The sequence below is a fragment of the Kitasatospora sp. NPDC022785 genome, assembly GCF_055561295.1.
Genome location: NZ_JBVHHB010000024.1, coordinates 1 through 52311, shown reverse-complemented (window position 1 = coordinate 52311; position 52311 = coordinate 1). Strand labels below are relative to the sequence as shown.

Genomic DNA, 52311 nt, shown 5'->3' with positions numbered 1-52311 from the left:
CCGTGGTTTTTTTATTTCCTCCCACCCTATGGGTTGTTGTTTTTTTAAAACCCCCCGCAGTGTGGTTGACACACTGTCGGGGGGGGGGGGGGGGGGGGGGGCGCGGGGCCCCCCGCCGCCGTGGGAACGGCCGGGTCAGCTGGGTGTGACGCCCGTGGGGGTGGTGCACGGCGGGAGGGTCGAGGGCGAGACGGTCGCGCAGGTCGCCGTCGCCGTGGCCGACCGCTGGGCCGAGGTCGTCGTGCCCGTCGCCGTGCTCGCGGTCGCCGTGCTCGCCGTCGCCGTCTTCGCGGTCGTCGCCGTGGACGGCGTCACGCTCGCGGAGGACGGGCCCGGCGGCGAGGACGAGGTGGGGCCGGCGGAGGAGGTCGACGATGAGGCCGATGCCGAGCCCTTGCTCGCCGAGGACGACGGGCCGGACGGCGAACCGGAGGAGCTGGAGGCCGACCCGGTCGAGGGACCGGTCGAACCCGAGGTCGAACCGGAACTGGCGCCCGAGGTCGAGGGCGAGCCCGAACCCGACGTACTGGCCGAGGTGGAGCCCGACATCGAGGCCGACGGAGAGGCCGGCTTCATCGGCGCGGCCGGCGGAACCCCCGGAGCCAGCTCCTTCGGCGGCTGGACCGGCCGGTCCACCACCTTGATCTGCCCCGTCACCCGGGCGAACCAACCGCCGGTGGAGACGTTCACCATGACGAACTCGCTCACCGGCTTCGGCGCCGGCACCACGACGACCAGCGTGGACGGCTGGAAGCCCGTCCAGGACTTGCCGGTGTACTTGGCGTTGCTCACCAGCGCCGGAGGCGTCAGCGGATTGCCGCAGCTGCAGCGCACCCGGGGCACGCCCTGGGAGTCCACCAGGACGGAGGTGCCGGCCTGCAGCACCGACTGGTAGGCGACCGAAGCGCCGCCCTTGTAGCCGTGGTTGGTGACCCGGGTGTCCGTCCGCAGATAGGCCGAGGTCAGCGAGCGCATGTAGCTGGGGATGGCGGACTGTTCGATCCCCTGGGCGGACGCCCAGGCCCGGCCGGTGTCCCCGGTCGACGTCATGGAGATCAGCCGCTCCACGTCACAGGCCGGCTTGGACTCGGCGCCCGCGTAGAGCCCGGCCGACGAGCCCTGCACGTTGTGGATGCCGGTCGGTGAGGCCGCTGCGGTGGTCTTCGTGGTGCCGGTCGGCTGGGCGGGGGCGGAGGTCGGTGCCGGCGCGGAGACGCCGGCGGTCTCCACCGACGGGGTGAACGGCGCCGGGCCCGGATCGCTCGGAGACTGCAGCGCCACCTCGTTGGCGGCCGGGATGGCATCGCTGGCCTGGCCGCTGTTGCCGCTGTTGCTGTTGACGATCAGCACCGTCGCCACCACGGCCAGCGCCGCCGTGCCCGCCGCCAGCGCCAGCTTCTTGCCGGAGCGCCACCACGGCGTCGGACGCCCGCCGGACGGCCCACCCGGCGTACCGCCGGACGAGCCGCCGCCCGAGAAACCCGAAGGCCCGGAAGGCCCGGACGGGGGAACGGACGGCGGGCCCGACTGTCCGCCCGAGGGCGGTCCGGAGAGCGGGCCGGACGGGGGTCCGGAAGGCGGCCCGGAGGGCGGGCCGGAAGGCGGTTGGGAACTCATCGAGGCTCCGTTTCGCAGGCGGCCGGCGAAACGGCCGGCACAGCAGGCTCCCCCACCGCTTCCATTTCTGCCCCCGCCGACCGGACGCCGCAACAGCAGGTGAAGCGGTCGAACCCGTCGGTAGGCGTCGTCGTGACCGTCCGTACGCAGCGCGCGGCGGACCGTCCTGGGTCAATCTGGGAGCAGACGCGAGGGGGGTACCCGAGTCCACCAGGAGCCCGTATGCATCCGGAGCCCCCCACCGCGGCGGCCGGTCCGCCCGGCGTCCTGCGCGGCTGGCTGGACGCGCTCGCAGTCGTCCTCGCCGGGCTCGCCACGATGGCGGCCGTCGCCGCGCTCGGCCTCTGGGCGGCCGGCGCCGACGAGCTCCCGGGCGGCGGATTCCCGTCCGTACTGGCCGCCGCGCTGGCGCTGGCCGTGGGCGGCTCCGTCCAGCTCGACGGCGGCGCCGGTTTCTTCGCCCAGGTGGACGCGGGGATCACGGCCATGCCGCTGACCGTCGGCCTGCTCGGCGCGCTGGCCATGGCCGAGGTGTTCCTGCGCCAGCTGCGCTTCCGGGCCGTCGCCCACGGCGGTGAGCTGCTCGGCCGGGTGGCCCGGACGGCCGCCGTCTGGGTGGTGGCGCTCGTCCTGCTCACCCTCGGTGCCCGGCACACCTTCACGGTCGCGGTGGGCAACGACCTCGCCCAGCAGCTCGGGGGCGCCCTGGGCCTGACCCCCCAGATCGGCTTCCACGCCGAGGCGGCGAGCACCATCGGCCTCGGGCTGCTCTGGCTGCTTGTCGTCCTGGCGGCCGCCTTCGCGGTCTCCCGCCGGGCGCCGCTGCCGCGCGCCCTGGTGCCGTTCCAACAGGCCGTCCGCCCGTCCGCGTTCGCGATGCTGCTGGTGCTGCTCGTCTACGTGGCGATCGGGGTGGTCGTGGGCCTGCTCACCGCCGCCGTGCACGGCAACGCCCGGGAGACGATGGCCGTCCTGCTGCTGGCCCTGCCCAACCTGGCCTGGCTCGCGTTCGGCGTCGGGCTCGGCGCGCAGTGGCACGGCCACCTGACCGGCGCGGTCGGCCTGCCGGTTCCCAAGGTGCTGGCCGAGGTGCTCCGCGTGCCGGACGGCCAGGAGGCCACCGTCAGCCTCGGCACCCTCGCCGACCAGGACGCCCGCGCCTGGTGGCTGCTGCCGCTGGCCGCCGCGCTGATGCTCGCCGCCGGCGTCCTCACCGCGTACCGCTCGCCGCGTGGCGTCCGGCTCTGGCGCCACGCCGTCCGGCTGGGCGTGGCGGCGGCCGTCACCATGCTGCTGGTCGGCGTCTGGACGCGGGTCTCCGCCGACTACGGCCTCTCGGTGCTGGGCGTCGGCGTCGGCGAGGACGGGCTGGGCGGGCTCCTCGGGTCCGTCCTCGGCGGCAGCAACCCGCTGGCCGGACTCGGCGGCGGCGCGCTCACACTGAGCCTCCAGTTCTGGGTGGCCGTCCCCCTGGCTGCGGCGTGGGGCCTGGTGGCGGGCTGGCTGGGCGGCCTGCTGGCGGCGCGGCTGGGGCGGCGCGGCGAGGTCGGCGGCACCTGACCGGTCTCGGGCCAGGTGGGTGGCCGGTCTCGGGCCAGGTGCCCGACCGGTCTCAGGCCAAGGTGGGTGGCCGGTCTCGGGCCAGGGCCCGACCGGTCTCAGGCCAGGTGGGCGATCAGGACCACCGCCGGGGGCACCGCTTGGCCGAGGGCGCCGCGCCAGAGCCTCGGCTCGGAGACGAAGAGGGTGATCCCGCCGGCGATCATGAAGGCGCTGACGTAGACGACCACCGCGCGGCCGGCCGTCTCGTGGCGGGTGTGCAGGGCGGTGACGCCGGCGGCGAGGCCGAGCGCCAGGAACAGGTTGTAGAAGCCGACGTTGAAGCGCCAGAGCCGCACCTCGGGCGCGTCCGCCGTACTGCCGGTGAGCAGGTAGCGGACCCGTGGGTGCCCGTAGAGGAAGCTCTCCAGCGGCCACACGATCACGTGGATCGCGGCGGCGAGCAGGGCGAAGAGCTGGCTGACGGCGTTCATGGGGGCTCCGCGTTCAGGGGGACGGGCTCGGGCCGGGCGGGGGCTCAGCGCCGCGGCGGCGGGTGGACGACCGGGAACGCCCAGGACGGGGGCTCGGGCACGGCGGACGGTCCGCCGGGCGTGGCCGGGCCCTGGACGGGGACGACCTGGGTCGGCGGCCCGCCCGACTGCCAGGCGTCGTCCGGCCCGGACGCGGGGCCGCCGGCGATCGCCGCCCGCAGGTCGGCGACGAACGCCAGGCAGCCGGTGTAGCGCTGGTCGGGGGCCTTGGCGAGCGCCCGGGCCACCACGGCGTCCACGGCGGCGGACAGGTCGGGGCGGTGGTCGCGCAGGGCGGGCGGCGGGTCGTTGAGGTGGGCCCAGAGCAGCGCGAGGTCGCTCTCACGGCGGAACGGCGGCGCCCCGGCGAGCATCTCGAACACCACGCAGCCCAGGCTGTACTGGTCGCAGCGGCCGTCCAGCGGCCGGCCGGAGATCTGCTCGGGCGCCGCGTAGTCCAGGGTGCCGACGATCTGGCCGACGCTGGTCAGCCCGCTGAGCGAGAGCGACTTCTTGGTGAGGCCGAAGTCGGCCAGGTAGAGGTGCTCGGGGTGGTCGCTGTCCGTCCCGGCGGCGACCAGCACGTTGCCGGGCTTCACGTCCCGGTGGACCAGGTCACGGTCGTGCGCGGCGTCGAGCGCCGAGGCGATCTGCAGCGCCAGCCGGGCCGCCCGTTCGGCCGGGAACGGGCCGCCCCGGTTCATCAGGCCGCGCAGGTCGCCGTTCTCGACGTAGCGCATCGCGATGAACAGGATGCCGTCGGCCTCGCCCGCCTCGAACACCGGGATGATGTGCGGATGGTCGATCGCGGCGGCGGCCTCCGACTCGTGCATGAACCGCTGGCGGAAGACCTCGTTGCGGGCCAGTTCGGGCGCCAGCAGCTTGACCGCGACCGTCCGGCCCAGCCGCAGGTCCTTGGCCCGGTAGACGACCGCCATGCCGCCCCGCCCGATCTCGGCCTCCAGCCGGTAGCCGGCCACCTGGCGGCCGACCATGCCGGACGGCAGGCTCGGGGCGTTCTCCGTGGCGCGCGGGGGAGCGGACGCCGTGCCGTCGCGGTCCGGGCCGTCCTGGTCCCGGCCGTTCGGTGCCGTGCCGTTCGGCCCGTTCGGTCCGTTCGGTCCGTTCGGCCCATTCGGCCCGTTCGGTTCCGTGCCGACCTGGTCCGGGTCGGCCTCGTCCGGGCGGGCCGCGTTCGGGCCGCTGGGCTCGGGTCCGTCCGGCTTCGCGCCGCCGGGCCGGTCGTGGGGGATCACGGCTCGCCCGTCCGGGTCGGTTCGTACGCGCCGGGCGGGGCGGGCGGCACCGACTTCGGGTGGCCGGAGACGGCGTAGGTCTGGAGCTGGAGGCCGTCGCAGTAGCACCAGCGGTCGTGCACCGGGTCGAACACCCACAGCGCCTCGCCGGCGATCACCAGGCCGATCCGCAGCCCGCGCGAGCGTTCCTGGAAGGTCGCCAGGTCTGCGCCGCCGGCGGCGAGGTCCTCCAGCAGGGAGCGGTAGCGGGCCAGCACCCCCTCGGCCTCGGCCAGCGCCGGGCGCGGGTCGGCCGTCCGGGCGGGCGGGCCGGTGGCGGCGGGCGGCGCGTCGGGGAGGGCGACCAGCAGCCGGCCGTCCACCCAGGTGGACCAGCCGTTGGAGCAGAGCACCTGCCCCCAGTCGCCCTGCCGGCCGATCAGCCGGACCGGCAGCAGTGGGTCCAGCGGGGTGGAGGGCATGCCCGGGTCCGGCGCCGCCCAGGTGGCCATCCCGTCGGGCGGGGCGACGTGGGTCGGGCGGAACGCGAACTCGTCCATGGGCGGCTGCCTGTCTCCCGGCTGCTTCTCGTCGGGCTGCTTCCGGTGTTCTCGCTACTTCGTTGCTTCCGTTGCTCCCGCTATTTCCGCATGATCGCCGGCTCCTGCCGGCGCAGCAGAGCCAGCACGGCGAAGAACAGCACCGTCGAGAGGCCCACCAGAATGCCCATACAGCGCAGCCAGCGGGCGCGGTCGGGGCGGAACAGCGGGTCCGCGGTGATGGCGGTCGGGAAGACCGTGTGCAGGTCGACGGTCTGGGCCATGGCGGCCAGACCCCAGCGGGAGGGCACCAGCCAGGCGAACTGCTCCAGGCCGGGCACCCCGTGCAGCTTCAGCATGGCGCCGCTGAAGACGATCTGCACCACCGAGAGGAGCACCAGCATCGGCATGGTGGCCTCCTCCTTGCGGACCAGCGCCGAGACCAGCAGGCCCAGCATCATGGCCGAGAAGGAGAGCATGGCGACGGCCAGGATCAGCTCGGCCAGCGGCGGCAGCACGACGCCGCTGTGCACCCGGACCCCGGTGGCCAGCGTCGGGCTGAGGTTCACCCCGGCCAGGCCGACGGTGGTCAGCACGGCGGCCTGGGCCACCGTGATCGTGCCGAGCACCACCACCTTGGAGACCAGGTACGCCGATCTGGACAGTCCGACCACCCGTTCGCGCTGGTAGATCGGCCGCTCCTTGACCACCTCGCGGACGGCGTTGGCGGAGCCCGTGAGCAGCCCGCCGATGCAGAGGGTGAGGACGACGTTGATGGCGTTGTCGGAGGAGATCCGGGAGCCGGCCATCGCCCGGCACATCACGCCGATGATGAACGGCAGGGCGATCATCACGGTGAGGAAGAGCCGGTCCGCGGCCAGCACGGCGGTGTAGCGGCGGACCAGCGTGGCCAGCTGGGAGAACCAGCCCTGCGGCTTCTCCCGCCCGAACGGGCTCCCGGCCTCGGCCGGGTGGGCGGCGGGGACGACCGGCACGGAGCCGGTGGCCACGTACCGCCGGTACTGCGGGGACTCCCGGTACCGGCGCTGCCAGGCGGCGTGGTCCTCGCTCTCGAACGCCTCGAAGGCCTCCGGCCACTCGGAGTAGCCGAAGAACTCCAGCGCCTCGCCGGGCGGGCCGTAGTAGGCGGTGCGGCCGCCGGGGGCCAGTACCAGCAGCCGGTCGCAGACGGACAGGCTCAGCACGCTGTGGGTGACCACGACGACCGTGCGGCCGTCGTCGGCGAGGCTGCGCAGCATCGTCATCACCGAGCGCTCCATGCCCGGGTCCAGGCCGGAGGTCGGCTCGTCCAGGAAGAGCAGCGAGGGCTTGGTGAGCAGCTCCAGTGCGACGCTGACGCGCTTGCGCTGGCCGCCGGAGAGACTGGAGATCACCAGGTCGGCGCGGCCGTCCAGGCCGAGTTCGTGGATCACCTGGTCGACCCGGGCCTCCCGCTCCTCATTGGTGGTGTCGCCGGGGAAGCGCAGTTCGGCCGCGTAGGAGAGCGCGCGGCGGACGGTGAGCTGGGTGTGCAGGATGTCGTCCTGCGGCACCAGGCCGATCCGGCGGCGCAGCTCGGCGTAGTCGCGGTAGAGGTCGCGCCCGTCGTAGAGAACGGTGCCCTCGTCGGCCGGGCGCAGGCCGGTGAGGGCGTTGAGCAGGGTGGACTTCCCGGCGCCGCTCGGGCCGGCCACCGCGAGCAGGGCCTTCTCGGCGAGCGGGAAGCCGACGTCGTCCAGCAGCACCCGGTGGTCGGGGCCGACCCGCACCACCAGGCCCTGGACGTTGAGCGAGATCTCGCCGGTGTCGATGTACTCGACCAGTTCGTCGCCGGAGAGGCAGAGCGCGGAGTGGCCGATGCCGATGATGTCGGCGGGGCCGACCGGGGCCCGGGTCACCGGGCGGCCGTTGAGGTAGGTGCCGTTGTGGCTGGTGAGGTCGACGATCTCGTGGCCGCCGTCGGGGAGGATGCGCAGCTCGGCGTGGTGGCGGGAGACGAGGAGGTCGTCCAGGACGAGGTCGTTGTCGCCCGCCCGGCCGATCTGTACCGTCCGGCCCGGCAGCCGGATGATCGCGCTGGGCTGGCGGAAGACGCCGGAGGCCTGCGGGGCGATCAGCGAGGGCCGCTCGGCGGCGGCGGGCGCGGGCAGGCCGGCGAAGGTCGCGGCCGGGCCTTCGGCCGGGTCGCCGAACCGCAGCCGGGTGCCGGGGACGACGTCCTCCTGCTGGATCCGGCGGCCGTCGGCAAAGGTGCCGTTGGTGCTGCCGACGTCCTCCAGCTGCCAGTGGCCGTCGGTGGTGTGCAGCACGGCGTGGTGCCAGGACACCCGGGGGTCGTCGAGGACTATCTCGCTGGTCGGGTCGCGGCCGACGTGGTACGCCCGGCCCGGGTCGATCAGCTGCGAGTCCGTGTCGGTGACAAGAACCATTGGCGGCGCGACGGGCGCGCCTGCGCGCTCTCCCATACTTGGAGTCTAGTCCGGCGGGGCGGGCGCAGCAGGGTGGAGCAGGCCCGGCAGGCTGGGGAATTGGACTGGACCACTGGATGTGTACCGGGCCGCTGCCCTATCGTTCGGGGTGCCGCCCGCCCTTCGGGGGTGCCGCCCTGTCATTGCTGTGCACGACTCCTCGCGAGCCCCGGGATGGACACATGAGCGTCTGGCCGCAGTTGCGCGACTCCCGGCTCGTCCGGGTCGGCCGGGCTCCCGGAACGGTCCTGCGCTGCGGGCTGATGGACACCATGCTGGCCGACCTCTCCGTCTCGGTCGTCCTCTTCTTTGAGCAGGCCCTGGACGAGGACCGGCTCGCCGCCGGGCTGGCCCGGGCGCTGGAGCGGGTCCCGGTGTTCGTCGGACGGCTGCGCACCGTCGGCGGCGCGCTGGAGGCCGTCTGTGACGACTCCGGTGTTCCGATGGACAGTTACGACGTGGACGGCACCCTCGCCGAGGCGATGGGCCGGGTCACCGCCGCCGGCGCGCAACTGGTCGACCCGGTGGACGCCCCGGCCGCGCGGGCCGGCGGCGTCCCGCTGCTGACCGTCCGGCTCACCCGGCCCTCGGGCGGCGGCACGGTACTCGGCTGCTCCTGGCACCACGCGATCGGCGACCTGCAGAGCTTCATGCTGCTGATGCACGCCTGGTCCGCCGCGGTGGAGGGTGAGGAGCTCCCGGAGGCAGAACTGGCGGAAGATCAGGACGCGCTGCTGGACAAGGTGTTGCCTGCCACGGACTGCGGCCGCGCCGGATTCCGGCTGCCCTCGCCGGCCGAGACCGCCGCGCTGGCCCGCGAGGTGGCGGCCGGCCCACGAGCCAACCGGACCGTCCAGGTCTACTTCGGAGACGACGAGCTCGCCAGGATGCGGGACGAGTTCGGCGCGGCGACCGGGCGGAGCCTCTCCTCCGGCGACGTCCTGTGTGCCCATGTGGCCTCGGTGATCCGGGAATTGGACGGCGACCAGGAAGAGCGCGGGCTGACCGTCCCGGTCAACGCGCGCCGCCCGCTCGGCCTGCCGGCGGCCCTGGTGGGCAACCTGCTCAGCGAGATCCACCTCCCGCAGGTGCCGCAGGACGGCCCGGCCGCGCTCGCGGCAGCCCTGCGGACCGCGGTCGAGGGCTTCACCGAGGAGCACCTCAACCTCCGCTCCAACCTGGTCTTCCTGGAGTCGATCGGGCGCGAGCGGCTGCGCGACTGCGTGCCGATCGGCTTCGATCCGGAGCGGCGCCGGTTCAGCTTCTCCAACTGGAGCAGGTTCGGTGCGTACCGGATCGCCTTCCAGGGGAACCGTCCGGTCTTCTTCAGTCCGGCCGCCAACTACCCTCTGCCATGGGTCTCCTGGACGGTCGAGGGCTTCCACGGCACCGGTCTGCTCACCACCGTGGTGCTCCCCGCCCGGCTGGCCGCCCGGCTGCGGTGCACCGAGGGCCGGGCCGCGCTGCACCGCTACCGCGGCCCGGCCGACGTGCGGCCCGCGGTGGCCGCCATGGTGCCCAAGGTGCTCTGAGGGGCGCCGAAGAAAGGGGCGCGGAAGTGCGGGAGGCGTTGAACGCGGGACGCGGTGAACGGGATGCGCCCGAAGGGGAGGCGGCGAACGCGACGCGGTGAACGGGAGGCGCCCGAAGGGGAGGCGGTGAACGGGATGCGCCGGACGGGGGGACGCCGGAACGGGGGACGGCCGTCGTCCGGCCGCCCCCGTTCGCTCACGCGGTGTGATCAGGCCGGGAAGGCCTCCTCGATCGCCGTCCAGAGCTGCACCCGGGCCTTCAGTGCGAGGCGTACGGTCTCCGCGCAGGCGGCCCACTTGGCGTCGTCGTCGCCGTTGAGGTCGATCAGCATCTGCATCGCCATCGGCGTGTGCTGCTCGCCGTCGACCTCGATGTGCCGGGCCAGGTAGTCCTTGAAGACGGTCAGTGCGCCGTCCGGGTCCTCGATCGTGATGACCTGGGCGAACATGTCGGGGATCAGGTCCTCCCGGCCGAACGCGAAGGCGGCGGCGCGGCAGTGCACCGGCGCGTTCTCGATGATCTCCCAGGTGGTCGAGGTGAAGTCGACGGCGGCCTGCGGCACCCCGGCGCTCTTCAGCGCCTCCGGCACCGGGGTACCGGCGCGCAGCAGCGCCAGGAAGTCCTCGACCGGCTTCGGGTCGGCGCCGGCCTGCCGCATGCCCTCGACGTAGAGCTCGAAGTGGCTGGTGTAGCCCTCGCCGAGCTCGTCGCTCTCCTCCACCAGGACGATCTCGTTGATCAGCCGCCGACTGGCGGTCGGGCCGTCCGGGACCCAGGGCACGTCGACGTTGGTGAGCTCGCGCTGGAGGCTCTTCAGCAGCGACATGAAGTCCCAGACGGCGAAGACGTGCCGGTCCAGGAACGTGCGGACCCGCCCGATGCTGTTCAGGCCGCCGTAGACGGTGTGGCCGACGACCTCGCGGCGCAGCGGGTCGATCGCCTGCTGGAGGCTGGTCAGGCCCGGGTGCGAACGATCCCAGTGGTAACGGTTGTTGGACATGTGAAGCTCCTTCACGGGTGGGGCAGGATTCTGTCACGCTGAAGACACATCGCAAAGAGGTTGCGCCGGAACCGAGTTACTTCCCGACGGCGCGAGTCCATGACGGCGCTACTTCATGACGGCGCTACTTCATGACGGCGCGCAGCGCGTGCCGCAACTGCTCGCGGCCGGGCTGGAGGGCGCGGTCGAGCGCGGGGGCGAAGGGGAGCACCGCGCCGTCCGGGCGGGTGATCCGGCGAGGTGGCGCGATGAGCCGCATCTCCTCGGCGGCGGTGGCCAGTATCTCGGCGCCGATGCCGCAGCTGCGGTTGGAGTCGTCGACGACCACCAGCCGGCCGGTGCGCTCCAGCGAGGCGGCCAGCGCCGCCCAGTCGAAGGGGTACAGGGTGCGCGGGTCGAGCACCTCGACGGAAACCTCGTCGGCCAGCTCCTCGGCGACCGCCAGGGCGTCGTGCACCAAGTGGCCGACGGCGACCAGGGTGACGTCCCCGCCGGCCCGGTGCACGCGGGCCGAGCCGAGCGGGATCGGCGCCGGCTCCCAGGTGACGGTCTCGCGGACGGGCAGCGCGGCGGCCGGCGCGAACACGATCACCGGATCCGGGTCGCGGACGGCCGAGCGGAGCAGGCCGTAGGCATCCGTCGGGGTGGCGGGCACGACGGTCTTCACCCCGGCGTGCGCGAAGAGGCTGTACGGGTGGTCGGAGTGCTGGCCCGCCCAGCCGTCCCGCGAGCCGGATCCCGGTACCAGGCAGGTCAGCGGGACACCCGCCTGGCCGCCGGTCATCAGCGAGAACTTGTGGGCCTGGTTGACGAGTTGCTCGAAGACCAGGAAGAGCAGCGACGGGATCTGGAACTCCAGTACCGGCCGCCGGCCGGCCAGGGCCGCGCCGATCGCCATCGCCGTGAAGGCCTGCTCGGAGAGCGGGGTGTCGACGATCCGCTCCGGGCCGAACCGGTCCAGCAGCCCGAGCGTCGGACCGGCCATGCCGGCGCCGATGTCCTCGCCGAAGACGCAGACCGCCGGGTCGGCCGCGAGTTCGTCGGCCAGCGCCCGGTTGAGCGCCTTGGTGTACGAGAGCCTGGTCACGTCACCGCCCCCGCCCGCGGCTGCCGTCCGTCGGCGTACAGGTAGGCCGACGCGCCCGCCGGGTCCGGATGTCCGGAGGCGAGCGCGAACCGCTCGGCCTCCGCCAACTCGGCGGCCACCTCGGCGTCCAGGCCGGCGGCCCGGGCCCCGCCGATCGCGGCGGCGGCCCGGAGCAGCGGGTCGCGGGCCCGCCAGGTGTCCACCTCCTCCGCCGTCCGATAGCGCAGCTTCATCCGGCGCTCCATGGTGTGGTGGCCCTCGAAGCGGTAGGTGCGGCACTCGACGAAGCCGGGGCCGCCGCCGCTGCGTGCCCGGTCCACGGCGTCCTCGGCGGCGGCCCGGACGGCCTCGGTGTCCATCCCGTCGACCGTCACGGCCGGGATGCCGAAGGCGGCCGCCCGGCCGACCGCGCTGCCGGCGACCGCGGTGGCGGCCGGCAGGGTGGTCGCGTAGCCGTTGTTCTCGCAGACGAAGACCACCGGGGCCTTCCACGTCGCGGCCAGGTTGAGCGACTCCAGCAGGACGCCCTGGTTGAGCGCGCCGTCCCCGAAGAAGGAGACCGCCACCCGGTCCTCGCCGGCCTGCCGGGCCGCCCAGGCGGCGCCGACCGCGATCGGCGCGCCGGCGCCGACGATCCCGTTGGCGCCCAGGATGCCCAGCGAGAGGTCGGCGGCGTGCATCGAGCCACCCCGACCCTGGTTCAACCCTCCGACACGGCCGGCCAGTTCGGCCAGCAGCCGGCGCGGATCGGCGCCCCGGGCGAGGACGTGGCCGTGGCCGCGGTGGGTCGAGGTGAGCCGGTCGTCCGGGCCGAGTGCGGCGCAGACGCCGACCGCGACGGCCTCCTGGCCGATGTACGGGTGGATGCCACCGGGGATCACCCCGGATTTCACCAGGCCGAGCGCCAGCTCCTCGAAGCCCCGGATCAGCCGCAGCATCCGGTACCGCTGCCCCGGGCTGCCAAGAGGCGTGAGGGGGGCGCGTGGGGCTACGGGCGGCGGGGGCGGCGGTGTCACAGCGCTCCTCGCCAGAGCGTCGGGCAGATGTCCGGGTCGGCGTAGTCGGGCCGGCCGTCGCCGGTGCGGCGTACCACCACGTCGTGGTTGTAGACCACCGTGCTGCCGTCCGGCCGGGTGGCCCCGCGGTACGCGTTGGCGCCGTCCTGGAGGTGCAGCGAGACCGCGCGGCGCGGCGTGGTGGCGAGGTTGGGGCCGCTGCCGTGGTACGTGCGGCAGTGGTGGAAGCTGACGTGCCCGCGCGGGATGAGCATCGGCACCTTGCGGACCCGCTGCCCGTTGAAGCGGGCGTTCTCGGCGAGGATCTCCTCCAGCCGGGAGCGGTCACGGTGGGCGAAGTGCCGGGTGGAGTCCTCGCCGGAGTCCAGCTCGCGCCAGCGGTGGCTGCCGTCGACCATGGTGATGGTGCCGTTCTCCTCGCGGCAGTCGTGGAACGGCAGGAACGCGGTGAGCATCCGCTCGGAGGACGAGGTCTGCCAGTAGTGCTTGTCGAAGTGCCAGGGCACCTGGTTGCTCGGCTCCTCGGGTACCGGCGGCTTGTAGATCAGCGTCGCCTGGAAGACCCGGATCTCCTCGGCCTCGGCGAGCAGCGCGGCGACGGCGCCGAGCAGCGGCTTGCGCAGGATCGCGCCGATCGCGTCGCTCTCGAAGTGCACGTAGTCGTTGTGCCGCTGGACGGGGCCGTGGGCGGGCTCCCAGGAGGCCAGGTTCGGCGGGCGGACGGGCAGTTGGCGGTCCCGGTGGCCCTCGTAGTACGTCTCGGTGGCGGCCTGGAGCGTGTCCAGTTCCTCGTCGCTGAACAGCCGGCGGGAGAGGTACCAGCCGTGTTCGAGGTAGCCGGCCACCTCCTCCGCGGTGGGCAGCAGCGCGCGTTCGGCCTCGGTGAGCCGGAACTCGATCGCGGTGGTCATGGGTTGTGGCCTCCTTCGGGGTGGTGGCTTTCAGGCGGAGGCGGAGGCGGTGGCGCGCTGCCGCTCGACGGCCTCGTACAGGGCCTTGATGTTGGCGGTGCCGAAGGTGCCCGCGCCCTGCCGTTCGATCAGCTCCAGGAAGTACGTCCGGCGCGGGTGGGTGGAGCGGGCGAAGATCTGGAACAGCTGCCCGCCGTGGTCCTGGTCCACCAGCACGTCGAGTTCGCGCAGCGTGCCGACCGGGATGGCGGTGCCGCCGAGCCGCTCGGCCAGCGTGTCGTAGTAGGCGCCCGGGGTGCTGAGGAACTCGACGCCGCGGCCGCGGATGGTCCGGACGGCGGTGGCGATGTCGCCGGTGCGGAAGGCCAGGTGCTGGACGCCGGCGCCGCCATGGTCGGCGAGGAACGTGTCGATCTGGCCGGGGCGGCGGCCGGTGTCGGGCTCGATCAGGGTGAAGGTGACGTCGCCGGAGGCGCTCTGCACCACGCTGGAGTCCATCGCCTGCTCGCCGACCTCGAGGTACTCGCCGAAGATCCGGTGCATGCCGAGCGCGGCCTCGCAGAACTTCACCGCGGGGGCCAGCTCGCCGGCCGGCACGCAGATCGCGGCGTGGTCGAGGGCGTCCAGCAGGGTGCCGGCCGCCGGCTCCGCCGTGGTCAGCGGCGGCTGCGGCACGAACCGCAGCGCGAGGTCGCCGAACCCGGCCACCAGGCCACCGGCGCGGTCCAGGACGCGGGCGCCGTGCCGCTCCGCGCGCTCCAGCGAAGCCTGCGGGTCGGTGCAGCCGAGCGCGATCACCGCGACGCCGTCGCCGTGCCGGGCGACGTACTCGGCCACCGGGTGGGCGGGGTCGGCGGCCGAGAGGAGCCGCAGCCGGATGCCGCCCTGGCGCAGGCGGACGGCGCGCACGCCCTCCTGCTGCGGCACCTGGCCGGCGGCCGCGAGCGCCTCGGGCGTGAACTCCTCGGGTGTGAGCGCGTCGGCCGTCAACTCCTCGGCCGTCAACTCCTCGGCCGTCAACTCCTCGGGTGTGAACTCCTCAGGGCTGAAGCCGAAGTCGGCGCAGAGGCCTGCCGCGGCCTCGTCGGCGTCCGCGCAGTGGAACTCGACATGGGTGATGGACTGGATGGACAACGGGATCTCCCCGGAAGTGGCGAAGGACGAGTGGCTGAGTACGTGGTCGGGTCACGACACGGCCGAACGCGGCCGGTCCGGGCGCTACCGGGCGGACCGCGTGGACGCCGGCCCGAAGACCAGGCTCACGTTGTGGCCGCCGAAGGCGAAGGCGTTGCTGAGGGCGGCCCGCAGCGGCGCGGTCCGGGCGGCGCCGCGGACGTGGTCGAGCGGGCAGGCCGGATCCGGGTCGGTCAGGTTCACCGTCGGCGGCAGCGTCCCCCGGGCCACCGCGAGCGCGGTGACCGCAGCCTCCAAGGCCCCTGCGGCGCCGAGCAGATGGCCGGTGGCGCCCTTGGTGGAGCTGACCGCGGGACCGTCCTCGCCGAAGACGGCGCGCAGCGCGGCGGTCTCGGCGACGTCCCCCAGCCTGGTGCCGGTGCCGTGCGCGTTGACGTAGCCGATGTCGGACGGGGTGAGACCGGCGTTGGCGAGCGCGGTGCGCATCGCGTCGGCGGCTCCCTCACCGTCCGGGCGCGGCATGGTCGGGTGGTGGGCGTCGGTGGACGCGCCCCAGCCGGTCAGGTCGGCGTAGCCGGCCGCGCCGCGGGCGTCCGCGTGCTCGGCCCGCTCCAGCACCAGGACGGCGCTGCCCTCGCCCAGCACGAAGCCGTTGCGGCGGGTGTCGAAGGGCCGGCTGGCCTGCTCCGGGTCGTCCCAACCGGACGACAGGGCGCGGGCGTTGGTGAACGCGGCGGCGATCGTCGGGTGCAGCGAGGACTCGCTGCCGCCGCAGACCACGACGTCGGCGTCGCCGGCCCGGATCAGCCGCAGGCCCTCGGCGACCGCCTGGGCGCCGGCCGCGCAGGCCGTCACGATCGCCGAACTGAAGCCCCGGATGCCGTGCTTGATGGCGACCCGGGCGGTGGCCATGTTGGAGAGCATGCCGGGCAGCAGGTACGGGCTGACGCCGGGCCGGCCGCGCTCCAGCCGTCGGTGCGACTGCTGCTCGAAGGTCTCGAGCCCACCGCCACCGGTGGCCAGGACGACGGAGGTGCGGTGCGGGTCGGCGTCCCGGCCGACCACCATGCCGGCGTCGGCGAGCGCGTCGTCGGCGGCGGCCAGGGCGAGCAGCACGAACCGGTCCACGCAGCGGGTCTCGGTCGGCGGCAGCACCTCGCGCCCGTCCACGGCGGGCGCGACCCCGGCGGCGGTGAGCCAGCCGTGCGCGGCGTGGCCCTCCGGCAGCGCGCGGATGCCGGAGCGGCCGGCGGTGAGCGCGTCGAAGACCTCGGCGGGCTTGCGGCCGACCGGTGTGACCAGGCCGATGCCGGTGACCACGGCGGCCGGGCGGCCGCCGGTGTGGGGCGTCATCGGCCCGCCACCGAGTCGAGGTAGCGCCGGCGCAGCAGCACCTTGCGGACCTTGCCGGTCGGGCCGAGCGGGATGTCGTCGCCGGCCACCACCAGGACCTGGCGGACGGTGGCCGCGGCGCCCTCGTCCAGCGCGGCGGTGACCGCCTTGGTGCGGTCGGCCGCCGGGTCGGCGCCGGCGGCCAGGATCAGCAGCACGTCGGTGACCACCCGCTCGCCGTCCCGCACCGCGACGACCGTGCAGTCGGCGACGTCGGGGCAGGCGGCCAGCACGCGCTCCTCCGACATCGCGGTGAACAGCCGCTTCCCGTCGCCGAGTTCGACCGAGTCGACCAGCCGGTCCACGTGGTAGTAGTAGCCCTCCTCGTCCCGGTACATCAGGTCGCCGGTGAGGAAGCGGCCGCGGATCCTGGTCCGGAAGGTGGTGGCCGAGTCGTTCCAGTAGCCGAGCGCCAGGGTCGGGGAGGCGGTGGCCAGTTCGCCGACCTCGCCCGGGCCGAGCGGCTCGCCGTCCGGTCCGACCACCTCGCAGTCGACGAAGGCGTGCGGGCGGCCGACGCAGCGGCCGTACCGTTCGGTGCCGGGGCCGTGGGTGATGAAGAAGTGCGAGTGGCCCATCTCGGTGGAGCCGAGGCCGTCCACGAACAGCGAGCCGGGGAGGCGGACCCGGCCCTCCCTGGTCACCGACTCGCGGCTGCCGGCCGCGATCAGCCGGCGGATGTGCACCTCGTGTGCGCAGTCGCCGGTGTTCCACCAGAGCGCGACGGAATCCAACTCCCGTGCGGCCAGGTCATGGTGGGCGAGGTCGGCCCAGGTGGCGGCGAATCCGACCACCCCGGTGGGCCGCCACCCCTCGATCGCGTCCAGCACGCCGGCACCCGACTGGCCGGATAGCACGGCGAGTTGGGTGTGTGAGCTGAGCGCCAGGTTGACGGCGATCAGGGTGGCCGCGTGCGGTGCGGGCAACGCGCTGAGCATCCGCTCCTGTCCCTGCGGGCGGGGCAGCCGGAGGCGGTGGCGGATCGCCGCATACAGGCTCGCGTGCGAGTGGACCACGGCCTTGGGCATGCCGGTGGTGCCGGAGGAGTGGGTGATCGCCACCGGGTCGCCGGACCAGTGCCGGTACGGCGCGGGCGCGGCGTCAGGGTCGCCCGCGCCGAGCGCGGAGATCTCCGGGAACGCGGGGGCGCCGGTGTCGTGGCCGGCCAGCGCGGCCAGGTGCGCGGCGTCGGCGAGGATGCCGACCGGGCCCAGCTTGGTGATGTAGCGGGCGGCCCGCTCGCCGTCGAGGTTGGGATTGAGCAGCGCGGGGATGGCGCCGAGCCGGGCGAGCGCGAGGAAGGCGAGCACGTGGTCGGCGGCGTCGCTCGCGAACACCACCACCGGGTCGCGGCGGCCGACGCCGAGCGCGTGCAGCGCCGCGGCGCGGGCCCGGACGGCGCGGTCGAGCTCGCGCAGGGTGAACGGCTGCCAGGCGGGGTGGTCGTCCACCTGGGTGTCGAAGGTCAGCAGTGGCTCGTCCAGGCCGAGGCCGAGGTCCAGCCGGCTGGTCAGGGCGTTGCCGGCGCCGACGTCCGGGTCGTCCGCCAGAAGGGTGCGGATACTGCGGATGCTCACGGTGGTGGATCCCTCCCATGGTGCAGGGCGTACTGCGGCGCGACGCGGCGTGCGGGGGCGCTCGCGCGGATGCGGGGTGACGGTGTGCTGGGTGACGGGTGTGCCTGGGACGGCGTGCCCGGCGGCGGACGTGTGCTCGTGACGGTGCGTGTACGGTCGGTGGTGGTGCGGGATGGTGCGGGTCAGGCGGTGGTGACGAGGACGGCGACGGCCCGGTCGGTGCTCGTCCCGGCGTCTTCGGAGACGTCCGTCTTTTCGTCGGCCTGTTCGGCGGCGTTTTCGTCGTCCGCCCCGGCGCCGGCCGCCTCGGCCTGTTCGGCGGCGACGATCAGGACGTGGTCGGCGTCGCCGTCCGCGAGGAGCAGCGCGGCGAGGTCGAGCGCGTCCTGCGGCACCTCGCCCGCTCGTGCCCCGACCGGGCTGATCGCGACCACGGGCCCGGTCAGGCCCCAGCGGGCGGCGATGTGCCCGAGGACGGCGTTCGGGTTGGACTGGAAGAACAGCAGCGGCGGCACCCGCCGCCCGGAGGCCGCGGCCTCGTCGATCGCCCGCGCGGTGACACGGTCGCCGCCGGCGCTCGCCAGCAGCAGGGCGGTCCGGCCGGGGGCAGGGGCGGCGCCGTGGTGGGCGCGCAGACAGCGTTCGGCGGTCTCCGCCACCAGCGGGTTGAAGGAGGAGGCGGAGAAGCCGGGGACCGGCGGGAGCGGGTCGGGCCGGTCCGGGTCGGCCCGGCCGGGGTCGGGCCAGCGGGCCTCGGCGAGGATGCGCAGCTCGGTCATCGGGCGGCCACCAGGAGTGCGGTGTTGGCGCCGCCGAACGCCGAGTTGAGGGTGAGTGCGTAGCGGGGACGGGCGGTGCGCGGACCGTCGAGGACGAGGTCCAGGCCGGCGTCCGGGTCCGGGCCGAGCCAGCCGGCGTTCACCGGAAGCCGTCCGTCGCGCAACGCCGCGATGGTGACGGCGAGTTCGAGCAGCGCGGAGGCCTCCAGGGCGTGGCCGTGGACGGACTTGCTGGAGCTCACCGGCAGCCGGTCGGTGTGCGCTCCGAACACCCGGCGCAGTGCGCTCGCCTCGGCCCGATCGGCCAGCGGCGAGCCGGTCCCGTTGGCGTTGACGTAGCCGATCTCCGCCGGGCCGAGGCCGGCCCGGGCGAGCGCGGCCTCGACGGCCCGGGCCGCGCCCTCGCCGTCCGGTTCGGGGCGGCAGACGTGGTGGGCGTCGCCGGTCCGGCCCCAGCCGGCCAGCCGGGCGAGGACGGGCGCGCCGCGCCGCCCGGCCGCGGGTTCGGCCTCGACGACCACGGCGGCCGCCGCGTCGCCGAGCAGGGTGCCGGTGCGGCCGGCGCTGAACGGGCGCAGCTCGCCGTCGCGGGCCAGCGCCCGTCCGGCGTCGAAGGCCGCGAAGACGCCCGGCTCGACCAGGTGCCCGGCCGCGACCAGTACCCGGGGGTGCCGGCCGGTGGCGACCAGCGCGGCGGCGTCGGCCACCGCGGTGCCGGCCGCGACGCAGGCACCGGTGTAGACGCGGGTGACGCCGGCGACCCCCCAGGCGGCGGCCGCCCCGGCGGCGACGGCCGTGGTGACCGCTCGGGTGCGCAGGTCGCTGTGCAGCGCGAGCAGCACCGGCATGGCCGCATTGCCGGAGGCTGCGGGACCGGCGGGCAGGCCGGCCTGGTGGCAGGCCTGGTCCACGGCGGCGAGCACGGCGCCGGCGAGCTCCACCGGCCGGGGCAGCAACGCGGCCCGGGTGGTCCGGCGAGCGGAGACGTCGAACCTGGTCACCGTGGTGAAGACGGCCTTGCCGTGGGCGGTGGCCTCGGCGAGCTCGCCGAGCCCGGTTCCGGCCGCACTGAGCACGCCGACGCCGGTGACCACGGGCCGGACGGCGGGTGGGGCCACGGGCCGGACGCCGGTGACCACGGGCCGGACGGCGGGTGAGGCGTGGCCGGTCATGACGGCGCGGCCCCGGGGGTGGTTGGTGCAGGCGCGGCCGGTGCGGCGCCGGCCAGGACGGCCGCGCGGAGCACCTCGGTGGCGTCGTCCACGGTCCTGATCGCCTCGAACCGCTCGTCGTCGAGGTCTGGCTCGATACCGTAGCGCTGCTCGAACTCGGCTATCAGCCAGGTGAGTTCGAGAGATCCGAGCTCCTCGGGGACGGAGTCGGCGGCGCGCTGCCCGAACGCCGCCAGGATCTCCAGCACCTCGGCCCGGTCGGGGAGGGCAGGGCCGGTCACGCCGGGCTGCCCGAGGTGGCCGTGGCGGCGAGACGGGTGGCGACGTCGGCGGTGAACTGGTCCAGCGTCATCAGCGCGGTGCTCTCCATCTCGTCCAGGTCGAACTTGACCCCGAACTCGTCCTCGACCTGAACGGAGAGGTCGGCGAGGGCGAGCGACTCCAGGTCGAGCCCGGCCGGGCCGAGGTCGGTGTCGCCGGTGACCTCGGAGACGTCGTACTGCATCTCGGCCAGCGCGGCGAGGACGAACTCGCGGATGCGGTCCTGCATGGTGTGCTCCTTGGTGCCTGCACGCGGGCGGCGCGTGCGGGTTGTCGGGGAATTCCGTTCGGATACGGCGGGAAGGCCGGCCCGGGCCCACCGGGATGGTGCCGTGGGTGCGGCGGGGTGATCGCCGCGGCCGGGTCGGGAATGGGATTCGGTCTTGCGGGAGCGCGGCCGGGTTCGGAGGCAATCGCGGTTCAGCGGGCGGCCGCGCGCAGGGCGGCCGGGTCGCGCAGCAGCTTTCCGGTGGCTGTGCGCGGCAGTTGCGGCAGGAAGGCCAGCCGGCGGGGCCGCTTGAAGGCGGCGAGCTGCCGGGCCAGCCGCTCCTGGACGAGCGCGTGATCCGCGCCGTCCTCGGCGGCGAGGTACGCCTCGATGGCGCCCTCGTCGAAGACGACCACGGCCTCGCGGACCTCCGGCAGGGCGGCCAGGGTCTGCTCGACCTCGGTGAGGTCCACCTTCAGGCCGCCGATCGAGACCTGCGAGTCCCGCCGGCCGAGCACGGTGACCAGTCCGGTGGCCCGGTCCAGGACGGCGGCGTCCCGGGTGTGCAGCCAGCCGTCCGACCAGCGGGTCGGGTCGTCCAGCCCGGGGTACGGTGAGGCGGCCGTCCTGAGCTGCAACTCCCCGGCCACCAGGCGAAGTTCCATCCCGTCCACCGGCTGTTTGGCCGGGTGCAGCCGGCCGGTCAGGTCGGTGGCGATGACACCGAGTTCGGTCATCCCGTACATGGTGCCGAGCGGGACGCCGTACCTGGCGGTGAAGGCGGTCGGCAGGCCCGGGCGCACCAGCTCCCCGGCCACCACCATCCGCCGCAGCCGGGGCAGCGGCGGGGGTGCGGCCGCGCCGGCCAGCAGCTCGGCGTGGAAGGGGACACCGATCAGGGTGGTCGGCCGCTCCTGCTCCGCGGCGACGGCGGCGAGGATGCCCGCAGCCGTCACCCGGGCCGGTACGGTCAGCGGCGCGCGGGCGTGCAGGCTGTTCAGCAGTCCGCCGACCAGTCCTAGCACGTGCACCACCGAGGAGAGCAGCACCACCCGCTCGCCCTCCCCCGGGAAGTCCACCAGCTTTCGGTAGCAGGTGAGTTCACGGATGAGGTCACCGGCGGTGCGGGCGATGACCTTGGCCGGCCCGGTGGAGCCTGAGCTCAGCTGGACCAGCGCATGGCCGGTCGCGGCCGGGCGCCCGTCCGACAGCCGGACGGCCACCGGGTCGACCTCGGAGAAGCCGCGCAGCGCCGCCGAGGTCCCGTGTTCGGACCCTACCAGCACCTGCGGGGCCAACCGTTCGACCGCGAGGGCGATCTCGTGGTCGGTCAACCGGTGGTCCAACAGGGCCACTTGGGCGCGCAGTTGCCAGCAGGCGAGCAGCACGGCGACAAAGCCCAGCGAGGGCGGAAGTCGCAGTGCTGCCGTACCGCCCGGTGCCAGGCCGGCCGCGGCCAGCCGCTCGACCTGCTCGCCGACCAAGGCGCGCAGGGCGTCACGGTCGACGGGTGTGCCGAAGTGAAGGCACTCCTCGCCCCCGGGGCCGGCCAGCAGCAACCGCTCCACCCAGTCGCGGGGGGCATCGGCGTGCGGCGGTGAAGAGGGCGGAAGTGAGAAGAGGGAAATGCCGGTCAACGCCACTCCACGCAGTGAGGAGATTTGACATGGACGCCGTTCTCAACCAATACGTTCAATTCCGTTGCCAGACCTTTGCACAGACGATTGGTCAAATCAAGGTCTATACCAATCTGGTGTAGACCTCCTACGCTGCCGAACCGGGACTGGTCCGAGCGCGGCCGTCCGGGAACGAGGATGCCCGTGGGACTACTCACGCTGGCCGGGATCGAGCGCGCTGCACGCGCCCAACTTCCCCCGGAAATATGGGACTTCATCGAGGGTGGCAGCGAAGCGGAACGCACCCTCGCGGGGAACCGGGAAATGTTCGCCCGCTATGCGTTGCGGCCGCGCGCCCTCGTCGACGTCTCGGGCTGCTCGACCGCTGTCCGGCTGCTCGGCTCCGAGCTCCGACTCCCGGTCGGGATTGCCCCGATGGCCTACCACCGTCTGGTCGATCCGGACGGCGAGATTGCGACCGCCCGGGCAGCCGGACGGGCAGGAGCCCTGCTCGTCGCCGGCATCTTCGCCAGTGCCACCCTCGAATCCATCGCCGCCGCAGCCACCGGGCCGCTCTGGCTCCAGCTCTACTGGCTGCGCCGCCGTGACGTGCTCGCCGCGCTGGTCGAACGGGCCGAGGCGGCCGGCTACACCGCCCTGATGCTGACCGTGGACGCCCCCCGGATCGGGCGGCGGCTGCGCGACCTGCGCAACGGCTTCGCCGTCCCGCCGCACATCCGCGCCGTGAACCTCGACTCGGCCCTGATGGCCGCCAGCCACCGGGCCGGCGCCGGCTCCTCCGGTATCGCCGACCACGCGCTGGAACAGTTCGACCCCACCCTGACCTGGTCCGACCTGGCCTGGCTGCGCGAGCGCACCCGGCTCCCGATCGTCCTCAAGGGCATCCTCACCGCCGAGGACGCACGGCTCGCCGCCGAGAACGGGGCGGACGCCGTCGTGGTCTCCAACCACGGAGGCCGCCAGCTCGACGGCGCACTGCCCGCCCTCGCCGCCCTGCCCGAGGTCGCCGCCGCTCTTCCGCCGGACGTCCCGGCCCTGCTCGACGGCGGCGTCCGCACCGGTACCGACGTCGCGGTCGCGCTCGCCCTGGGTGCCCGCGCCGTCCTGGTCGGCCGGCCGGTGCTCTGGGGGCTCGCCACCGGGGGAGAGGCCGGCGCGGCCGCCGTCCTCGGCCTGCTCCGCGGCGAACTGGAGCACACACTGGCCCTGTTGGGCCGCCCCACGCCCGCCGACCTGGACCGCACGGCCCTGGCGCCCTGGCCCCTCTGACCACGGCCCGGCCGCCCGAAGATCTGCCCGCGCACCACCTTGCCCGTCTCGTGCCACCACCCCGAGCACCCGCGCAGCACCCCGAGCACCCGCGCAGCACCCCGAACACTCGCGCACCACCCCGCCCATCTCGCGCCACCACCCGGCATACCTCTCGCAACCCACCGGCACAGCCGGCAACACCGCCCGGCAGCGGCCCCGACCGAAGGACCGACGACATGAAGCACCACGACGCCTTCCCCGGCTGGGACTGGGACGACCCCGAGGGGATCGCCGCGCGCCTCGACGAGGTCAGCGACCGGGTCGCCACCTGCAAGACCCTCGAACCGGCCGACCGGCTCCCGCGCGACCACCAGGAGTTCCGCGAACTCGGCCTCACCGGCATCGAGTTCGCCGCCTTCCGGACGGCCCACCCGGCCGGCCTCGGCACCGACCTCACGGCTCTGACCAGCCCCGGCGCCGCCACCGAGCCCGGCACCCTCTACCGCGTCGACGGCGACCGCTGGTTCACCCAGCTCGACATCGCCCGGCCGCTGCCGTTCGCCGACGCCAGCGTCGACTGGGTCTACGCCGAGCACCTGATCGAGCACGTCACCCTGCCGGTCGCCGTCGGCTGGCTGCGCGAGGCCCGGCGCGTGCTGCGCCCCGGCGGCGTCCTGCGCCTCACCACCCCGGACCTCGCCCGCTACCTGGTCGGTTACGTCACCGACGACGGCTTCCTCGCCAAGCACCGCCGCCGCCTCACCACCATGGGCTTCGGCCCGCCGATGCCGAAACGCCCTGCCTTCCTGGTCAACCAGATCTTCCGGTACTACGGTCACCAGTGGATCTACGACCTGGACGAGCTGTGCCACGTCCTCACCCGGGCCGGCTTCGAGCCCGGGCAGATCCGCCACTGCGCCTACCGGCAGGGCAGCCGCGCCGACGTCGCCGACCTCGACACCGCCTTCCGCACCGACGAGACGGTCTACGTCGAGGCGGACCGCTGACCTCGACCGGCACGTCCGACCGGACGATCCCGACCGGCCCACCAGACCGCTGACCCCGAGCCGCCGGCCCGAGCCGGTGACCCGGCCGCGCACCCCACAGTTCGACGGGACGACCCATGCCACTGCACCCCCAGGCCCAGGCCCTGCGCGAGCGCCGCGCGCGGGCCGGCACGCCACCGCTCTACACCCTCACCCCGGGCGAGGCCCGGGCCGCCGACCTCGCCGACATCCGGGCCGCGGCCGGCACCCCCGAACCCGTCGCCGCCGTCGAGGAGCACCGCATCCCCGGCCCGGGCGGCGAACTCGCGCTCCGCCTCTACCGCCCGCAGCAGACCGCCGGCCCGGCACTTCCCGCCCTGCTGTACCTGTTCGGCGGCGGCTGGACCCTCGGCTCGCCCGACACCAGTGACGCGATCTGCCGCCGCCTCACCAACGCCGTCGGCTGTGTCACCGCCTCCGTCGGCTACCGCCTCGCCCCCGAACACCCCTTCCCCGCCGCCGTCCACGACTGCCGGGCCGCCGCGCGCTGGCTGGCCGGACACGCCGCCGGCCTCGGCATCGACCCGACACGCCTGGCCGTCGGCGGCGACAGCGCCGGCGGCAACCTCGCCGCCGCGCTGACCCTGCTCGCCCGCGACGAGGGCGGCCCGGCCCTTCGCCACCAACTGCTCGTCTACCCCAACACCGACCACCGGGCCGACACCGCCTCGCTGCGCGAGCACGACGACCCGGCGCTCTTCAACCGCCGCTCGGTCGCCTGGTACTGGGGCCACTACCTGGCCGACCCCGCCGACGGGGACCACCCGCACGCCTCCCCGCTGCGCGCCCCGAGCCTCGCCGGGCTGCCACCCGCCACCGTGATCACCGCCGAGTACGACCCGCTGCGGGACGAGGGCGAACGCTACGCCGACGCGCTGCGGGCGGCCGGCGTCCCCGTCGAATCCCGGCGGTACGCGGGCATGCCGCACGGCTTCTTCGCCATGACGGGCGTCCTGGACGCCGCCAGCGACGCCCAGCGGTACGCCGCCGACCGGCTGCGCGAGGCCCTCCGGTGAGCGCGCCCGAGCCGCCGGAGCCCATCCCGCCGCTGGAACTGGCCGAGCTGCACGCCTCCCTCGCCGACCCGCTGCTGGACGCGATGACCTTCCTCAACGAGGTCACCACCCGCTACCCCGACGCCGTCTCCTTCGCCCCCGGCCGGCCCTACGAGGGCTTCTTCGAACCCGAGGACGTCCACACCTACCTGGACACCTACCTGGACCACCTGGCGGACCGGGGCGCCGGCCGGGACGCGGTCCGGACCACGCTCTTCCAGTACGGGCCGACCAAGGGGGTCATCGCCGACCTGGTCGCCCGTACCCTCTCCAACGACGAGGGCCTGGCCGTCCCGCCCGAGGCGCTGGTGCTGACCGTCGGTGCCCAGGAGGGCATGCTGCTGACGCTGCGCGCCCTCTGCGCCGGCCCGGACGACGTCCTGCTGGTCAGCTCGCCCTGCTACGTCGGCGTGACCGGCGCCGCCCGGCTGCTCGATCTGACCACCGTCCCGGTGCCCGAGGGCCCCGACGGCGGCCCGGACCCGCAGGCCGTCCGCGCCGCGGCCCGCGCCGTGCGGGCCGGGGGGCGGCGCCCGCGCGCGCTCTACGTCGTCCCCGACTTCGCCAACCCCTCCGGCACCAGCATGCCCGTCCCCGCCCGGGCCCGGCTGCTGGACGCCGCGGCCGGGGAGGGCCTGCTCGTCATCGAGGACAACCCGTACGGCTTCTTCGCCCGCGACCCAGGTGAGCGGCCCACGCTGAAGGCCCTGGACCGGCGACGCCAGGTCGTCTACCTCGGCTCATTCGCCAAGACCTGCTTCCCCGGCGCCCGCCTCGGCTACGTCGTGGCCGACCAGGAGGTGGCCGGGCCCGGCGGGCGGCGCTCGCTGCTGGCGGACGAGCTGGCCAAGCTGAAGAGCATGACGACGGTCAACACGCCGGCGCTCAGCCAGGCCGTGATCGGTGGCATGCTGCTGCGTCATGGCTGCCGGCTGCGCGCAGCCAACGCCGGGGCGACGGCTCATTACGCGGCCAACATGGCCGTGTTGCTGCGGGAGTTGGGGCGGCAGTTCCCCGCGGGGGAATGCCAGCGGTCGGGCCTGTCCTGGACCCGGCCGGAGGGCGGCTTCTTCGCCGTGCTGACGGTGCCCTTCCCGGCCGACGAGGCGGCCATGGAGCGGTGCGCCCGGGACCACGGGGTGCTCTGGACCCCGATGGCGCCGTTCTATCCGGCCGGCGGCGGAGAGCGGCGACTGCGGCTCTCCATCAGCTCCCTGACGGAGCACCAGATCGTCGACGGGGTCGCCGCGCTGGCCCGCTTCGTCCGCGAGCAGGCCGCACCAGGTCCGACCGCCTAGGTCCGGACGGGAGCCAGGTGCCACCGAGGCGGGGCCGGGGTCGATCGGCCCCGGCCCCGCCTCGCCGTCCGTCCGGCCTCAGCGCACCCGCGTGGAGAACAGTCGTGCGGACCAGTACACCGCCGCCACCGTCATCACCACGACGACCAGCAGCCCCTGCCAGACCACGCTGTCCCCGACGTGGCCGGAGAACAGGGCCCGCATGCCCTCCACGGCCCAGTAGAAGGGGTTCCACTTGGCCAGCGACTGCAGCCACACCGGCGCCAGCGCCAGGGGCAGCAGGACGCCGGAGAGCAGCGCGATCGGCTGCGCGAGGGTGTTCACCACCGGCGCCATCGCCTCGTCGGCCGGGAGCAGCAGGGCGATGCCGTAGGAGATCGCCGAGGTCATCAGGGCCAGCAGGCCCAGCAACAGGTAGGCCAGCAGCAGGTCCACCGGGCCGACCCGCAGGCCGAACGGCAGCGCCACCAGGGTGATGATCACGGCCTGCACCAGCAGCGCCACCGTCTCGCGCAGTGCCCGGCCGAGCAGCAGTGCCAGCCGGCTGACCGGGGTCACCCGGGCCCGCTCGATGATGCCGGACTTGAGCTCGCCGAGCAGGCTGAAGCCGGTGTAGAGGCCGCCGAAGATGCAGAGCACCGCCAACAGGCCCGGAACGTAGATCTGGTAGGCCGCGGCGTAGGTGGTCGCGCCCATCGGTTCCAGGACCTTCTTGAGCAGCGGCGCGAACAGCAGCAGGTAGAAGACCGGCTGGATCACGCCGACGGCGATCCAGATCGGCGTTCGCCACATCAGCAGCAGCTGCCGCTGGAAGACCAGCCAGGTGTCACGGGCGAGCTTCAAGAGAGCCCCTCGGGGTGTCGGAGGTCAGGCCTGCTCGATCGAGCGGCCCGTGCGGGCCAGGAACACGTCGTCCAGGCTGGGCCGTTGCAGCTGCACCGTGCCGGGCACCACGCCCGCGCCGTCGAGGGCGCGCAGCAGCTGCGGGATCGCGGCGGCGCCGTCGTCCAGGTAGAGGCGCAGGCCGCCCTCGCCCTGCGCCTCCAGGCGGTGCAGGTAGGCCTGTTCGCGCAGGGCCTTGGTGGCCCGTTCGGTTTCCCCGGCGGGCAGGCCGACGAGGACGACGTCGCCGGAGATCTCCCGCTTGAGGGTCTCGGGCGTGCCCTCGGCGACGACTTCGCCGTGGTCGACGATCGCCACCCGGTCGCAGAGCGCGTCGGCCTCCTCCAGGTAGTGGGTCGTCACCACGACGGTCATGCCCTCGTCGCGCAGCCGGCGGATCTCCGCCCAGACCTGGCCCCGGCTGGCCGGGTCGAGGCCCACGGTGGGCTCGTCCAGGAAGAGCACCCGGGGGGCGTGGATGACGCCGAGTGCGATGTCCACCCGGCGGCGCTGACCGCCGGAGTAGGTGCGGCACGGCCGGTCGGCGAACTCGGTGAGCTCGAAGGCCTTCAGGGCCTCCTCGGCGCGTTGCAGGGCCGCGGCCTTTCCGGCGCCGTGCATCCGCGCCTGGAGCACCAGCTCCTCGCGGGCGCTGACGGCATCGGTGGTTCCGCCGCCCTGGGCGACGTAGCCGATGCGGCGGCGGACGTCGGCCGGGTCGGCGAGCAGGTCGGCGCCGGCGATCCGGGCCTCGCCGCCGTCCGGGCGGATGAGCGTGGCGAGCATGCGCAGTGTGGTCGTCTTGCCGGCGCCGTTGGGGCCGAGGAAGCCGAAGATCTCACCTGCCGCCACGTCCAGGTCGATGCCGCGGACGGCGTCGACGGCGGCCTGACCGCGTTGTTTGGACGGATAGGACTTGCGAAGTCCCTTGGTCTCGATCAACCAGAACTCCCGTGCGGGGATGGGTTGCCGGGGCACCTGGGATGCGGTGCTGCGGAGGGGCGCCGCCGAACGCGGCACTGCGCGCCACCCTAGGGTCTGCGGCGCCCCGGAAACAATGGCCTAGACCAATGGATTCTGCCGGCCCGTTCCGCCCACCACCAGCGACTCCAGTCGCTCGGCCGCCGCCGCGGCCCCGCCGCCGGCCAGCAGTTCGGCCCCGACGCGAACGGCGGCCGCCCGGTGGTCCTCCGAGTCCAGAACGGTGCGCAGCCGCGCCGCCAGCTGCTCCGGCGTCACCCGGGCGAACGGCACCCGCAGCCCGGCGCCGGCCGCCGTGACCTGCGCCGCGACGAACGGTTGGTCGTGCCGGATCGGTGCGGTGACCAGCGGTAGTCCGTGCGCCAGTGCCTCGCCGACGGTGTTCATCCCGCCGTGGCAGAGCACCGCGTCCAGCGTGCCGCGGGCCATCAGCTCCAGCACCGGTGCACGGTCCACCGCGACGGCGTGACGGGGCAGTTCGGGAAGAAGCGCGCGCGGAGCCGCGATCACCGGTTGCACGTCGTCGCCGCAGAGCGCCAGCGCCCGGACGGCACGGGTGTGGAAGCCGGTCCCGAGCTCTCCGGCCAGCGTGCCCATGGTGACCAGCACCCTGCGCCGCCCGGGCTCCAGTCGCTCCCACGGGAACGCCGGATCGGCGGGCCGCTCGGTCAGCACCGGCCCGACCAGTGCCACGTGCTCCGGGAACGCCGCGCCGGTCAGCGCCGGGCCGGTGAGCGCCAGCACCAGGGCGGGGGAGAAGCGCGGATCGGTGTACTCGCCCTCGGGTAGCCCGGCCCGCTGCCAGAGGCCGCGCAGCAGCCCGGTCATCCAGGCCTCCACCTGCGGTAATGCCCGCAGCGGCCGCCCCAGCTCCATCGCGCCCGGCGCCAGGCTCGCCCACGGCAGCCCGTACCGGTGCGCGACCAGGGCGCCCGCCGGCGTGTGCTGGTCGACCAGCAGCGCGTCCGGCCGGAACTCCCGCACCACCGCGTCCAACGGCTTCGCCGTGAACCGCGCGTACGGGACGATGAACCCCTCCCAGAGGGAGCGCAGGGCGGCCAGCCCGTGCCCGCCCTGCGCCCGGAACGCCCGGGTGCCGGTGCCCAGGACGGCCGCTTCGGGCCCGAGAAGCGGCCGCAGGACCGACTCGGTGCCCGTCCAGGCGACTTCGTGCCCGCGCGCGGTCAGCTCGCGGGCGATGCCGAGGGTCGGATTGACGTGTCCGGTCAGCGGAGGCACGACCAGCAGGAACCGGCTCATCGGGCTGCCCCTTCGGGCAGAAGGCGTTGCACCTCGGCGACGGTCAGTGCCTCCAGCGCGCCGAGGTCCAGCCCGGCGCGCAGGTCGGCCAGGCCGGCCGCGGTACCGAATCGCTCGGTCAGCAGGGTGTCCAGCAGGGCGAGTTCGCGCTCGTCCAGCAGCAGATCGGCGTCCAGCCGCGCCTGCGGGGTGATCAGTGCGGCCCACTCCGGCGGCGCGTCGGCGGCCTTGACCAGCAGCTCGACCAGCTCCGGGCGGACCGGGACAGGGGGGAAGGACGGTTCACGATCGGTCATGGGGGTGGCTCCACCAGCTCGACGGCAGGGGGCGGATGATGGCGGGGGGCGGGTGCGCAGACTCGCGCCCGAACGGCCCGAGATCACTTGTGCGACCCGTCGGGCGTCGGAATACTAGCCCGCGTGACCGCACTGGAGGCAGTGGCCGTCCACCTTCCCCACCACACCGTGCCCATCGAGGCGGTGGGCGAGCGCATCGGCCTGACCCCACGTCAACTTCGACTCTTCCGCCGCTTCCACGGCCTGGACCAGCTGCGACTGGACCCGGACGGGACGCTGCCCGACCTGCTCGGCGCCGCCGTCGAGGCACTACCGGAGCTGCGCGGACGCGAACGGCACGTCCGTTTCGTGATCCACGCGCGCAGCATGCCGGTGGCGGTGCCGTACCCGCTCAACCCGCTGCACCAACTGCTCGACCGCTACGGCCTGGCGCACGCCGGCGCCTTCACCGTGACCCACCACGCCTGCGCGGTGGGCCTCCTGGCCGTCGACCTGGCCGGCCGGCTGCTGGCCGGCACCGACGACCCGGAGGCGCTGGCCCTGGTCCTGGCCGGGGAGAAGACCTTCACCAAGGACGCCCAAGTGGTGCCCGAGACGGGGATCTTCGCCGAGGGCGCGGCCGCCTGCCTGGTCCGCGCGACCGGCGAGCGCAACCGCGTGCTCTCCTACGCCGTCCGCCACCGGCCCGAGTTCGACGGCCGCCTGGCCGGGGATCCGGACCTGCTCGCCCGCTACCAGCGCGAGTACCCGACGGTGATGATCGAGGCGATCGAGGCCGCCCTCGACCAGGCAGGTCTGGACCTCTCGGACGTGGCGGTGGTCCTTCCGCACAACGTCAACCAGGCCTCCTGGCGGATGATCTGCCGCCGGATCGGGTACCCGGTGGAAAAGGTGGTGCTGGACAACGTGCCCTCGGTCGGGCACAGTTTCGCTGCAGACAGCCTCATCAATCTCCACACCGCCACCACACGGGGGCTGCTCCGCCGCGGCGACCGCTACCTGATCGCCGCCGCCGGTGTCGGAGCCACCTTCTCCGCCATGGCCGTCGAGCACTGACGCACCGTCAGTCGGACGCGTAGGGCGAGCACAGACGCTGCCGTGGCACGGCGAGGACGACCACACCCTCGGCCGCGGCTTCCACCGCACCCATTCACCTTTCACGCACGACGGGACGGGACATCCATGCCAGACCCCGCGGTCCAGACCACTGAAGCCGAGCTGCGCGAGCGGATCCTGAAGAGCCTCGGCGAGCTGCTGCCCCGCGTACTCAAGCGCGACCTCTCCGAGATCCCCGAGAACGCCTGCCTCTTCGACGACCTCGGCCTCACCTCGGCGGGCACCATCGAGCTGATCCTGGAGGTCGAGGAGGCGCTCGACATCCAGGTCGACGTCGAGCAGATCGGCGAGGACGACCTGCGCTCGGTGACCAGCCTGGCCGACTACGTGGCCGGCCACATCATCCCCGAGGACTGACCGGGTGGCCGCCGCCTCCGCCCCCGGTCTGGCCGTCACCCGGGTCGTGGCGGGGTACGTCGACGGCCGGTCGGAGGCCTCGCTCGACCCGGACCTGCGGGTCTTCGTCTCCGATCTGGTCCGCCCGTACGGGCTGCCGTTGCGCGAGGACCTGTTGACCGAGGGTGTCGGTCACTCCTACGAGGAGATGGCCGAGGGGTTGCTGCGCGAGGCGCTCGCCGACGGCCGGCCGGCCGACCTGCTGATCCTCGCCTTCGACTCCCCGGACGTCCGCCCGGGGGCGCCGAGTTCGCTGGCCCTGAGTCGCTCCTGCCCGGGCGATCCGCTCGCCTTCGCGCTCTGCGACCAGGGCTCGGCCGCGGCCTTCAGCGCGCTGCGAATCGCCGCCGAGTACCACCGGACGGGTGCCTGCCGCCGGGCGGTGGTGGTGCTGGCCGAGCAGACGGCGCTGCACTACCGGGCGGCCGAACCGGTCGAGCTGCCCGAGCGGCACTGTGCGGTCGTGCTGGTCTGCGAGGAGGCGGAAGGCCATGAACTGACGGTCCATCAGGTCTCTTCGGTCGATGCCGAACTCGCGGCGAAGGCGGTCCGGGTGGAGGCGGAGGCGCTGGGGGAGGGTGCGGCGGTGCTGCTCGGCCCCGGTCTGGCGGTCGGCCCCGGCCTCGACGGCGTGGTCGAGGTGCCCGGCGGCCAGCCGTTCACCGGGCTCTGGTCCGCGCTGTCCGAGCGGCTCCCCGCCTGGCGGGCCGAAGGGCGGTCTGTCCTGGCGGCCGGTCTCGACCGCCGGCTCGGCGTGCTCAGCACCCTGGCCCTGCGGGGCGGGCCATGACCGGCCTGCCCGGCCTGCCCGACCTGTGCGATCCGGCGGATGTGCCCGACTCGATGGGCCCGGACGACCCGGCGGATGTGCCCGACCTGGTCGACCTCTGGGTCATACCGACCGACCAACCCGATCCCGTGGTGCGGGCGCTGCGCACCCTGCTGGACCTCGGCGAACGCGCCCGAGCCGCCGGACCGGCCCCTGGGGCGGGCCGCCGCTTCACGGTCGTGCACGGCGCCGTCCGGCTGCTCGTGGCCGAACGCCTGGGCCTGCACCCGGCCCAACTCGCCTGGCGCCTCGGGCCGCACGGCAAGCCCGAGCCGGCCGGCGATGGCCGCACGCCCGGTGTCAGCTACTCCGCCTCCGGTTCCCTCGCCGTCCTCGCCCTCACCGACGGCCGGCAGGTCGGCGCCGACGTCGAGGAGGTCCACGATCCGCGCGTCGCGGCCCGGATAGCCCACCGCTACTTCCCGGGCGCCGAGGCCGCGTCGCTGGCCGCGTCCGCCTCGCCCGCCGTCCTGGCCGAGCGCTTCACCGAGCTCTGGTGCCGCCGCGAGGCCTGTGTGAAGGCGTACGGCGGTCGGCTGGTGCAGGGGTTCGCCCTGCCGCTGGCCGGTCCGGCGCCGGTCGTCCTGGCCGATGTGGGCGCCCTCGGCGACGGCCCCTGCCGGATCGACGACGCCCCGGTGCCGGGGCCGTTCCGGGCCGCGGTGGCGGCCGTCGGCGACCGCCCGTTCCGGCTCCGCCTTCATCGGTGGTCCGCTCCGACAGTACTTACCAGCCCTTTCTGGGCAAATAGTTGACGGATCGTCAGATATCCAGAACCTTTGGTCTGGACCACTTTCCCGGGTCGCTGATAGCGTCCCGGTCCGCACCTCGCTGAGACCCACTGAGAATCACCGAGACCCCGACCTTCAGACCCTTCAGACCCTTCAGACCCTTCAGACCCTTCAGACCACCCTTGGACCCCCGGCGAGCCGAAGGGCACGGACGACGTGACAGAGACCAGCCGGCGGATCACCGTCCGGTACAGCGGCGCGACCAGCGGCTCCGGGCCGCTCACCCTCGGCCAGGACAACATGATCCGCTGCATCCGGCGCGACCAGCCCGCCCAGATCAACAAGGAATCGGTCTGGCCGGTGCCCGACGGCACCACCCTGCCCGCCGCCCTCGACGCGCTGCGCGTCCTGGTCGAGCGACACGAATCCCTGCGCACCGTCTTCCCGCCCGGCCCCGGCCCGGAGGGGTTCCCGGAGCGCCAGGAGGTCCGCGGCGAGGGCGAGTTCACCGTCACCGTACTCGACACCGGAGACCTTGCGGAGACCGAACTCGACAGGCTGGCCGAGGAGTCGGGCCGTCGCGAGGTGGCAGTCCCGTTCGACCTGGCGGACGGCGTCCGGCTCCGCTTCACCCTGCTGGCCGACGCCGACCGGGCATTGCGGCTGATCGTGGTGGTCTGCCACGCCGGCGCGGACGGCGTCGCGACCACGCTGCTGATCCAGGACTGGCTGATGCTCGCCGCCGGCAAGGAGCTGCCGCCCGCAACGGCCCGGACCCCGTTGGAGGTGGCCGCCCGGGAACGGAGCGACCAGGGCCGGCGCAAGGCCGCCGCAGGGCTCGGGCACTGGGAGAGGATCCTGGCCACCGGCCCGCAGGCGGTCTTCGCCGACTCCCGGATCACCGGCCCCGCGGACAACGTCGCCGCCGTCGTCCTGCGCTCCCGCGCGGCCGGTGCCGACCTCGCCGCCGCCTCGCGGCGGACCGGCGCGAGCCCCTCGGTCGTCCTGCTCGCGGCGTTCGCCGCCCTGGTCGCCCAGCGCGCCGGCCACTCCACACTGGTGCTGGCCGCTCTCTCCGCCAACCGCCAACGCGCCGCGATGGCCGACCACATCGGCACGCTCGCCCAGGACGCCCTGCTCGCGCTGGACGCCGGCGCCGTCGACCTGGACGAGCTGATCGGCCGCACCAAGGCCGCTTCCCTCGCCGGCTACTGGCACAGCACCCTCCCTGCCGGGAAGGTCTGGCAGCTGATCGAGGACGTCGCCCACCTGCGCGGCGCCCGCTTCGCCCGGCAGGTCGTCGTCAACGACCTCAGTCTGGCCATCCCCGAGGCGATGTCCGACGCCCGCCCGGCCCCGGTCGGCGACCCCGAACTGACCTGGCTGCCCGACCAGCCGCTCCCGGTCCGCATCATGCTCAACGTCCTCCGGACCTCCGGCAGCCTGGAGTTCGCCCTGCTCACCTGCCCGCAGGTGCTCGACCGGACGGAGGCCCAGCGGTTCGCGCTCGCCCTGCCGGCCCTCCTCGGGGCCGCCGCACACGGGCCGTTCCCACTCGCCGACCTGCCCGCCCTGACCGGTGTGCCGTCCGCCGTCCGGACCGGCGCCTGGGAACTGATCGACGGCTGCTGGATCGACCTGGAGGCCGTCCGGGCCCTGGTCGCCGGCGCCCTCGGTACCACCGCGAGCACCGCGGTCGAACACGTGGACGGCCGCCTCGTCGCCCGCATCGCCACCCACGATCCGGCGCTCACCCCGCTCGCCGCCCACCGGGCGGTGGTGGCGGCTCTCCCCGGCCACGACACCGCGATGGCGCCGCACCACTACCTCGTGCACACGGCCACCGGCGCCCTCCCGGACGGGCTGCCGCCCTGGAGCACCCTGCCGGTCACCGCCGAAGGCACCGGCCGCGACCCGGCGATCGCCGGCGCTGCCGCGGGCCCTCCGGGAGGAACGCCGTAGTGCTCGCCCGGAGTTGTGATCAGTGGTGGAGAAATGGGTCGGAGGCACGTCGATATCCCCCTGTTCGAGGCCGACAGCGCTACCAGGTTCTTCGCCCGGTATCTCCGGGCCTCGCCCGGCCGGTCGGGGCGACCGCTCCGGCCACGGGGCCGCGCCGCGCCCCCCGCGCCGGCCACGGGGCCGCGCCACCGCCCCCGCCACGTGCCGAGCGGGCGTCCACGCACGATCCCTCAGCGGCGCCGGCGGTCGTTGAGCCTGGCGGCCTGGCGCGTCAGGTGGTCGCGCTCGGCGAGGTCGGGCGCCTTCCGGGCCGCCTCGGCGTACAGCCGTGCCGCCGTCGCCACGTCGCCGTCGCGCTCGTGGAGGTACGCCGCCACCGCGGTGTGGCGGGGCAGCGCGTCGTCCAGCGCCGCGAGCGCGGCCAGGCCGGCGCGTGGTCCGTCGGCCTCTCCGACGGCCACCGCCCGGTTGAGCCGCACGACCGGGCTGTCCGTCAGCTGTACGAGCTCGTCGTACCACTCGACGATCTGCAGCCAGTCGGTCTCCCCGGCGGTGGGCGCGTCGGCGTGGAGTGCCGCGATGGCGGCCTGGGCCTGGAACTCGCCCAGCCGGTCGCGGGCGAGGGCCGCCTGAAGGATGCCGACGCCCTCGGCGATCCCCCTGGTGTCCCACCGGGCGCGGTCCTGCTCGGCGAGCGGCACCAGGCTGCCGTCGGGTGCCGTCCGGGAGGCGCGCCGGGCGTGGTGGAGCAGCATGAGGGCGAGCAGCCCGGCCACCTCGGGGTGGTCGACCTGGGCCGCGAGCTGCCGGGTGAGCCGGATGGCCTCGGCGGCGAGGTCGACGTCGCCGGAGTAGCCCTCGTTGAAGACCAGGTAGAGGACGCGCAGGACGGTGGCGACGTCACCGGGCCGGTCGAGGCGCGTGCCGGAGACGGTGCGCTTGGCCCGGCTGATGCGCTGTGCCATGGTCGCCTCGGGCACCAGGTAGGCCTGCGCGATCTGGCGGGTGGTCAGCCCGCCGACGGCACGCAGCGTGAGCGCGACCGCCGACGACGGCGTCAGCGACGGGTGGGCGCACAGGAAGTAGAGCTGGAGCGTGTCGTCCACCGCGGGTGCGGGCCCGGGCGCCGGCTCCTCGTCGACGAGGTCCTCACGCCGGCGGCGGGCGGCGTCGGACCGGGTCGCGTCGAGGAACTTCCGCCAGGCCACGGTGATCAGCCAGCCCTTCGGGTCCCGCGGCGGGTCGGCCGGCCAGACGCGGACCGCCTCGACCAGCGCTTCCTGCACGGCGTCCTCGGCCGCCGCGAAGTCGGCTCCGCGGCGGACGAGGACGGCGAGCACGCTCGGTGTGAGGCTCCGGAGCAGGGCCTCGTCCATCGATGAGGTCACTCCGTGATGGTGGGCGGCGCGGACAGGAAGGGGCGCAGCTCGAGCCACTCGTGGATCGGCTTCCCGCCCGCCCCGGGGGCGGCCGACAGCTCCCCGGCCAGCTCGACGGCGCGCTCGTAGCTGTCGACGTCGATCACCATCCAGCCGGCGATGAGGTCCTTGGTCTCGGCGAACGGGCCGTCGGTGACCGGCGGGCGCCCCTCGCCGTCGTACCGGACGAACGTCCCCCCGGGGGCGAGTGCCTGACCGTCGACGAACTCCCCGGTCTTCTCGAGCCGGGCCGCGAAGTCGTTCATGTACTGCACGTGCGCCGAGATCTCCTCCGGCGTCCACTGGTCCATCGGCACGTCGTTGACCGAAGCCGGGGCGCCACGGTAGTGCTTGAGAAGCAGGTACTTGGCCATCGTGATTCTCCTCGGAACTGGTGCGGCCCATTGTGGTCGCCTTCACTGCGGGGACGGAGCCGGTCACCGGTTCTCGACATCGCGGTCGGAATTGTTTTGGCGCCCGGGGAGGAGCCGGGTGAGCCGCCTCGCGGCGCTCCGGTCCACGGCGCTCGGGTCCACGGTGCGGCGTGGCGCGAGGTCGGGACGGAGCGAGGTCCGGCGCCGTGTCCGGCAGGCCCCCGCCCGGACGCCGGGGGCCCGGGGACAACGCGGGCCCGCCCCTCGCCGCCGGTCACCTCACCTCCCACCCACGCCGCCTTTGGTGCGGGCCCGGCCGTGCGGGCAGAGACTGGTGGTGGATCCTGCCGCCGAGGCTGGGAGAGCCATGCTGCTCGGACTCACCACCGCGCTGGTCGCGACCGTCTGCTTCGGCTTCGGGTCGGTCTTCCAGGCCCGCGGCGCCCGGTCGGCTCCCCGGGCGGACCGTGTGCGGGTCGGGCTGCTGGCCGCGCTGGCCCGCTCCTGGCAGTTCCTGCTCGGCACCGGCCTGGACATCGCGGGCTTCGCGCTGAGCGTCGTCGCGCTGCGCACCCTTCCGCTCTTCCTCGTCCAGGCGGTCACCAACGCCAGCCTGGCCGTCACCGCGCTTGCCGCCGCCCGGCTGGTCGGCGCCAGGCTGCACCGCTCCGACCTGGCCGGGATCGCGGCGGTGGTGGCCGGCCTGACCCTGCTCGCGCTCGGCTCCGGCCAGGAGGGCCGCGACCACGCCCCGCCCGCCTTCCACTGGTCGCTGCTGGCCACCACGGCGCTGATGCTGCTGCTCACCTTGGTGCTGGCCCGGCGCAGCGGCAACGCGGCGGCGGCCGGCCTCGGCCTGCTCGCGGGCGTGGGCTTCGGTGTGACCAGCCTGGCCGTGCGCGTCCTGGACGCCGCCGGCCCGGCGGACGTCCTCACCGATCCGGCGGCGTACGCGCTCGCCGCCGGCGGGCTGGGCGGCTACCTCGCGTACGCGCTCGCCCTGCAACGCGGGACGGTGACGGCGGCGACGGCCGCAGGGACGGTCACCGAGACCTTCGGCCCGGCCCTGGTGGGGGTGGTCGCGCTCGGGGACGCGGCGCGCCCCGGCTACGGCTGGTGCGCGCTGACCGGCTTCGCGGTCGCGGTCGGCGGCACCTTCGTCCTCTCCCGCTTCGGCGAGGTGGAGCCCGAGGTGGGCCCCAGTGCCCGCCCGGCTCCGGACGAGGCCGCCGAGGCCGCGCTGCCACCCCGGTAGGCGGCGGACGGCCTCAAGCACCTCGAACGGCACCTACGCCCCGAACGACACCCACGCCCCGAACGACACCCGTACCGCGAACGACACCTGCGCACCCCGAACGGTGCCCGGTCGCCCGGACGGCGCCGCCGTGCGAAGGTGGCTTGCCGGGCAAAACATGACGGACCGAACACCGGACGAACCGAGCAGGCACAGGCCACACGGCACAGCCCACACGGCACAGGCCACACGGCACAGGCCACGCCGGGCTCACGCGCCGGACGTACGTTCGGGACCCCGCGCCCGACCCGGCCGACGGCGCGGCGCGCACAGAGCGGCAGGAGCCATGACGGACGAAGCCCAGCACTCCTTCCGGAAGCCATTCCGGAAGCCCCGCCGGCCCGTGGCCGACCCGCCGGTGGTCCTGGTGACCGGCGCTTCCTCGGGCATCGGCGCCGCCACGGCGACCCGCCTCGGTACGGCCGGCTGGCAGCTGCTCCTCTCCGGAACCGATCGCGCCCGCCTGGACGATGTCGCCGCCCGCACCGGCGGCCGGGCCCTGCCCGAGGACCTCGCCAAGCCGGACGGCCCGCAGCGTCTCGCCGAATCCGCCCTCGCCGCCGCCGGCCGGGTGGACGCGCTGATCGCCAGCGCCGGCCTCGGCTGGCGCGGCCCCTTCGCCGAGACGCCCACCGACACCCTGGACCGGATGATCGAGGTCAACCTCGCCGCCCCGCTGCGTCTGGTCCGCCTCCTCCTGCCCGGAATGCTGGAGCGCGGCCGCGGCCGGATCGTGCTGCTCGGCTCCATCGCCGGCCAGGTCGGCGTGTGCGACGAGGCCGCCTACGCCGCGACCAAGGCCGGGCTGGCGATGTTCGCCGAGAGCCTCTGGTACGAGCTGCGCGGGACGGGCGTCGGCGTCCGGATCGTGCTGCCGGGCGCGGTCGAGACCCCGTTCTTCGCCCGTCGCGGCACCCCGTACCAGCGCGAACGCCCCCGCCCGGTCACTCCCGAAGTGGTCGCCGAGACCGTGTTCGCCACTCTCACCACCGCCTGTGACCGGCCGTTCGTCCCGCGCTGGCTCGGCTTCCCGGCTCGGATCCACGGCGTCGCCCCGGGGGCGTTCCGGCGGATGGCCGCCCGGTTCGGCTGAGGCAGGCGCCGATGGACCGGGCCCGTACCGTCCGCCGGGCCGCCCTGGCGGTGGCGGGCGTCCAGTTCGTCCACCTCTCCCCGGCGGCCGTCCGCCTGACCGCCGTCCGCCGAACGGTGGCCCGCCGCATCGCCGGGTACGGCACCGAACCCCGCCATGTGGCACTGACCTTCGACGACGGCCCGGACCGACGCAGCACCCCGTACATCCTCGACGCCCTCGACGGCATCGGAGCCCGCGCCACCTTCTTCCTGCTCGGCGCGATGCTGGAACGCGCCCCGGGCCTCGGCCGCGAACTGGTGGCTCGCGGCCACGAGGTGGCCGTCCACGGCTGGCACCACCGGCAGCAGTGGTACCCGGCCCCGGGGCGTGATCTGCGGGAGCTGCGCCGCGCCACCGAGGCGGTCACCGGGCTCTGCGGTGCCCGGCCGCGCTGGTACCGCCCGCCCTACGGCGTCCGCACGGCCGGCCCGGCGCTGGCCGCCCACCGCCTCGGCCTGCGCACCGTCCTCTGGACGGCCTGGGGCCGGGACTGGACCGACCGCGCCACCGCGGACTCCGTCTTCGCGACCGCCCGCCCCGGCCTCACCGGCGGCGCCACTCTGCTGCTCCACGACTCGGACTGCACCTCGGCCCCCGGCTCCTGGCGTGCCACCCTCGGCGCCCTCCCGCTGATCGCCGCCCACTGCCGGAGCCACGGCCTGACCCTCGGCCCCCTGCGCGACCACGGCGTGGCGTGACGCGCCGGGCGGGCGGCCGTAGCCCCACGTGCTCCGGCCCACGTGCTCCGGAACCGCCCGATCCGGCCCACGTGCTCCGGAACCGCCCGATCCGGCCCCTGATACCCGCCCTACTCCGCCCTGCTACAGCCCTGACACCGCTCTGGTGCAGCCCTGCTAGAGCCCCACCCGCTCCAGCGCCGTCGCGAACCCCGTCCGCCATCCCTCCGGGGAGGCGCCGGAGGAGGGGGACGGGGAGGGGCGGTCCAGGGCGGCGAGGGCGTTGCGGACGACCTCGGCGGGGCCGGCCGAGGTCACGTCGGCGTGGCCCAGCTCCAGTTCGTGCTGGAGGTTGTCGCGGCCGTGCCCCTGGACGACGTCCAGCAGGAGCAGCCGGCGGCCGAGCGCCCGCGCCTCGCTGCAGGTGTCGCCGGAGCTGGTCACCACCAGGTCGGCGGCGGTCATCAGCGCCGGGATCCGATCGGTGTACCCGAACGGGTGCAGGTTGGGGCGGGGCCCGGCGGCGTGCCGGAGCCGGCGCTCCAGCTCGCGGTTGCGGCCGGCCACGGCGAGCACGTGCGGCCCGGCGTCCGCCAGCGAGGCCGCCGTCCGGGCGAGCGGGCCGAGGCCCCAGGACCCGGACATCAGCAGCACGCACCGCGCGTCCGGCGGCACACCGCACTCGGCCCTGGCCTGTGCCCGCCCCGGCGGGCGGTAGAACGGCTCCCGCAGCGGCGCGGGCAGTACGGCGACCGCCGCGTCGGGGCGGTAGCGCCGCACCGCGCACGCGGCGACCTCGGAGGTGACCAGGAAGAGGTCGGTGCCGGCCTGCACCCAGAGCCGGTGGGGGGTGACGTCGGTGCAGAGGACGAGGTGGCGGAAGCCGGACGCGCCGTGGTCCCTGCCCAGCCGGTTCACCGCCGAGGTCGCGGTGGCGAACACCGACACCACCAGCTCCGGCCGCTGCTCGGCGACCAGCTTCCGCAGGGCCGGCACCAGCCGGGTCCGGGCCGCCGCGTCGGCGAGCAGCGCGATCCGGGCGCCGGGCCGCAGCGCGGAGAAGTGGAAGGCGTCGTAGACCCCGGGCAGGCCGAGCAGCCGGCGGAAGACCAGCTCCCCGGCTGCGCCGGACCGTTGGCCGAGCAGGGCCATCGCGTCCACGGTGCTGGTGGTCCACCCGCGGTCGTGCAGCGAGTCCGCGCAGGCCTGGGCCATCACGTCGTGGCCCTGTCCGAGCGAGCCGGAGACCAGCAGCGCGTGCGGCACCGGGCGCGGCCTCAGGAAGTGCCCGGAGCGGGCTTGGGCGCGGGGGCCGGAGCCGCCTCGTCCCGGTACCAGTCGGCGTACCGCCGCACCCCGTCCGCGAAGTTGGTACGCGGCGACCACCCCAGCAGCCGCTTGGCCTGCGCGGCCGAGATGCGGCGCCCGGAGTAGTCGGCTGCCCGCGCCTCGATGTGCTCGATGCTGACCGGACCGAGCAATCGGTCGACGGTGTCGGCGATGTCCCGCACCGAGATCGCGGTCGAGCCCTCCAGGGCGAAGGTCTGGTCCTCGGCGGTGGGGGAGAGGGCCCGGACGTGGGCGTCCGCGAGATCCTCGACGTAGACGAAGTTGCGGCTCTGCCGGCCGTCCCCGGCGATGGTGATCGGCCGTCCGGCCAGTGCCGCCTGCACGAACCGGGCGACCACCAGCTCGTCCCGCATCCGCGGCCCGTACGGGATGCCGTAGCGCAGGATGGTGAAGTGCCGCCCGTACAGCTCCCGGTAGCTGTGCACCAGCATCTCGGCGGCGAGCTTGGTGGCGACGTACAGGTGCCCGCTGTGGTCCAGCTCGATCGGCACGTGCTCGTCCAGCTCCTGCTCGCCGTTGTCCATCCCGGCCTCGGCGAGCGCGGCGCCGTAGACCCAGACGGTGCTGGCCAGCACGGTGCGGCTGAGCCCGCTGCGCCGGGCCGCCTCCAGGACGGCCTCGGTGCCGTCGATGTTGGTGCGCACGGCGCGGACCGGGTCGGCGGCGACGTGTTCGACGTCGGCCATCGCGGCCAGGTGGAAGACCACCTCGCTGCCGTCCAGGGCGGCGGTGAGCGCGGGCAGGTCCAGGATGTCGATCCGGGCGTGCTCGGCGCCGGGGTTGAGGTACTTGTCGGTGGTGTCCACCGCGAGCACCTCGTGCCCGGCCGACAGCAGCCGGTCCACGACGTGTGAGCCGATGAATCCGCACCCCCCGGTGACGGCTACGCGCACGTTCTCTCTCCTTCTCCGGCTGGCTGGGTCGGGGCTCTCCGGACGGCGGGGTGCTCCCGGCAGGGGCTCATCCCGCGAGCCGCCGGTGGACGGCCGTGACCGCCGCGATCACCTGGTCGGTCTCGTCCTCGGTCATGTCGGAGTGCACCGGCAGGCAGACCTGCCGGGCGCAGAGGTCCTCGGCGACCGGCAGCGGCCCCCGTCGGTAGGGGGCCAGGACCGGCTGCAGGTGCAGCGGCAGGTCGTACACCTCGCCGGAGAGCCGGACTGCGTGCTCCTCGGCCACCGCCCGCTTGAACGCGGCGCGGTCGACGCCCGCCGGCAGCAGCACCACGTACTTGTAGTAGTTGCTGCGCGAACCGGCCGGCTCGGCCGTCGGTCGCAGGCCGTCGAGCCCGGCGAGCGCCGCGTCGTACCGCTGGGCGACCCGGCGCCTGGTCTCGACGAACTCCTTGAGCCGCCGCAGGTGCACCGTGCCGACGGCGGCGTTCAGCTCGCTCATCCGCCAGGAGGCGCCGAACCGGACGTGGTGGTTGGTGGTGAACGAGCCCTTGCCCTGGTCACGGTGGATCCGGGCCTCGTCGCGCAGCTCGGCCGACTCGGTGAGGATCATGCCGCCCTCGCCGCTGGTGGTGACCTTGGTCGGATAGAACGAGAAGGCGCCGGCCAGGCCGAACGACCCGGCGGGGCGCCCGTCGTAGCTGCTGCCGTGGGCGTGTGCGGCGTCCTCCACCAGCGGGATGCCGCGCCGGTCGCAGATCGCGCGCAGGGCGTCCACCTCGGGGGTGATCAGCCCGCCGATGTGCACCAGCACCACGGCGGCGGTGTCCGGGGTGAGCGCAGCCTCCAGCGTCTCGGGGCTGAGGGCGAAGGTGGCCGGGTCGACGTCGGCGATGACCGGCCGCCCACCCGCGTGCAGGATGGCTCCGGCGGTCGCGTAGAAGGTGACGGCCGGGACGACCACGTCACGGTCGCGGACGTCGACGGTGCGCAGGACGATCTCCAGTGCCGCCGTGCCGCTGGCGACGGCGACCGCGTGCGTGGCACCGTGCTCGGCCGCGAAGGCCTCCTCGAACCGCTCGGTCCAGGGGCCGAGCGTCAGCGCGCCGGTGGCGAGGATCTCCGTCACCGCGTCCGCGACGGCCGAACGGTCGCTCTCGTCGAAGACGATGCGAGCGGCTGGAACGCCCATCGGGCCTCCTCCGACAGCAGGATGAACACTTCATAGGACATGCATCTCTGGGAAACACGTATCTCCGGGCAGACCGGGCAAAACGGTCGGGCCAGGCACATCACGCTACTTCGCCCGCCCGGCCCCGGCCCGTCGTCACCGCCCACCCGGGTGATCCGCAGCCCCTGCCCGCCGCGCCCCCCTGCTCTCGCTCGCGCCCCCCTGCCCTCGCTCGCGCCCCGCCGCCCGCCCAGGGCTCCGGGAGGCGACCCCTCCGTCGCCCTGCGCAGGCCGCGGATACTCCGTCCGGGTGTCGCCACCGCTGCGCGCACAGCACTCACCGGACGTGTCCGAGGATGCCCGCGGCGCTTTCCCCGGCCCGGGCGCCCGACCAGGTCCGGGCAGGTCCGGGCAGGTCCGGCCCGGCCGGACCTGCCGGGGCGGCCGGGTGCCCACGACGGAGCGACAATTGACTTGGCCCGACTCAAGGCCCGCAGCCCGGCGGGGCCTGTGCGGAAGGAGGCCGGCGATGGTTCGTTCGGTCGGGATAGACCTGGGCACCACCAACTCCGTCGTCTGCGTCCTGGAGGGCGGCGAACCCACCGTCGTCCCCAACGCGGAGGGCGCCCGCACCACGCCGTCGGTGGTGGCGTTCGCCAAGGCCGGCGACGTGCTGGTCGGCGAGGTGGCCAAGCGGCAGGCGGTGACCAACGTGGACCGCACCGCCCGTTCGGTGAAACGGCACGTCGGCGAGGCGCAGTGGCGCTTCCCCGAGGCCGGCGACGTGGACGGCCGGCGCTACACCGCGCAGGAGATCTCCGCCCGCGTGCTGCAGAAGCTGAAGCGCGACGCCGAGGCCTACCTGGGCGAGGACGTGACCGACGCCGTCGTCACCGTCCCGGCGTATTTCAACGACTCCCAGCGCACCGCGACCAAGGAGGCGGGCGAGATCGCCGGCCTGAGGGTGTTGCGCATCGTCAACGAGCCGACCGCGGCGGCGCTCGCGTACGGGCTGGACAAGGAGAACGACCAGACGATCCTGGTCTTCGACCTGGGCGGCGGCACCTTCGACGTCTCGCTGCTGGAGATCGGCGACGGGGTGGTCGAGGTGAAGTCCACCAACGGCGACACCCATCTCGGCGGCGACGACTGGGACCAGAAGGTCGTGGACCACCTGGTGCAGCAGTTCAGGAACGGCTACGGGATCGATCTCGCCAAGGACAAGATGGCCGCGCAGCGGCTGCGCGAGGCCGCCGAGAAGGCCAAGATCGAACTCTCCTCGGCGAGCGAGACCAGCATCAACCTGCCCTACGTCAGCGCCTCCGCCGACGGTCCGCTACACCTGGAGGAGAAACTCACCCGCGCCCAGTTCGAGCAGCTCACCGCCGACCTGCTGGAGCGGTGCAAGGGCCCGTTCCACCAGGCGGTGCAGGACGCCGGGATCCAGGTGTCCGACATCGACCACGTCATCCTGGTCGGCGGCTCGACCCGGATGCCGGCCGTCACCGAGCTGGTCAGGTCGCTCACCGGGAAGGACCCGCACAAGGGCGTCAACCCGGACGAGGTGGTGGCGGTCGGCGCCGCGCTCCAGGCCGGTGTGCTGAAGGGCGAGGTCAAGGACGTCCTGCTGCTCGACGTCACCCCGCTGTCCCTCGGCATCGAGACCAAGGGCGGCATCATGACCAGGCTGATCGAGCGCAACACGACCATTCCGACCAAGCGCTCGGAGATCTTCACCACGGCCGAGGACAACCAGCCGTCCGTGCAGATCCAGGTCTACCAGGGCGAGCGCGAGATCGCCTCGTACAACAAGCGGCTCGGCATGTTCGAGCTGACCGGCCTGCCGCCCGCGCCCAGGGGCCTGCCCCAGATCGAGGTCACCTTCGACATCGACGCCAACGGCATCATGCACGTCGGTGCGAAGGACCTCGGTACCGGCCGCGAGCAGAAGATGACCGTCACCGGCGGCTCCTCGCTGCCGAAGGACGACATCCAGCGGATGATGCGGGACGCCGAGCAGCACGCCGAGGAGGACCGGCAGCGCAGGGAGGCCGCGGAGACCCGCAACCAGGCCGAGCAGCTCGTCTACTCGACCGAGCGGCTCCTCGCCGACAACCCCGAGAAGGTCCCAAGCGACGTCCGGACCGAGGTGGAGGCGGCGCTCGCCGACCTCAAGGAGAAGCTCAAGGGCGAGGACACCGCTGCCGTCCGGATCTCGCTGGAGCGGGCGGCCCTCGTCGCGCAGAAGATCGGCACGGCCATCTACTCCCAGGCCTCGTCCGGCTCCGGCACCCAGCCCGCGGAGGGCGCCTCGGACGGCTCGGCGGGCGGCTCCGAGGGCGCGCCGGGCGGCGAGGAGGAGGTCGTCGACGCCGAGATCGTGGACGAGGAGAGGCCCGGGCGCCCGGGCGGCTGAGCCGGTCGGATGCCGGGCCTCTCCTCGTCCGGAACGGCCGGCCGCGGCCCGCCGGCCTTCGCATAGAGTCCGGCCCATGGGGAACAGGGTGGGAGCGCGTGAGCTCTACGAAGGACTGCTGGGACACGAGGGCACGGATGCGTACGGGGAGGTCGTCACCCCGTGGCTCGACCGTGCCCAGGGCGGCTACCGCACCTCGCTCGCGGTGGCGGCCGAGTGCAGCGGGTGGTGGACGGCGCACCGCACCGACGACAGCGTCCTGAGCCTGCACCGGCAGCTCTACGCCCTGAGCCGGGTGAGCGACATCCTGCTGCTCGGCCGGCAGCCCTCCCGCGATGCGGTGGACGACGCCATGCCGACGCCGGCGTTCCCGGACCACGAGTACCTCGGGCTGTTCGGCGCCCTCGGCATGACACCGGCCGGGGCGGGGGCCGGGGGCGGGTTCGACCCCGTCCTGCACGAGATCGTCGAGGTCGAGCAGGCCGACGACCCCCGGTCGCCGATCGAGCTCACCGGGGTGCTCTGGCCGGGCCTGATGCTCGGCGACCTCGTGTTCGGCCGGGCGGGCGTCCGGGTCCGGGCCGGCGCCGAGCATGCGCAGCGTGGTGTGGCCGACCGCTCGCCGCTGTACTGGGGCTTCCGGCGCCGTCACCGGCCGACCGTCGACCTGTCCCAGGGCTGGGGCGGCAACTCGCAGTGGGCGACCGGCCTCCGGCTCGACTACCGGACCTCGTCCGGCGACCGGCTCAATGTGGACGGCGACCGCCCGATCGACGGCAGCACGGTACTCAGCCCGGACCACCCGGAGAACCTCAGCCCGGAGGAGCGGCTGCTGACACCCCGCGAGCGCCGCGAACTGCTCCGCCACCGCTGCCTGCTCCGGACACCCGAAGCCGCCGTCGACCTGGCCGCTCTGGCCCCCTGGGAGAAGGAGCTGATGCCCTTCGACTGGATCCTCCCCGCAGGCGAGGAGTGAGCGGCGTGCCTCCTCCCGACAGGCGCCGGCCCACCCGGCCGTGCGGCGGGAGTACGGGTAGTGTCGGCGGCGGCCGTCAGGCCGGGGTGCGCCGCCGTGCCGGACCTCCGCCTCCGGTGGCCGGAGGGCGATCGCCCGTCCGGTTCCGCGTGGCGCCGGAGGCCTCCGCCTGGCCGAAGGGTGGGTGGTCCCATGCCGTCGGGTCGTAGGGATCCGCTCGGACCGGCAGCCGGTGCCTGGGTGGCCGGCATCGACGTCGGCGGCACCGGGATCCGGCTCGCCCTTGCGCCCGGCACCTGGCCCGAGGATCTTTCCGGCGCGCGGACGACGGCCGTCGCCGTGGCCGCCCGGGTCGGCGCGTCGGGCCATGACGCGGACGCGCTGCTCGCCGAACTGCTTCCTGCCCTGGACACCCTGGCCGCCGGGCTGCCCGCGGGCGCGAGGATCGGCGCCGTCGCCGTGGGCGCCACCGGGATGGCCCTGCTCGGCCGCGACCTCGCCGCCAAGCTCCCCGGTCCGCTGGCCCGCGCCACCGGCGCGGCGCGGCTGGTGCTGGCCGGTGACGCCGTCGCCGCGTACGCGGGCGCGCTCGGCACCCGGGCGGGCGTCGTCGTGGCGGCCGGCACCGGCCTGGTGGCGGTCGGCTGCCACCCGGTCGCGGGCTGGCGGCGGGCCGACGGCTGGGGCCAACTGCTCGGCGACTGCGGCAGCGGCGGCTGGATCGGGCGCGCGGGCCTGGAGGCGGCGCTGCGCGCGTACGACGGGCGGGCCGGCGGCTCGTCCGCCCTGCTGGCGGCGGCCGAACAGCGCTACGGCCCGGTGACCGGCCTGCCCGCCGCGCTCCAGCCACGCCCCGACCGTGCCGCGCTGCTGGCGGCCTTCGCCCCGGACGTGGCCGCCGCGGCCGACACCGGCTGCCCGGTCGCGGACGGCATCGTCCGGCGCGCCGCCGGGGAGATCGCCACCAGCGCGACGGCCGCCGCCACCGCAGCCGGGCTCACGGCACCCACGCTCGCCCTGACCGGAGGCCTGTTCCGTCTCACCCGCCTTCGCGAAGCCACCCGCACCGCTCTGACCACCCGCCTCCCGTCGGCCCGTCTCCACCGGCCCGACGGCCCGCCCCTGCTGGGAGCCCTCCGCCTGGCCGCCACCGCGACGACGGGCCTGCCCTGGCCGGTCGATCCGCCCCTGCTCGACGTCCTGCGCACGCCCGCCGCCTGAACGCCGCCGACCGAACGCCCCTGCTTGAGCGCCGCTGCCTGAGCGCCGCCACCGGCGAGAGGTCCGCCGTCAGGCCGTCCGGACGGCGAGCGCGCCCCCGACGCGTGCCCCGACGTGCCCCCGACGCGTGCCCCCGGCGCGTCCTGCGGACCCGCCCCGGCTCCCTCGCCGGGCGGGCCGGGGCAGAGCGGCGCAGGATGGATCTTCCAGGGCAGCACGAGGCTCCCGGGTTCCACCAGCGGAACGGGCCGGCGATGGGAGGCCGTCATGATCGGTATGGCGGACATCAGGGAATGGCGCGGCCAGGCCGTGGTCGACGAGAAGGACCACCGGATCGGCACGCTCGAATCCGTCTACGTGGAGACCGCCAGCGACCAGCCGTTCTTCGCCACGGTGACGGTCGGCCTGCCGACCCGCCACCGGCTGGCGTTCGTCCCGCTGGACGGCGCCGTGGTCGGGCCGGGTTACGTACGGGTCGCGTTCCCCAAGAGCCTGGTCAAACAGTCGCCCTCGATCGGTCCCGACGACATCCTGCCGGCCGAGGACGAACCGGCGGTCTTCGCCCACTATGAACTGGCCTACGAGACCGGTGCCGGCGGCGAACGCCGGCTCGCCCGGCGCTGAGGCCCCGGCCGGCCCCGGGCCGGTCCCGGCGCGCCGTTCCCCCGTGCGGCCGCGCCGGGACGGGACACTCGGTCGTCGCCTCCCGGCACCGCCCGGGCGGAGTCCCGACCTGTCCGACCGCCACCTCCCACCCCCGGGCCGCCACCGATGACCGTCTCCATCGCCCTGTTCACCCAGGACCTCCGCCTGCACGACAACCCCGTCCTGCGGGCCGCCCTGGACTCCGCCGACGAGGTCGTACCGCTCTTCGTCCTGGACCCGGACGTCGCCGCCGCCGGCTTCGCCGCGCCCAACCGGGCCGCCTTCCTCGCCGACTGCCTTGCCGACCTCGACGCCGGGCTGCGCGCCCTCGGCGGGCGGCTGGTGCTGCGACGCGGACCGGCCGCCGTGGCGACGGCCCGGCTGGCCGAGGAGGTCGGCGCCGTCTCGGTGCACGTCGCGGCCGGTGTCAGCGCCTTCGCCCAGCGCCGGGAGCTGGCCCTGCGGGCACTCCTCGGCCCGCGCCTGCACGTCCACGACAGCTCGCTCACGGTGGCCGTGCCCGGGGAGCTCACGCCCGCGGGCAAGGACCACTACGCCGTGTTCACCCCGTACTTCCGCGTCTGGCAGCAGGCGCCGCGCCGGCCGGTCCACCGCGCGCCCACGGCGGTGCGCACACCCGCGGGCGTCGGCGGCGATCCGCTGCCCGCCGCCGTCCCCGACTCTCCGGGCCTGCCGGCCGGCGGGGAGCGGGCCGGGCGGAGGCTCTGGCGGGGCTACGCCCTCGACCGCTACGACGAGTTGCACGACGACCTCGCCGCCGACGGGACGTCACGCCTCTCGCCGTACCTGCACTTCGGCTGCCTCTCCGCCGCCGAACTGGCCGCCTCCGCCGGACGGAGGGGCGGCAGCGGTGCGGAGGCGTTCGTCCGGCAGCTCGCCTGGCGGGACTTCCACCACCAGGTGCTGGCCGCCCGCCCGGAGGCCGCTCACCGCGAATACCGCACCCGCGGCGACCGCTGGCTCTCCGACAGTGCGGAGGCCGAGGCCTGGCGCGAGGGGCGCACCGGCTTCCCGCTGGTGGACGCCGGGATGCGCCAACTCGCCCACGAGGGCTGGATGCACAACCGCGCCCGGCTGGTCACGGCGTCCTTCCTGGTGAAGACGCTCTACCAGGACTGGCGGACCGGGGCCCGGCACTTCCTGCGCCTGCTGGTCGACGGTGACGTGGCGAACAACCAGCTCAACTGGCAGTGGGTGGCCGGGACCGGCACCGACACCCGGCCGAACCGCGTGCTGAACCCACTCGCCCAGGCCGACCGGCTGGATCCGGACGGCGCCTACGTGCGGCGCTGGGTGCCCGAACTCGCCGCCCTTCCCGGGCGGGCGGTCCACCGCCCGTGGCGCCTGGACCGCCCGCCCGCCGGCTATCCGGCACCACTCGTCGACCCCGACGCGATCTCCGCCCGCCTCCGCCACGGCCGCGGTCTCGGCTGAGCAGACCGGCCGCCTGGTCGCCCGCGCCGCCCGTACCCGCATGCCCGCCGTGCCCGGCCGCCGCGCCCGCGTGCCCGCCGTGCCCGCATGCCCGCCGTGCCTGCCGGGCCCGCTGTGCCCGCCGGGCCTGCCGGGCCCGCCCGGGACGTCGGAAGCGGGCGCGCCGCGGACCCGCGGGTCCGCGTAAACGTCCCGGAGTTCCCGGACCGCCCGATATTCCGTCATGCGTCGTTCATGTCCCGGTCGCTGACCTTCGGATGAATGGGGCCGCATGCAGTTGTACAGCCAACTGCGGAAACCCTCCTCCCGCCTCCGTGACCAGCCGCCGACGGACCCGGCCCTGCCCGTACCCCCTGGGCGGGCTGGCTGCCCGAGCGCGGCGGACAGGACAACCGTGGCCACCGGCAGCGCCCTGACGCTCACCTCACCCGCCAGCCCCGTCGAGGGTGACCGGCTCACCTTCCACTGGACGACCGACGCCCCCGACGCCAAGAACTGGGTCGGCATCTACGACGGCACCCGCCAGCCCGGCACCGGCAGCTCCCTGCTCTGGAAGTACACCCCCGGCTCCTCCGGCGACGTCCAGCTCGACACCTCGGCGCTCACCGGCGGCCCGTACACCGCCTACCTCCTGGCCAAGGACGGCTACGGCATCCTCGCCCAGACCGCACCGTTCACCTTCCGCCCCAAGCCCGCCGTCGTCCGCCCGCACAGCGCCGTCGACGCGCTGACCACCGCCCCGGTGGCCCCCGGCGCCGCCGTCTCGGTGCGGCTCGGCGGCCTCTGGTCCCGCCCGGCCGGGAACCCGGCGGGGACGGCCACCTTCCGCAAGGTCAGCGGAGCTTCCTGGCTCTCGGTGGCCGCCGACGGCACGGTCACCGGTACCGCGCCCGCCGGCGCGACCAGGAACCCCGAGACGGTCGTCGTCGGCGTCCGGGACAGCGCCGGCGCCACCGACACCGTCACCGTGCAGGTCCCGGTCGCCGATCCGGCCGGCCCGCTGCGCCTGAAGGTGGCGAGCTGGAACCTCGCCGACGCGGGCGCCGCCTTCACCGACGCACCGGAGAAGCAGCTGCGCACCGTCCTCACCCAGGGCATCGACGTCCTGGCGCTCCAGGAGACCGCCGGGACGGCCGCCCAGAGCCTGGCCACCGCCCTCGGCTGGTACGCCTACCAAGGCGCCGGCAGCGTGGGCATCCTCAGCCGGTACCCGCTCACCGCCGTCACGGCCGTCACCGCCTCACTGCCCGCCGCCGGGGCCACCCTCCAGCTCCCGGGCGGCCGCACCGTCCGGTTCTGGGCCGCCCACCTGGACGAGGCCGACTACGGCCCGTACGCCGTCCAGGACGGCCGGAGCGCCGCCCAGGTGGAGGCCGCCGAGACCGCGTCCACCCGCGGCCGGCAGGCCAAGGCGCTCGCCGCCGCCGTCCAGGCGGACGCCGTCGGGCACACGCCGGTGGTCCTCGCCGGGGCGCTCTCCTCGCCGTCCCACCTGGACTGGACGGCCGCCACCGCCGCCTCCCACAACGGGGTCGGCCCGGTCGCCTGGCCGGTGACCACCGCGCTCCAGGCCGCCGGACTGACCGACAGCTTCCGTGAGGAGAACCGCGACCCGGCCAAGGCGCCCGGCCACACCTGGTCCCCGGTCCGCAAGCAGCGCGGCAGCAAGCCGGAGCCGCAGGACCGGATTGACTACGTCCTGTACGGCGGCCCGCTGAAGCTGGTCGAGGCGCACACCCTGGTCGCCGACTGGCCCGCCACCGGCACCGACCCGGCCGCCCTCGCCGCCAACCAGTGGCCCTCCGACACGGCCGCCGCCGTCGCCACCTTCCAGCTCTGACGGCCCGGCGCGCACCCGCGCGCCGCCGCGCCCCGGCGCCCGCCCACCCTCCTCCGCCACCCCCGAGAGGCCCGTTCGCCATGTCCGAACTCTCCCGCCGTACCTTCGTCGGCGCCACCGCGGCCGCCGGCGCCGCCGTGCTCACCGGCCTCCCCGCCGCACCCGCCGACGCCGCACCCGTGCCCGCCGCAGGCCGGCTCACCGGCACCATCAAGGACGTCAAGCACGTCGTCGTCCTCATGCAGGAGAACCGCAGCTTCGACCACTACTTCGGCACCCTCAACGGCGTCCGCGGCTTCGGCGACAAGCAGGCCCTCCAGTTCCCGGACGGGACGGACGTGTTCCGCCAGCCCGACGTCGGGCGCAGCGACGGCGGTGTCATGTTGCCGTACCGGATGGACACGTCGAAGTACAACGCGCAGAACGCGGGCGGTCTGGCGCACGACTGGGCCACCGGTCACCAGGCGATCAACAACGGTGCGATGAACAAGTGGATCGCCGCCAAGGGCGAGCGCACGATGGGGTACTTCACCCGCGAGGACATCCCTTACCAGTACGCGTTGGCCGATGCGTTCACCCTGTGCGACGCCTACTTCACCTCGTTGGCGGGCCCGACCGACCCCAACCGGCTCTACCTCTGGACGG

At 74.5% G+C, this 52311-nt stretch carries 48 protein-coding genes; 22 read left to right on the top strand and 26 right to left on the bottom strand.

Annotation, left to right across the window (positions count from 1 at the left end):
* Nucleotides 1–135: 135 nt before the first annotated feature.
* Entirely contained in the window at nucleotides 136–1068 is a 933-nt protein-coding gene (locus tag ACZ3YO_RS30220; protein ID WP_465575743.1) for a DUF6777 domain-containing protein, read from the bottom strand.
* Nucleotides 1069–1132: 64 nt separating this feature from the next.
* Between ACZ3YO_RS30220 and ACZ3YO_RS30215 the strand changes: the two genes are divergently transcribed.
* Together ACZ3YO_RS30215 and ACZ3YO_RS30210 are read left to right on the top strand one after the other, a co-directional pair.
* Nucleotides 1133–1720: a hypothetical protein gene (locus ACZ3YO_RS30215; protein WP_465575755.1), complete on the top strand. Its 588-nt coding sequence runs from the start codon at nucleotides 1133–1135 to the stop codon at nucleotides 1718–1720.
* A 119-nt stretch (nucleotides 1721–1839) separates the two neighbouring features.
* Entirely contained in the window at nucleotides 1840–3177 is a 1338-nt protein-coding gene (locus ACZ3YO_RS30210) for a streptophobe family protein (protein WP_465575548.1), read from the top strand.
* A 98-nt stretch (nucleotides 3178–3275) separates the two neighbouring features.
* Here the strand turns inward: ACZ3YO_RS30210 and ACZ3YO_RS30205 are convergent, their stop codons facing one another.
* From ACZ3YO_RS30205 to ACZ3YO_RS30190, 4 genes are all read right to left on the bottom strand, one after another.
* On the bottom strand, nucleotides 3276–3650 hold the full coding sequence (locus ACZ3YO_RS30205; RefSeq protein ID WP_465575545.1) for a DUF1304 domain-containing protein: 375 nt from the start codon (nucleotides 3648–3650) through the stop codon (nucleotides 3276–3278).
* A 44-nt stretch (nucleotides 3651–3694) separates the two neighbouring features.
* Nucleotides 3695–4684 carry a serine/threonine-protein kinase gene (locus ACZ3YO_RS30200; RefSeq protein WP_465575740.1) on the bottom strand — a complete coding sequence of 330 codons (990 nt, stop codon included), beginning with the start codon at nucleotides 4682–4684 and terminating at the stop codon, nucleotides 3695–3697.
* Between the two features lie 257 nt (nucleotides 4685–4941).
* Nucleotides 4942–5484 (bottom strand): hypothetical protein, encoded by a 543-nt coding sequence (locus tag ACZ3YO_RS30195; RefSeq protein WP_396322231.1) that lies wholly within the window; start codon nucleotides 5482–5484, stop codon nucleotides 4942–4944.
* Nucleotides 5485–5564: 80 nt separating this feature from the next.
* Nucleotides 5565–7928, bottom strand: coding sequence for an ABC transporter ATP-binding protein/permease (locus ACZ3YO_RS30190; RefSeq protein ID WP_465575541.1), 2364 nt, complete (start codon nucleotides 7926–7928; stop codon nucleotides 5565–5567).
* Nucleotides 7929–8113: 185 nt separating this feature from the next.
* Here ACZ3YO_RS30190 and ACZ3YO_RS30185 point away from each other — a divergent pair, with 185 nt between their 5' ends.
* A complete protein-coding gene (locus ACZ3YO_RS30185) occupies nucleotides 8114–9463 on the top strand; it encodes an acyltransferase (protein WP_465575538.1) in 1350 nt (449 codons plus the stop codon).
* A 209-nt stretch (nucleotides 9464–9672) separates the two neighbouring features.
* On the opposite strand, the gene ACZ3YO_RS30180 is transcribed toward ACZ3YO_RS30185, so the two are convergent.
* From ACZ3YO_RS30180 to ACZ3YO_RS30125, 12 genes are all read right to left on the bottom strand, one after another.
* Nucleotides 9673–10464 (bottom strand): DUF3050 domain-containing protein, encoded by a 792-nt coding sequence (locus ACZ3YO_RS30180; protein WP_465575536.1) that lies wholly within the window; start codon nucleotides 10462–10464, stop codon nucleotides 9673–9675.
* Between the two features lie 124 nt (nucleotides 10465–10588).
* Nucleotides 10589–11551 (bottom strand): alpha-ketoacid dehydrogenase subunit beta, encoded by a 963-nt coding sequence (locus ACZ3YO_RS30175; protein WP_465575533.1) that lies wholly within the window; start codon nucleotides 11549–11551, stop codon nucleotides 10589–10591.
* Complete coding sequence (locus ACZ3YO_RS30170) at nucleotides 11548–12489, bottom strand: thiamine pyrophosphate-dependent dehydrogenase E1 component subunit alpha (RefSeq protein WP_465575530.1); 942 nt, start codon at nucleotides 12487–12489, stop codon at nucleotides 11548–11550. The genes ACZ3YO_RS30175 and ACZ3YO_RS30170 overlap by 4 nt, the downstream gene beginning before the upstream one ends.
* 74 nt (nucleotides 12490–12563) lie before the next feature.
* Complete coding sequence (locus ACZ3YO_RS30165; RefSeq protein WP_465575527.1) at nucleotides 12564–13478, bottom strand: phytanoyl-CoA dioxygenase family protein; 915 nt, start codon at nucleotides 13476–13478, stop codon at nucleotides 12564–12566.
* Between the two features lie 30 nt (nucleotides 13479–13508).
* Nucleotides 13509–14612 (bottom strand): VOC family protein, encoded by a 1104-nt coding sequence (locus ACZ3YO_RS30160; RefSeq protein WP_465575525.1) that lies wholly within the window; start codon nucleotides 14610–14612, stop codon nucleotides 13509–13511.
* Nucleotides 14613–14696: 84 nt separating this feature from the next.
* A complete protein-coding gene (locus ACZ3YO_RS30155; protein ID WP_465575523.1) occupies nucleotides 14697–15965 on the bottom strand; it encodes a beta-ketoacyl-[acyl-carrier-protein] synthase family protein in 1269 nt (422 codons plus the stop codon).
* Nucleotides 15962–17581 carry a class I adenylate-forming enzyme family protein gene (locus tag ACZ3YO_RS30150; protein ID WP_465575520.1) on the bottom strand — a complete coding sequence of 540 codons (1620 nt, stop codon included), beginning with the start codon at nucleotides 17579–17581 and terminating at the stop codon, nucleotides 15962–15964. Before ACZ3YO_RS30150 ends, ACZ3YO_RS30155 begins: the two co-directional genes overlap by 4 nt.
* Before the next feature lie 182 nt (nucleotides 17582–17763).
* On the bottom strand, nucleotides 17764–18360 hold the full coding sequence (locus ACZ3YO_RS30145) for a beta-ketoacyl synthase chain length factor (RefSeq protein ID WP_465575518.1): 597 nt from the start codon (nucleotides 18358–18360) through the stop codon (nucleotides 17764–17766).
* A complete protein-coding gene (locus tag ACZ3YO_RS30140) occupies nucleotides 18357–19532 on the bottom strand; it encodes a beta-ketoacyl synthase N-terminal-like domain-containing protein (RefSeq protein WP_465575515.1) in 1176 nt (391 codons plus the stop codon). Before ACZ3YO_RS30140 ends, ACZ3YO_RS30145 begins: the two co-directional genes overlap by 4 nt.
* A complete protein-coding gene (locus ACZ3YO_RS30135; protein WP_465575513.1) occupies nucleotides 19529–19813 on the bottom strand; it encodes an acyl carrier protein in 285 nt (94 codons plus the stop codon). The genes ACZ3YO_RS30140 and ACZ3YO_RS30135 overlap by 4 nt, the downstream gene beginning before the upstream one ends.
* Nucleotides 19810–20082: an acyl carrier protein gene (locus tag ACZ3YO_RS30130; RefSeq protein ID WP_465575510.1), complete on the bottom strand. Its 273-nt coding sequence runs from the start codon at nucleotides 20080–20082 to the stop codon at nucleotides 19810–19812. Before ACZ3YO_RS30130 ends, ACZ3YO_RS30135 begins: the two co-directional genes overlap by 4 nt.
* Nucleotides 20083–20273: 191 nt before the next feature.
* A complete protein-coding gene (locus tag ACZ3YO_RS30125; RefSeq protein ID WP_465575507.1) occupies nucleotides 20274–21698 on the bottom strand; it encodes a class I adenylate-forming enzyme family protein in 1425 nt (474 codons plus the stop codon).
* A gap of 177 nt (nucleotides 21699–21875) precedes the next feature.
* Between ACZ3YO_RS30125 and ACZ3YO_RS30120 the strand changes: the two genes are divergently transcribed.
* From ACZ3YO_RS30120 to ACZ3YO_RS30105, 4 genes are all read left to right on the top strand, one after another.
* On the top strand, nucleotides 21876–22967 hold the full coding sequence (locus ACZ3YO_RS30120; RefSeq protein ID WP_465575505.1) for an alpha-hydroxy acid oxidase: 1092 nt from the start codon (nucleotides 21876–21878) through the stop codon (nucleotides 22965–22967).
* Nucleotides 22968–23185: 218 nt separating this feature from the next.
* Nucleotides 23186–23956, top strand: coding sequence for a class I SAM-dependent methyltransferase (locus ACZ3YO_RS30115; protein WP_465575502.1), 771 nt, complete (start codon nucleotides 23186–23188; stop codon nucleotides 23954–23956).
* Between the two features lie 116 nt (nucleotides 23957–24072).
* Nucleotides 24073–25011: an alpha/beta hydrolase gene (locus ACZ3YO_RS30110; protein WP_465575499.1), complete on the top strand. Its 939-nt coding sequence runs from the start codon at nucleotides 24073–24075 to the stop codon at nucleotides 25009–25011.
* Nucleotides 25008–26348, top strand: a complete 1341-nt coding sequence (locus tag ACZ3YO_RS30105; protein ID WP_465575497.1) for an aminotransferase-like domain-containing protein — start codon at nucleotides 25008–25010, stop codon at nucleotides 26346–26348. Before ACZ3YO_RS30110 ends, ACZ3YO_RS30105 begins: the two co-directional genes overlap by 4 nt.
* 78 nt (nucleotides 26349–26426) lie before the next feature.
* Here ACZ3YO_RS30105 and ACZ3YO_RS30100 read toward each other — a convergent pair whose 3' ends face one another.
* The 4 genes from ACZ3YO_RS30100 to ACZ3YO_RS30085 all read right to left on the bottom strand — a co-directional run bounded on the left by ACZ3YO_RS30100 (nucleotide 26427) and on the right by ACZ3YO_RS30085 (nucleotide 29767).
* Nucleotides 26427–27191, bottom strand: a complete 765-nt coding sequence (locus ACZ3YO_RS30100; protein WP_465575494.1) for an ABC transporter permease — start codon at nucleotides 27189–27191, stop codon at nucleotides 26427–26429.
* A 24-nt stretch (nucleotides 27192–27215) separates the two neighbouring features.
* Complete coding sequence (locus tag ACZ3YO_RS30095; RefSeq protein ID WP_465575491.1) at nucleotides 27216–28172, bottom strand: ATP-binding cassette domain-containing protein; 957 nt, start codon at nucleotides 28170–28172, stop codon at nucleotides 27216–27218.
* Nucleotides 28173–28292: 120 nt separating this feature from the next.
* Entirely contained in the window at nucleotides 28293–29471 is a 1179-nt protein-coding gene (locus ACZ3YO_RS30090) for a glycosyltransferase (protein WP_465575488.1), read from the bottom strand.
* A complete protein-coding gene (locus tag ACZ3YO_RS30085) occupies nucleotides 29468–29767 on the bottom strand; it encodes a hypothetical protein (protein ID WP_465575485.1) in 300 nt (99 codons plus the stop codon). The genes ACZ3YO_RS30090 and ACZ3YO_RS30085 overlap by 4 nt, the downstream gene beginning before the upstream one ends.
* A 123-nt stretch (nucleotides 29768–29890) precedes the next feature.
* Here ACZ3YO_RS30085 and ACZ3YO_RS30080 point away from each other — a divergent pair, with 123 nt between their 5' ends.
* The 5 genes from ACZ3YO_RS30080 (at nucleotide 29891) to ACZ3YO_RS30060 (ending at nucleotide 34801) form a co-directional block, all read left to right on the top strand.
* Nucleotides 29891–30823, top strand: a complete 933-nt coding sequence (locus ACZ3YO_RS30080) for a 3-oxoacyl-[acyl-carrier-protein] synthase III C-terminal domain-containing protein (protein ID WP_465575483.1) — start codon at nucleotides 29891–29893, stop codon at nucleotides 30821–30823.
* Nucleotides 30824–30949: 126 nt separating this feature from the next.
* Nucleotides 30950–31240, top strand: a complete 291-nt coding sequence (locus tag ACZ3YO_RS30075; protein WP_465575480.1) for an acyl carrier protein — start codon at nucleotides 30950–30952, stop codon at nucleotides 31238–31240.
* A gap of 4 nt (nucleotides 31241–31244) precedes the next feature.
* Nucleotides 31245–32069: a hypothetical protein gene (locus ACZ3YO_RS30070; RefSeq protein WP_465575477.1), complete on the top strand. Its 825-nt coding sequence runs from the start codon at nucleotides 31245–31247 to the stop codon at nucleotides 32067–32069.
* The gene (locus tag ACZ3YO_RS30065; RefSeq protein ID WP_465575474.1) at nucleotides 32066–32863 is read left to right on the top strand and encodes a 4'-phosphopantetheinyl transferase family protein; all 798 of its coding nucleotides are present in this window, start codon (nucleotides 32066–32068) and stop codon (nucleotides 32861–32863) included. Before ACZ3YO_RS30070 ends, ACZ3YO_RS30065 begins: the two co-directional genes overlap by 4 nt.
* A 192-nt stretch (nucleotides 32864–33055) precedes the next feature.
* A complete protein-coding gene (locus tag ACZ3YO_RS30060) occupies nucleotides 33056–34801 on the top strand; it encodes a condensation domain-containing protein (RefSeq protein ID WP_465575471.1) in 1746 nt (581 codons plus the stop codon).
* 230 nt (nucleotides 34802–35031) lie between these two features.
* Here ACZ3YO_RS30060 and ACZ3YO_RS30055 read toward each other — a convergent pair whose 3' ends face one another.
* On the bottom strand, nucleotides 35032–36177 hold the full coding sequence (locus tag ACZ3YO_RS30055) for an RNA polymerase sigma factor (protein ID WP_465575738.1): 1146 nt from the start codon (nucleotides 36175–36177) through the stop codon (nucleotides 35032–35034).
* 8 nt (nucleotides 36178–36185) lie between these two features.
* Nucleotides 36186–36593 (bottom strand): YciI family protein, encoded by a 408-nt coding sequence (locus ACZ3YO_RS30050; protein WP_396322234.1) that lies wholly within the window; start codon nucleotides 36591–36593, stop codon nucleotides 36186–36188.
* Nucleotides 36594–36960: 367 nt separating this feature from the next.
* Here ACZ3YO_RS30050 and ACZ3YO_RS30045 point away from each other — a divergent pair, with 367 nt between their 5' ends.
* The 3 genes from ACZ3YO_RS30045 (at nucleotide 36961) to ACZ3YO_RS30035 (ending at nucleotide 39720) form a co-directional block, all read left to right on the top strand.
* Nucleotides 36961–37848 (top strand): DMT family transporter, encoded by an 888-nt coding sequence (locus ACZ3YO_RS30045; RefSeq protein WP_465575467.1) that lies wholly within the window; start codon nucleotides 36961–36963, stop codon nucleotides 37846–37848.
* Nucleotides 37849–38173: 325 nt separating this feature from the next.
* Nucleotides 38174–38980, top strand: coding sequence for an SDR family NAD(P)-dependent oxidoreductase (locus ACZ3YO_RS30040; protein WP_465575464.1), 807 nt, complete (start codon nucleotides 38174–38176; stop codon nucleotides 38978–38980).
* Between the two features lie 11 nt (nucleotides 38981–38991).
* Nucleotides 38992–39720, top strand: a complete 729-nt coding sequence (locus ACZ3YO_RS30035; protein WP_465575462.1) for a polysaccharide deacetylase family protein — start codon at nucleotides 38992–38994, stop codon at nucleotides 39718–39720.
* Nucleotides 39721–39876: 156 nt separating this feature from the next.
* Here the strand turns inward: ACZ3YO_RS30035 and ACZ3YO_RS30030 are convergent, their stop codons facing one another.
* The 3 genes from ACZ3YO_RS30030 to ACZ3YO_RS30020 form a co-directional block, all read right to left on the bottom strand.
* A complete protein-coding gene (locus tag ACZ3YO_RS30030; protein WP_465575459.1) occupies nucleotides 39877–40965 on the bottom strand; it encodes an MGDG synthase family glycosyltransferase in 1089 nt (362 codons plus the stop codon).
* Between the two features lie 11 nt (nucleotides 40966–40976).
* The gene (locus ACZ3YO_RS30025) at nucleotides 40977–41942 is read right to left on the bottom strand and encodes an NAD-dependent epimerase/dehydratase family protein (RefSeq protein ID WP_465575457.1); all 966 of its coding nucleotides are present in this window, start codon (nucleotides 41940–41942) and stop codon (nucleotides 40977–40979) included.
* 67 nt (nucleotides 41943–42009) lie between these two features.
* Nucleotides 42010–43134 carry a DegT/DnrJ/EryC1/StrS family aminotransferase gene (locus ACZ3YO_RS30020; protein ID WP_465575454.1) on the bottom strand — a complete coding sequence of 375 codons (1125 nt, stop codon included), beginning with the start codon at nucleotides 43132–43134 and terminating at the stop codon, nucleotides 42010–42012.
* Between the two features lie 508 nt (nucleotides 43135–43642).
* Here ACZ3YO_RS30020 and dnaK point away from each other — a divergent pair.
* From dnaK to ACZ3YO_RS29985, 7 genes are all read left to right on the top strand, one after another.
* Nucleotides 43643–45529 (top strand): molecular chaperone DnaK, encoded by a 1887-nt coding sequence (gene dnaK, locus ACZ3YO_RS30015; protein ID WP_465575451.1) that lies wholly within the window; start codon nucleotides 43643–43645, stop codon nucleotides 45527–45529.
* 76 nt (nucleotides 45530–45605) lie between these two features.
* On the top strand, nucleotides 45606–46505 hold the full coding sequence (locus tag ACZ3YO_RS30010; RefSeq protein WP_465575448.1) for a hypothetical protein: 900 nt from the start codon (nucleotides 45606–45608) through the stop codon (nucleotides 46503–46505).
* A gap of 192 nt (nucleotides 46506–46697) precedes the next feature.
* Nucleotides 46698–47726, top strand: coding sequence for a BadF/BadG/BcrA/BcrD ATPase family protein (locus ACZ3YO_RS30005; RefSeq protein WP_465575445.1), 1029 nt, complete (start codon nucleotides 46698–46700; stop codon nucleotides 47724–47726).
* Between the two features lie 267 nt (nucleotides 47727–47993).
* Entirely contained in the window at nucleotides 47994–48350 is a 357-nt protein-coding gene (locus ACZ3YO_RS30000) for a PRC-barrel domain-containing protein (RefSeq protein ID WP_465575442.1), read from the top strand.
* A 147-nt stretch (nucleotides 48351–48497) separates the two neighbouring features.
* On the top strand, nucleotides 48498–49826 hold the full coding sequence (locus ACZ3YO_RS29995; protein ID WP_465575439.1) for a cryptochrome/photolyase family protein: 1329 nt from the start codon (nucleotides 48498–48500) through the stop codon (nucleotides 49824–49826).
* 394 nt (nucleotides 49827–50220) lie between these two features.
* Nucleotides 50221–51666 carry an endonuclease/exonuclease/phosphatase family protein gene (locus tag ACZ3YO_RS29990; protein WP_465575437.1) on the top strand — a complete coding sequence of 482 codons (1446 nt, stop codon included), beginning with the start codon at nucleotides 50221–50223 and terminating at the stop codon, nucleotides 51664–51666.
* Nucleotides 51667–51746: 80 nt separating this feature from the next.
* The coding region (locus tag ACZ3YO_RS29985; protein WP_465575434.1) for an alkaline phosphatase family protein at nucleotides 51747–52311 on the top strand (565 nt) is incomplete at its 3' end.

Coding starts and splice junctions, on each gene's coding strand:
- ACZ3YO_RS30005 (WP_465575445.1), top strand. CDS start 46,698: ATGCCGTCGGGTCGTAGGGATCCGCTCGGACCGGCAGCCGGTGCCTGG.
- ACZ3YO_RS30145 (WP_465575518.1), bottom strand. CDS start 18,360: ATGACCGAGCTGCGCATCCTCGCCGAGGCCCGCTGGCCCGACCCCGGC.
- ACZ3YO_RS30090 (WP_465575488.1), bottom strand. CDS start 29,471: ATGAGCCGGTTCCTGCTGGTCGTGCCTCCGCTGACCGGACACGTCAAT.
- ACZ3YO_RS30195 (WP_396322231.1), bottom strand. CDS start 5,484: ATGGACGAGTTCGCGTTCCGCCCGACCCACGTCGCCCCGCCCGACGGG.
- ACZ3YO_RS30215 (WP_465575755.1), top strand. CDS start 1,133: ATGCCGGTCGGTGAGGCCGCTGCGGTGGTCTTCGTGGTGCCGGTCGGC.
- dnaK (WP_465575451.1), top strand. CDS start 43,643: ATGGTTCGTTCGGTCGGGATAGACCTGGGCACCACCAACTCCGTCGTC.
- ACZ3YO_RS29995 (WP_465575439.1), top strand. CDS start 48,498: ATGACCGTCTCCATCGCCCTGTTCACCCAGGACCTCCGCCTGCACGAC.
- ACZ3YO_RS30045 (WP_465575467.1), top strand. CDS start 36,961: ATGCTGCTCGGACTCACCACCGCGCTGGTCGCGACCGTCTGCTTCGGC.
- ACZ3YO_RS30055 (WP_465575738.1), bottom strand. CDS start 36,177: ATGGACGAGGCCCTGCTCCGGAGCCTCACACCGAGCGTGCTCGCCGTC.
- ACZ3YO_RS30035 (WP_465575462.1), top strand. CDS start 38,992: ATGGACCGGGCCCGTACCGTCCGCCGGGCCGCCCTGGCGGTGGCGGGC.
- ACZ3YO_RS30190 (WP_465575541.1), bottom strand. CDS start 7,928: ATGGGAGAGCGCGCAGGCGCGCCCGTCGCGCCGCCAATGGTTCTTGTC.
- ACZ3YO_RS30170 (WP_465575530.1), bottom strand. CDS start 12,489: ATGCTGCGGCTGATCCGGGGCTTCGAGGAGCTGGCGCTCGGCCTGGTG.
- ACZ3YO_RS30155 (WP_465575523.1), bottom strand. CDS start 15,965: ATGACGCCCCACACCGGCGGCCGCCCGGCCGCCGTGGTCACCGGCATC.
- ACZ3YO_RS30120 (WP_465575505.1), top strand. CDS start 21,876: ATGCCCGTGGGACTACTCACGCTGGCCGGGATCGAGCGCGCTGCACGC.
- ACZ3YO_RS30130 (WP_465575510.1), bottom strand. CDS start 20,082: ATGCAGGACCGCATCCGCGAGTTCGTCCTCGCCGCGCTGGCCGAGATG.
- ACZ3YO_RS30050 (WP_396322234.1), bottom strand. CDS start 36,593: ATGGCCAAGTACCTGCTTCTCAAGCACTACCGTGGCGCCCCGGCTTCG.
- ACZ3YO_RS30010 (WP_465575448.1), top strand. CDS start 45,606: ATGGGGAACAGGGTGGGAGCGCGTGAGCTCTACGAAGGACTGCTGGGA.
- ACZ3YO_RS30000 (WP_465575442.1), top strand. CDS start 47,994: ATGATCGGTATGGCGGACATCAGGGAATGGCGCGGCCAGGCCGTGGTC.
- ACZ3YO_RS30075 (WP_465575480.1), top strand. CDS start 30,950: ATGCCAGACCCCGCGGTCCAGACCACTGAAGCCGAGCTGCGCGAGCGG.
- ACZ3YO_RS30185 (WP_465575538.1), top strand. CDS start 8,114: ATGAGCGTCTGGCCGCAGTTGCGCGACTCCCGGCTCGTCCGGGTCGGC.
- ACZ3YO_RS30085 (WP_465575485.1), bottom strand. CDS start 29,767: ATGACCGATCGTGAACCGTCCTTCCCCCCTGTCCCGGTCCGCCCGGAG.
- ACZ3YO_RS30205 (WP_465575545.1), bottom strand. CDS start 3,650: ATGAACGCCGTCAGCCAGCTCTTCGCCCTGCTCGCCGCCGCGATCCAC.
- ACZ3YO_RS30020 (WP_465575454.1), bottom strand. CDS start 43,134: ATGGGCGTTCCAGCCGCTCGCATCGTCTTCGACGAGAGCGACCGTTCG.
- ACZ3YO_RS30210 (WP_465575548.1), top strand. CDS start 1,840: ATGCATCCGGAGCCCCCCACCGCGGCGGCCGGTCCGCCCGGCGTCCTG.
- ACZ3YO_RS30065 (WP_465575474.1), top strand. CDS start 32,066: ATGACCGGCCTGCCCGGCCTGCCCGACCTGTGCGATCCGGCGGATGTG.
- ACZ3YO_RS30200 (WP_465575740.1), bottom strand. CDS start 4,684: ATGGTCGGCCGCCAGGTGGCCGGCTACCGGCTGGAGGCCGAGATCGGG.
- ACZ3YO_RS30115 (WP_465575502.1), top strand. CDS start 23,186: ATGAAGCACCACGACGCCTTCCCCGGCTGGGACTGGGACGACCCCGAG.
- ACZ3YO_RS30140 (WP_465575515.1), bottom strand. CDS start 19,532: ATGACCGGCCACGCCTCACCCGCCGTCCGGCCCGTGGTCACCGGCGTC.
- ACZ3YO_RS30040 (WP_465575464.1), top strand. CDS start 38,174: ATGACGGACGAAGCCCAGCACTCCTTCCGGAAGCCATTCCGGAAGCCC.
- ACZ3YO_RS30180 (WP_465575536.1), bottom strand. CDS start 10,464: ATGTCCAACAACCGTTACCACTGGGATCGTTCGCACCCGGGCCTGACC.
- ACZ3YO_RS30165 (WP_465575527.1), bottom strand. CDS start 13,478: ATGACCACCGCGATCGAGTTCCGGCTCACCGAGGCCGAACGCGCGCTG.
- ACZ3YO_RS30110 (WP_465575499.1), top strand. CDS start 24,073: ATGCCACTGCACCCCCAGGCCCAGGCCCTGCGCGAGCGCCGCGCGCGG.